The organism is Nostoc sp. LEGE 12447, assembly GCF_015206985.1.
Taxonomy (GTDB): Bacteria; Cyanobacteriota; Cyanobacteriia; order Cyanobacteriales; family Nostocaceae; genus Nostoc.
This window is the reverse complement of record NZ_JADEXT010000015.1, coordinates 57672-115342: the sequence shown is the minus strand read 5'-3', so window position 1 is coordinate 115342 and position 57671 is coordinate 57672. Positions and strand designations below refer to the sequence as shown.

Here is a 57671-nt window from a genome sequence, read left to right as displayed (position 1 = left end):
ACATTCCCTCGCATCAGGAGTTTGCATTACAAGCTACTGGCATCCGGGAGGTAATTGAACTAAGTCCTGATAGAATCACCCCGATTCCTAATGCTTCTCCTTTACTTTTGGGTACTCTAAATTTACGAGGTCGAGTTATTTGGGTGGCTGATTTGGGTCAATTTCTGGGGGAAGCAAGTGCATTAAACACGGATAGAGCAGAAATTTCAGTGATTGCCATCGAGGAGCAAGACACAATAGTGGGTTTAGCAGTAGAGGAAATAGGTGGTATGGACTGGTTGGATGTCCAGAATCTTATGCCACCAACTGGTGTTCCAGATACTATGGTTCCCTTTTTACGTGGAGAGTGGTTACTAAGTGCTAAAAATAATCAGTGTCTACGACTGCTCGATCAAATGGCAATTGTACGGAGTGCTAGGTGGGCAGGATGAAATTGGAGGAGGAAATGGCAGCAAGTATTGATAATTACGAACCAACATATCAACAGGCGATGACCGCCTATGTTCAAAGGAATTATGAGGTTGCGGCCACTTTAGTTGACCAAGTGGTGCAAAATCTACCAAATGACCCCAACACTCATTTGTTAAGGGGTCACATCTACTATGTTTTGCAACAGTACGATGTTGCAAAAGAAGAATATCAACAGGTATTAAGCTTGACTAACGAACAAGAAATTATTGGTTTTGCCAATAATGGAATTGAGAATATCAATCAATATTTACAGTCATTCGGTGGACAGATTGATACATCAGGAAGTCAAGAGCAGATAAATTCCTCAGAGATGTCCGATCCACTGGCATATAGCGAACCAGAATTAGAAGATTTGGGCGCTAGTGAGGAGTTTGACAGTAATAACCTTGATTTGAACTTTTTTGGAGAGCATCAAGAAACTGTGGATGGGGTTACAGAACTATCTTCAAATAGTCCATTTGACATCCCCACGGAAGATAGTATTGGAATGGGAAAAATATCAGATTCTTCTATAACTTTTGGTGACGACCCTTTTGCTTTGGATGAAGAATCAGAGGAACAAAATTTATATAGCAGTAGTTATGAGGAAAAAACAGAATTAGATTTGCCTGCTTTTTGGCAGGAAGATATTTCAGAAGAGAGGCAAGAAGAATCATTAGTAAATAGTCAGTTTTCAGAGAAAGAGATAAATCTCGATGGTGGAAATTCAGCTATTGAAAATAATAGCTATTCATCTTTTAATTCACAAACTAGTACTAGCGAAAATAATTTCTCTGATTTGTTGAGTGAGCCAAAGTCTTCAGAGCCTCGGATTGGGAATTTAGAATATAATAAATCTAATTTTGGAGACGAGACTTTACTTATTGTTGTTGAAGAAGAACCTATAAATAGTTCAACAGCTACAAATAACAATAGTAGATATGATTTGCCTGAAACCGAAGCACATGATTGGTTGAAGTCACAAGATTTAGAAACAGAGCAAGAGTTTCAACCAGAATCATCTGATAATTATTCATCTTTTAAGAGCGATATTCCTCTGAAAGAAAAGCAGATTAAATCAAGTGAAATCATCAGCAAAAATAGCTTTGATGATGAAAATTTTGATATGGAAGCATTTGAGTCTGCCTTTGGCTCAGATGGTTTAAGTTCTTATGAAGACTCAAACAATATACTGAATGGAGAAAATTCTAAGAGCAATATTGACTTTTTAGATGACTTTGAAGAATTTGACGATTTAGGAAACATTCCAGGGTTTGACCTGATCGAAGAAGATTCTAACTTCGGTGATGCAGCAATGTATTCTGCTCCAGCAGAAACTAGTGGCAGCATACGCTCTCAAAGCACGGATACTTCTGGAAGCAATGCAGCCGATCGCGAAGAGGAACTATTTTCGATGACTGGTTCCCATGAAGGAGTTCCAGTCTTTAGCCAAACAGATGTCTCGAAACTAGAACCCAACGTTAGTGTCGAGCAAGGCTGGTTAGCACCATTAGAAAATGCTTCTATAGAACGGAAACAATGGTTGATTGCTGGAAGTGTGGGCATTGTCTCAGCGCTAGTTGTAGCCACAGTTAGCTTTGTCGCCACCACATTTTCGCCAGCCCAACAACGTGAATCAGTACGAAACACAGGTTGGGCAATGTCCCTAGCAGCCGGGATTGCCGGTTTTACCACCGCAGGCTTTATGGGAAATCTTGCACTCAAACAAATTCGGCGCACAACCAATGATCTGCAAGCTCAGTTTGAAGCTGTACGCCAAGGAAATTTGAATGCTCAAGCCACAGTGTTTTCTGAAGATGAATTGGGGCATTTATCCACTGGCTTTAATGAAATGGCACGGGTAATTTTCACAACGACAAGTGAAGCCCAACGGAAAGCCGATGAACAAGAGGAAGCCAAGGAAAACCTGCAACGTCAGGTGATTCGCCTTTTGGATGATGTGGAAGGAGCTGCTAGAGGCGATTTAACAGTCCAAGCTGAAGTGACAGCCGACGTACTAGGAGCCGTAGCCGATGCTTTTAACCTGACAATTCAAAATCTGCGAGATATTGTGCAACAGGTAAAAGTGGCAGCGAAGGATGTAACAAAAGGTGCAACCAACTCTGAAACCTTTGCTAGAGCCTTATCTAGTGATGCTTTGCGTCAAGCAGAAGAGTTAGCAGTAACGCTGAATTCTGTACAGGTAATGACCGACTCGATTCAGCGAGTCGCAGAGGCGGCGCGGGAAGCTGAAACCGTTGCTCGTGATGCTAGTACGATCGCTCTCCAAGGTGGTGAAGCGGTAGAAAATACCGTCGCAGGTATTTTAGAAATTCGAGAAACCGTTGCCGAAACCACTCGCAAAGTGAAGCGGTTGGCGGAATCTTCCCAAGAAATTTCTAAAATTGTGGCGTTGATTTCGCAGATTGCTTCCAGAACCAACTTGTTAGCACTCAATGCTAGTATTGAGGCGGCAAGAGCGGGAGAAGCTGGACGCGGGTTTGCGATCGTAGCAGACGAAGTGCGCCAGTTAGCAGATAAATCTGCCAAATCCCTCAAGGAAATTGAACAAATTGTGATGCAAATCCAAAGCGAAACAGGTTCTGTAATGACCGCGATGGAAGAGGGCACACAACAAGTAATTAAAGGGACAAAATTGGCAGAAGAAGCCAAGCGATCGCTCGAAAATATTATTCAAGTGGCGAATCGCATTGATATTCTTGTGCGATCTATTACCAGCGACACTGTGGAACAGACTGAAACCTCCCGCGCTGTGGCTCACGTAATGCAATCAGTAGAACTAACTGCACAAGAAACTTCCCAGGAAGCACAGCGAGTTTCAGGTGCCCTACAACACTTAGTAGGTGTATCCCGTGACTTGATCGCCTCCGTTGAACGTTTCCGAGTGGAAACGATGGAAACCAGATAAAAAAGTTAGGAGTTAGGAGTGAGGAGTTAGAACTAAAAATCACAACTCACTACTTGAAATAAAGTTAGGAGTTAGGAGTAAAAAGTTAGCAATAAAAATTACAACTCATAACTCATAATTCATAACTCACAACTCATAACTCATAACTCACAACTAACAACTAACAACTCATAACTCATAACTTTTGCTATGCTGCCGGAACAACAACAGCGGATTTTGGGTTACTTTATCGAAGAAGCCAGGGATCACCTGAATACCATTGAGCAGGGGTTACTGAATCTAGAAGGTACCCTGAACGACCCGGAAATGATCAGTGAAGTCTTCCGGGCGGCTCACTCCATCAAAGGAGGAGCGGCGATGCTTGGATTGACTAGCATCCAGCATACCTCCCACCGTCTGGAAGATTGTTTTAAAGTTCTTAAAGATAATCCGGTTCAGATTGACCAAAAGTTAGAGTCTTTATTTCTTGGTGTATCTGATACCCTAAAATCGCTGTTAGAGCATTTGAGCGGGCCTTACGGTCTTTCTGAAGATGCAGCGAATACTTTGATGTCAGAAACAGAGCCAGTCTTTCAATGGTTGTATGAACATCTAGAACTACTTGTACAACAAGGAAAAAGTGGAGTATCTAGCAATCCTGACGCAACAGAATTACACACAACCTCTGTAGAGAATGTCTCCACACTTACAGAACTTTTCCTGCGGCGAGATATTCCTAGCTTGGCAGAAGACACCCATCAGGAATCTCCAGAAATATCTGTCTCAGTAGCACCTCAGCAGGTGCGAGACGCTAACGCTGCGCTATCGCCAGTCACCGCTAAAGAACATAATAATTGGGGCGAGTTTCAAGCCCAAGTGCTGCAAACACTGCGAGAAATGTTGCAACTGTTTAAGCAAACCACAACACCCTCAACTCGGCAAAACCTTCAACAATGCTGTTACCAGTTAGTCAAACTTGGTGAAACTTGGAATTTGTCCAAGTGGTGTGGTTTGTGTCAAGCAGCAGCTAGTGCGATCGGCAATCCTGAAAATAGTTATCTGACTTTAGCTAAAATTGTCATTACCGAAATCAAGCAAGCTCAAGAATTAGTCCTGCAAGGTAGAGAAGCTGAAATTGCAATTAGTCAGCAACTAGAAGCGCTTTTGAGCTTGGCAGAAATTGATCTGTTAGAAGTTACTCCTGATTTGTTTGATAAACAGTCTGCGGTTTTGACAGAAACTACGTCAGAGGCAATTTTTGAGGGTAACACCGAGCAGTTAGACCTAGCCCAAACAACCGAAGAATTTAATCTAGATAAAGATACTAGCGATAGCGCAGCATTAGTGAGTCCGCGAGCGTCTGGTTACGCCAACGTCAAAGGCGATCGCCCCTATGTTCAACAAGGGACACCACTCAACGCTGCAACTCACACTAGTTTTTCTTTCACCACACATGACGAAGCACATCCAATCAGTAACAATCTTGACCCCAATGGGCCAGAGGTAGGAATAGCTGAGTTAAATACCCTTGCCGATTTATTTGCAGGTGAGACTCCCGAATTAGATGAAAGTTGGCATCAAGAAGAAACTTTAGATATTGTTGCCAGCGATGATTTTGGAATTGATTTCAGCAACACTGACGCTGAGGATGCTCATAGCGATTTATCTGACTTACTCTCCTTGGATCAAGTAGCAACTACAGCCACGACGGAAGATTTATCCCTGTTATTTGGCGACAATTTCTTAGAAAAAGAGAATTCAGAACCGCAACATCAACAAACATCTGCTACGATTCCAGAGTTAAGTTCTATTAACGTACTTGATATAAATTTAGACTCTTCTTCCGAAGATTTACAAGAATTTATTGATATTCCAAGTGAGACAAACCAGCTTGCTGGTGTTAACAAAAACGATGTAGTTGAAGATTTATTGACACTGGCACTAGATGATGATACAGAAATATTGCCTACAGATGAAGTAACTCAACCAGAAACTGAGGCATTCGCCAATGTGGAACTATCGACCAATCAACCAAATAGTTTTGATAACTTATTCTCAGAAACTAGAAATGCAAATTGGGTAGAAGAAATTACCCCTAGTGACTATATAGAATTACCCCAGGAAACAGGGTTCTCTTCAGACAATCTGTTCGCTGAAATGGAAGAAGAGACACTACTGCCTACAAGTAAATCAGAAATCGTTGATTTATTTGATATATCTACAGTAACAACACCTGAATTCTCTCAATCAGAAAATGATCTGAGTAGCTTCTGGAATCAGGAAATTACAGAGGAACAGGACGATTTCAATTCCTTAATTGAGCAGAATGTAGAAAGGGCGTTAGAGGAGAGTTTGTTTGCTACAACTGATGATATTTTTGCTGACAGTCAGCAACTTATACCTTCTGATAGAGCTAGTTTCGGCTTGGAAGAATTGGATATCAATTTCCAGCACGAAGAGCAGCTAGATTTGATATTCTCATCAGATTCTGGAGATGATTTATTTGATGAATTAGCACAGAGTGAGTCAGCTATTTCCTCAGTAATCAGCAATACCTCCACGCCGGAAATGCCTTTTTTCACGCAGCATCTAGGGGAAGAAACTCTCAGAGCGCAACAACCAGAAGCTTTAGATTTTGCTCCAGAATTTACTCATCAGCCCTCAGAAATATCTGCTGTTGATCTGGAACCTGATTCATTCGGCTCTTTCGATGAAAATCCGCAACTGCTGTTTGAAGATGCAGTTACAGACTCAACCTATATTCAGATGGAAACCACAGAGAATACTGTGGATGAACTATCTCTTACAGAAACTTTAGATTCAGTCCAAGCACAACCAGATGATTTGTTCGGCTCTTTCGATGAAAATTCACAACTGCTGTTTGAAGATGCAGTTACAGACTCAACCTATATTCAGATGGAAACCACAGAGAATACTGTGGATGAACTATCTCTTACAGGAACTTTAGATTCAGTCCAAGCACAACCAGATGATTTGTTCGGCTCTTTCGATGAAAATTCACAACTGCTATTTGAAGATGCAATTACAGACTCAACCTATATTCAGATGGAAACCACAGAGAATACTGTGGATGAACTATCTCTTACAGGAACTTTAGATTCAGTCCAAGAACAACCAGATGATTTGTTCGGCTCTTTCGATGAAAATTCACAACTGCTGTTTGAAGATGTAGCTACGGACTCAACCTATATTCAGATGGAACCCACAGAGAATACTGTGGATGAATTATCTCTTACAGAAACTTTAGATTCAGTCCAAGCACAACCAGATGATTTGTTTGGCTCTTTCGATGAAAATCCGCAACTGCTGTTTGAAGATGCAGTTACAGACTCAACCTATATTCAGATGGAAACCACAGAGAATACTGTGGATGTATCTCTTACAGAAACTTCTTTAGATATTAGTTTTGGTGACACTTCAAATTCAGCCCAAACAAACTTAGAAAATTTTGAAACGGAAGAGAACAATAACTTAGAAACTACTTTTGAATTACCAATAAACCCGGATTTGGACGACACACATCTGGGTTTTGCAAATGCTTTATTTTTTACAGAAACTGCTCTATTAGAAGCAACAAACCAGCAACAATTAGAAGAAAACGCGGCAACAATTGATTCGCAAGATGTCAATGATTTCACACAAACGATTATTCAGGAAGATGTAGAAACCGATTTATATGATTTAGGAGAGATATCTGAATCTGTAACAGTGTCAGAGGACGAAAATGCTATTCTTGCCTCAGATGAAGAATTGGTAACTACAGAAACCGTTGAATTAGTTGCTCCAGAAGATGATTTTGCAGACTTGGAAGCATTACTAGGAGAGGAAGTAGCACTTAACTCCAAAGCTACCTCGATACCAGAAGTAGATTTTGCAGCCCTGGAAGAATTGCTCGGTACAGATAACGACAGCAATGTCCACGACGGGCTACGCCAACGCCAACCCTTCAATACTCAACCAGTCTTGGCGAAAAATGACGTTCCACCACCAGCTATAGATGAATTTGGTGACTTGGAGAAGTTGTTGGCAGAAGCGGATCAAACAATATCCCATTCACCAGCAGCCAAATCGAACACCAGCAAACCTCCCCGTCCCTCTACTCGTCGGGCTGCAAGATTTGAAGAAACGATGAAGGTTCCAGTTAAGCAACTGGACGATATGAGTAATTTAGTCGGGGAGTTGGTGGTAAATCGCAATACCTTAGAGCAAGATCATGAACGGCTGCGGCAGTCATTAGATAATTTGCTGATTCAGGTACAACAACTCTCGGATGTGGGCGCAAGGATGCAAGAGTTGTACGAGCGATCGCTTCTAGAAGCCTCTCTATTAGCTGGACGCAAAAACAAAGACTCTGGCTTACAAGCGCCTGATTCCAATGCCGATAGGGGGTTTAGCGAGTTAGAAATGGATCGTTTTACTCCCTTCCATACACTCTCACAGCAGATGATCGAACGCATTGTGCGAGTCCGTGAGTCGGCAAGTGATATTGATTTTGTCACCGAAGAAACCGAGCGAGTCGCAAGGCAGTTCCGCCAAGTAACCACCCAGCTACAAGAGGGATTAACAAGAGCGCGAATGGTTCCTTTTGCCCAAACTATCGATCGTTGGCGGCGAGGAGTGCGCGACAACGCCATCAAATGTGGCAAACAAGTGGAGTTGGTAATCGAAGGTGGTGATACCTTAATTGACAAGATGATTTTGGATCATCTGACCGATCCATTAACTCACATGCTGAATAATGCGATCGCTCACGGTATTGAAACGCCAGAAGAACGACAAGCTGCTGGTAAACCACCTGTGGGAATTATTACTATCCGTGCCTTCTACCAAGGCAACCAAACGATCATTTCTGTAGGCGATGATGGCGCAGGTATCGATTCCGCCAAGGTTAAGGCTAAGGCGGTGAAGATTGGCATGATTACAGAAGTGCAAGCAAAAGCCATGTCTCGCCTGGAAGTCTACGATCTGCTATTCCAGTCTGGTTTTACAATCAAAGACCAAGCAGATGAAATTTCCGGTCGTGGTGTCGGTATGGACGTAGTGCGTTCTGAGATTAGCGAAATTCGGGGGACAGTGAACACCGATTCTGCGATCGGTAAGGGAACCACCTTCACGATTCGTCTACCACTGACTTTGAGTATTTGTAAAGCTCTCTGCTGCGTCTCCGATCGCTCCAGGATCGCCTTCCCGATGGATGGTGTAGAAGATACGCTAGATATACCAGTGAAAAATATTCAGCACGATGCCAATGGACAATCATTTATTTCCTGGCGCGATACAGTGCTGCCATTCCGACCCCTGAAGGAGCTTTTAACCTTCAATCGCCAAATCAGTCGCGGTAATGTCTATGGCGGTACGCGAGATGATGATATGGTTTCTGTGGTTGTGGTGCGATCGGCAAATACCTTGATTGCTCTACAGATTGACCTGGTGTTAAGTGAACAAGAAATTGTAATTAAGCAATTTGAAGGCCCAGCGCCTAAACCCATTGGTGTCGCTGGTGCTACAGTCTTGGGTGATGGTCGGATTATGCCTATTGCTGATGTGCTGGAAATAATTGACATCTTCCAGGGACGGATTTCTACACAAATAGGTGGCAATTCTTGGCAACAGAAAGGGGCTCCCATAGACACCTCTCCTGCGAAGATTGACCCGACAGTGCTGATCGTCGATGATTCGATTACAGTCCGAGAATTGCTATCCCTGACATTTAACAAAGCCGGTTATCGCGTAGAACAGGCGCGTGACGGACAGGAAGCTTGGGATAAACTCCGCTCCGGTTTGCCTTGTGATATCGTATTTTGCGACATCGAAATGCCCCGTTGCGATGGTCTGGAATTACTCTCTCGCATTCAAAAAGACTCTAACCTCAATCACCTACCGATCGCTATGCTCACCTCGCGGGGTGCAGACAAGCACAGACAAATTGCAGCTCAACTCGGTGCTAGTGGCTACTTTACCAAGCCTTATCTCGAAGAAGCTCTCCTTGAAGCTGCGGCGCGGATGTTAAAAGGGGAAAAACTTGTTAGCACTACGAGCAATGTTTAGTTAGCAATGAAAAACTCCATCCTCTTATGGGTGGAGTTTTGAGGTATGGGGAAGAGTTAACAATACCCCTGCCGACTTTCAATAAAAAATAATTACTCAGTTTGAATAAATAATCGAAATACACTATACATACATTTTTTGTGGCAAAACCAAACTAAGATAATTATCTTTCCAAATTTATCTGCTTTGGTTCATACCACTTTTTGAGGATAATCCCAAAATAGCTGAAAATATTGCCTAAATGGCAACATCGCTCTGCTGAGTTTAGCTACTGTCAGTGTTAAGTTGATCCATTCTTGATTCTACACTCCGACTTGTCTATCTGTTACGTGAAGCTTGTATAAAGTACTGTACTTAATCTACTTTTAGTACTGAATCTCAAATTTGCACTGTCATCTGCTCAACTTTATATATACGGGAGGAAGAAATTTGGTATACCTAATTATTGGTTTATACCAAAATCTACGTTAGAAAGAGAACAGATTAAACATCTAAGCAAGAGAGACTATAACGATGCAAAACTACGTTATAGCCTTAAATAACACTTAAATTGGCTGCACATCATCCGTAAAAACTAAATATGAAGCTTTTCTGTACTTGACTAGTGCTAGATTTAAGTTACTCTTAAAGCGGAATGCTTCATGTAAGAATCTACCCTGACAGAAGTGTATAAAGATATAGTTAAATTTAGCAATTCTGTCCGAGATTTTTAATTTGCAAACTGAATAGTTTGATACGGCGCTCAAAACCTTGATCTACTACCCTAAACAAGGTAGTCAATTAACGACTCAATATTATCTGTCTGGTAATTGTAGTGAATAGTTTACAATACCAGTGGATGAGAAAATCTAAAGAAAATATAAAAGAAACTCAAATGACTGTGGTGTCTGGAGGACAAAAGTGTTTCTGAGACTAGCACATCAACATCGACAATTCGTCCAAGACTTGGTAATGAACCTGCAAGCCTTGGCGGTCGTATTAGAGCGGCGCGGGTATCCTGCTTCTTGTTATACCTGTGGCGACCAAATGAATAGTGCATCGTTTATGGTTAGCTTGGGTGATAACCACCTGATTCGGTTTTTGGTGTCCGATTACGGGATTACTTGGACGGAAATGCGGGATGACCGCGAATTAATGAAGCTAGAAGGCGCAGAGGCAATTAGCCAACTGGACGAACTGGCTGATCTTGTCAAGCAATCTATGCAAACCGATACAGACTCTAAAATTCTTGCCAAGAAATATTAAGGTTCCAGAGGTCGATCGCAAATTAGAAATCGATTATCGGTAATTGGTAATGATGGCTTAGTTAGCGATCGCTCTTAGTAGTCTGTTCTCCATTACCATCAAGTGATTGGCTCGTAGCCCATCGCCTATTTTTTCTATCTGCTAAAACCTCACGAGCCTGATTTTGAGCTTTTAGCTGAAAGTTAAAAAGCACTGTTAATCAGAATCAACATAATAATTAGTAATTACTAATTCATAATTCCTAACTAAAAAATAGGTTAAGAAAAATTGCAACTATCAAGCAACCAACATAATTATGCTTGGATTAAAACCTATTTACATAAAAAAATTATGAATTATAAGTCATGAATTATGAATTTTTAATGAATTTTCTCGGTGGCAATCAGCCACAAAGTTGAACAAGCCATCCTTTGACAGAGATGGGAAACGATCAACACCTAAAGTCCATTGCCAATTAAAATAAAGGATGCCCAGTAGTACGGGTGGCTAAAATTACTAACTGCTGCCACGGGTACATTGCGGCTTCTTATTTTCCAGTCTCCAGTAATTAATGAGACTTGGGCTTGCTGTAAGGTTTCAGCTTTAGTCAACTTATCTGTGGTAAGTATCCCATAAAAAGCACTCATAAGCGCTTGTGTCCCACCATCATCTACAGACCACAGCGAGGCGATCGCGGCTCTTGCGCCGGTTTGTTGCATCTGATAGCCAAAGCCCAAAATTTCCTCACCGTTACCTAACTTACCTCCTAAGCCGGTTTCACAGGCGCTCAACACTACCAAATCTACATGGGGGAGTGACCAAGTGGCGACATTTCTCAAGTTAACGCGATCGCCATTTCCGAATAAAATAAACGAATCTTCTGGTTTACCGACTACAAAGGCTGCATGAGTCGCTAAATGGACAATTGTATAATCATCCATTTGGGGTACAGCGACTTTGGGGCTAAAAGCATCGTCTAAAAGCTTCGTAGTTTCAGGAACCGTAGCAGCTAAGTTTTCCACTTCTTGCGTTGCAAAGGGCAAACCAGCAAAAGCAACCTGTCGATTCCCAACTTTAATTTGATAATTGCCTTTAGTAAAAGCACCAGCTAAAACCCGCAAAGTAGATTCTTTTGGGGTATTTAAGTTAGTCAGACTGGCAGATGTAATGTGATTGACACCCAAACGCTGCACTAGCCATTGTTTGCCATCATATAAAGCTGCTAAAGGAATATAACGTAACTGCTCATCTGGAGCGTAAATCAGAGTTTGTGTACCTGATTGCTTCAGGTCTTTTTCTATAGGTTTAATTAGCCAGTCATACAATTGGCGTGCAGGTGCTTTGATATTCCGGCTGGGGTTGATTAAAGCTTGGCGGAAAGCAGCAATTGTTTGATGGAGGTTTTCGCGTTTTATAGCAACAGTGCGATGAATCGGTGGGGATTCAGGAGTGACTAATACCAATTCCAAGCTATCTTTTAAAATCAGTGGATAGAGGATTGCAGATTTTTGAGGCAATCTCGCCAAATTATCCCGAAGTTCGTTGAGATTCTCCAAATCTAAATTTTGCCGCCTAGCTGTACGGCTAATTTGCTCTATCTGTGCTTTCACTGAAGGACTATTGATAAATTCATTAAATTTATCCAAAAGTTGCTGTTGATTTAAGACTAATTGCTCGATGCGTTGTTTTTGTTCGAGCGATCGCTCCTTGGGAGAAATTTTCCGTAGTTTTGTCAGTTCTTTACCCAACGCAACAGCACTATCCAAGGTTTGATCCAACTTTTGTTTAATTGGTTTTTCTGTAGCTGCTATATTAATACCTTTGACAGTACGTTTATTACCTGGCACAGCCTGGAGATATTCTTCTAGTTCTTCAACTTTGAGTAAATCCATTGTCCTTTGTGCTTCAGCAACACGTTCTTGTTTGAGCAATCGTTCACCCAAAATCCGATATGTCTGGCTAACAGTTATGCTGTAAGCATTTGGTTGTGGCGCACTCAGTGCTGATGGATTCAAGCGAGCTTTTTCACGATTAATTAAGCAATGCTTGTAGAAAAAAATTGCTAATTCTGGTTGATTTTGGATATCAAATAAGTAACCTATGTTACTGTAGGTTTTGCCAAGTCGAACAAGATCGCCAAGTTCTCTATTAATTAATAGGGCTTGTTGATAGAATTGAAGTGCTTCAGGATACTTTCTTTGACTTTGGTAGATTCTGCCGATGTTATTGAATGTTACCGCTTCCCAAGAGCGCTCTCCACGTTCTCTTGTAATGGCTAGTGCTTGCTGTAATCTCTGCAACGCTTCTTCCGATTGACCTTGCCGAGATTCTTTGATAGCTTCTTCATTGAGCCTTTCAATTTCTAAAAGCTGATTATTCTGGGGTAAAGCTTGAGCTTTTTCTCCAAAGTTGTATTTCAACCTTGTATTTGTACTTACCTGGTTATTGTCTGGGTATGCCATCCCAAAACCGAGTAAACTAAGTAGAGTTAAAGTAATAAGACTAACATACCGGAGATTAGGCTGCATAACAAAACACTCCCTATACTCGGAAGTGTAAATATTAAATCAATAAGTTATGGAACGCAATTAATTTTTATGCTATTCCATATTTGAAAAATTTATAGGTGCTTAAAAAAGTGAAAATGTCACAAGAAAAACCCAGCCAACCAAAATTACCACCCACCACTGCCCTTGACAATCCATCAAGTCATGAATTTGGGAATTGGTTTGAATATCCTCTAAGAGTGCAACCCCACCACACTGACTATGCTGGTGTTGTCTGGCACGGTTCTTATCTAGCTTGGATGGAAGAAGCGCGGATTGAATGCTTGCGATCTATAGGGATTGAATTTGCTGATTTAGTTGCGATAGGTTGTGATTTACCAGTTGTAGAGCTGTCGTTGCGTTATCATCGTTCAATTCAATTGGGTATGGCAGTGGTAGTAAAAACGCGCATGGCTGAGGTAACAGGTGTCCGAATTAATTGGGATTATGCCATTGTCTCAACTGATGGGCAAGAATTATACGTTACTGCCAAGGTGACTTTAGTAGCTTTAGATCGCGAAAGAGGCAAGATTATGCGTCAGTTGCCGCCAAGTTTTAAGGATGCATTAGCCAAGATTTCAGCATTAAATAATGATTGAGGAGTACGCTATGTCAGAGTTTGACTATCCTTAATAAGTTGCTAAAGTAGGGGCAATTCATGAATTGCCTCTACTTGTCTAGTAATATAATTAATCTTACTTTTTACTTGCCACTTTGGATATTTGATAAACTTTGAGTAAACTGCATGATGTGATGCCAAATATCTTGCGGAGTAATGCCAAAACTAATGTTTAATAAAATCAGAATTGCGGCAATGGTTAATGCGTTCTTCAGAGTGGCTTTCAACAACTTCCACAATATTACGAAGACAATCCAAGCTACAATCAACGTAGCAATCATAATATATAAATTCCTTAACAATAGCCCTTACCTGAAAGGATATTTATTCAGAAAGGGTAATTTTATCTGAACTAAAAATTACTAGTGCTAAAGCTATTAGACCTAATTTTAAATAGCTACTAAAGCCAAAATTTTTTGTCTAACTGTACCAATGTCATATTATCTGAAAATGAGACAATAATTCAGATGAGAGGCAACTTATTTGGCAATTTGGCAGAATTTATGCAATATTTTTTACTGGCAGCTTTGTATTAATCATTACAATAATGTAACCGTTATATTTTTAGAAAGATATATTTTGTTCGATTTCTAACGAATCAAAAGGCTCAAAGTAGAACGTATGACCACAAAAATATATACCAAACTTGGAAAGTGGTACAGCCTAGTATATTTATTGTTAGTTGCCCTAGCTTGTGCAACTGGTGCAATGATAAATTGGATTATAACTCGAAGTCAGACTGCTGGTGGTGAGACATCTTTTGCTACAATATTTTTTCTAGCGATCGCTTCTGTGGTGGCGGTTGCCGCAATAGTTGGAATATTTCAAGAAAAGATGTGGGCAAAATGGATTACACTGGGAATCTATAGTTGGTATATTTTTGGTAATGTTTATTCAATCATCCAGCCATCTTTATTAGGCTCATTGGGAATAGATGCAAGAGGCTTTAAAGTAACGCATCTAATCGCTTTACTTTTCCCGGTTTTAGGAATTATTTTCTTATTAGAAAAGCCAAAAACAAATGTCTCTAGTTAATCAATAGGTTTTTCAGATAAAGAGTCTAGTAACACATGGTAGAGGATGGGAAAAAATGAATTTAGCTGTTAGCCTTCAGGCTAATGCCGAAGGCTAAATAAGAATTGGTCAAAAGCCAGAAAATCTGCCTTTTGGGTATCTGATTGAAGGTTTTTATCGCAGAGAAATTATCCGCGAGTGAGTTTCTAATTTTTCAGTCGCTGTTAAAACTTCTTGTCTTGCCCATTTATCTGCTGCCAAAATGTCATCTAAAGAGGGATTTGCCCGGTTATCATTTTGATGGCGATCGCACACCAATTCGATACACCGGGGAATATCTAAAAAGCGAATTTTTTCATCTAAAAATAAAGCTACAGCTTGCTCATTTGCAGCGTTTAACACAGCTGGCATCGAACCACCAGCTTTACCCACAGCATAAGCCAACTGCATACAAGGATACTTTTGGTGATCTGGTTCCCGGAAGGTTAAATTTCCAGCTTTGACTAAATCTAGTCGTTCCCAGTTGGTATAGATGCGATCGGGCCAAGATAGAGCATACAGTAAGGGTAAGCGCATATCAGGCCAACCGAGTTGGGCTAAAACGGAAGTATCTTGCAGTTCAATCAGCGAGTGAATAATGCTCTGGGGATGAATGACAATTTCGATATTGTCATAATCCAACCCAAACAGGAAGTGAGCCTCAATTACTTCCAGTCCTTTATTCATCAAAGTAGCAGAGTCTACTGTGATTTTCCGCCCCATCGACCAATTAGGATGCTTGAGAGCGTCAGCAACGGTTACATCTGCTAACTTTTCTACATCCCAGTCTCGGAAAGCCCCACCAGATGCAGTGAGCAAGATTTTTCGCAAGCCAGATTTTGGCACACCTTGGAGACATTGAAAGATTGCTGAATGCTCAGAATCGGCAGGGAGTAATTTTACACCATGTTTTTCGACTAAGGGTAGAACCACAGGGGCCCCAGCAATCAGGGTTTCTTTATTCGCTAAGGCAATATCTTTACCTGCTTCAATAGCTGCGATCGTGGGTAGCAAACCAGCACAACCAACGATCCCAGTGACAACAGTTTGAGCATCGCCATAGCGAGCTACTTCTATCACTCCAGCCTCACCAGCCAGTAGAATCGGTTGGGGATCGAGGTCAATGATTGCTTCTTTGAGCGCTGGTAATTTATCTTCTGAGCAAATTGCTGCTATTTTCGGTCTAAACTGCCGAATTTGAGCAGCCAACATCTCTACATTATTCCCAGCTGCCAATCCCACAATCCGAAACTGATCTGGGTACTGAGTGACAATATCTAAAGTCTGAGTACCAATAGAACCAGTGGAACCAACAAGAGTAATCGCTTTCACAATTGCTTAAGGATTTACAGACAACTCCCACTATAAATTGCTGGGGACTCTTTCATAACAGCAACCACTATAATCGATACACTGACGCAGACAAGTAGAGACTCAGTGAGGGGGAGATCGGGGATACAAAGGGAAATTTATCCATGCTTTCCTGGCTGCGCCAACCCCAATCGGTTGATTTTAACTCCATAGACTGCTAGCCATAAAGTACTAAATTTGCTCAAATTTCATATAACTAGACAAAAAATGTACTTATAAATACTATATTTTTAAAGATAAACTCTGAGAGAATTGGCAAAAGTAACCAAATAGGAAATAATTTCAATTAATTGCTAATTTGTCCAGTTTGTTAATTATGTTGGTGGAGGATTTAATATGCAAAATGTTACTCATAAATTGCTGTGTTACAGCCATAGGTAAAAGGATGCAGAAAGGAGTTTGTTGAAGTACTCAACCCTATGGTCAAAGTTCAAATAGTTATAAAAAAAGTTTTATGGAAAAATGATTTCCTATTTCCAGCAGCAATATGGCTTGCCAGTCGAATATTCATCTGGACTGCTATGTTGCTGGTTGCGCCAAAACTACCGTTACCACCAGAAGAATTTTTGCCTCATTTTGGCTGGGGGGTTTTTGATGCCTGGGATAGTATGCATTATCGAGCGATCGCAACTTCTGGATATGAATTTGTGAATGACGGTAAGCAACATAATCTTGCCTTCTTTCCCCTGTTTCCCTTAAGCATCTGGGTTTTGATGAAACTGGGCTTGCCGTTTGAATTAGCAGGTACGTTAGTCAACAATCTGGCATTTTTCGCAGCGCTTTACTGTTTGTATTTTTGGGTTAAGGAGCATTATGGTATCAATGCGGCGCACTGGACTGCTGCTGTAGTTTCTTTATATCCATCATCCATGTTTACGGGGGTGGTTTACACAGAGGGGCTGTATTTGTTTTTGAGTACATCGGCTTTGCGGGCGTTTGATCAAAAGCAGTATGGCTGGACTGGGCTTTGGGGAGCGATGGCGACAGCAACACGTCCTACAGGTATGGCACTAATTCCAGCATTAGCGATCGCAGCGTGGAAAGAACGCCGACCACCCATAGCCTATATTGCTGGTTTTGTTACTGCCACTGGCATACTTCTATTCAGCTTTTATTGTGCGATTTATTTTGGCAACCCTTTAGCTTTTATCGAAGCACAACGAGGATGGCGGCCCAATCTGGGGTTTGATTGGCAGGGTTGGTTAAATATGCTGATGCAAATTATAGTTGGCACAAAAAACTGGCAATATGGTTGGATTCAAAAACCATCTGGTGGGATTGCAGACCCCTGGTATCTCTTGTTATTAGGCGTGATTGTTACCAGTGGCTATCTTTTATGGTGCTTCCGTCAACATTTGAATTTTGTGAAATTATTCTATAGCTTTTATGCTTTACTCTTATCTCTGTTGTTCCTAGCAAGCGAAGAGTGGATCAATAACTTGCTCAACTTATTCATGGTCTTGGGTGGTGGCTATGTGTTATGGCGCTTACGCACGCAACTGACCGCAGTTACCGTTATTTATGGCTTTTGCGGTATTGGTTTGCTGCTAGCTTCGGGAGGTACTATCTCCTTGAGCCGTCTCGCTTATGGTATTGTGCCTTTGAATATAGCCATTGGTGTGCTGCTATCTCGCCATCCTCGTCAGGGATATTTAATCTTGGGCGCTTTTATGACACTACTAGCCAAAATAGCTGTAGGATTTGCCCAAGAACGTTGGGTTGGTTAGAGGTTTGATTCTTTATTGGTGAGAAGTTGAATTTAAATTCCTTAATGAATGTATCCAATCAAAGGAAGATAGCCCTAGCTGCATTATTTGTCGGTGTAGGTGCCATCTCTTTTGGCTCTATTTTCGTGAAACTGAGCGAAACTCAACTCAGCCCTAATGCCACTGTCTTTAATCGCTTGTGGCTTGCTAGTATGTTCTTCTTGCTCTGGAACGGATACAAGGCTATACGTCAGCGACTTTCCTTAGACAAACCTGAAGAACAGCAATTTTACACCAGCCAGGATTTCTGGCTACTGGGAAGCGCTGGGATATTTTGGGCTGGCACTTTAGTCTCTTTGGCTTGGTCGCTGACTGAAACTAGTGTTGCGATCTCTAGTGTTTTACATAATCTCGCTCCCATATTTACTAGCTTAGGGGTGTGGCTGTTATATCGTAAGAGTTTTGAGAGCCAATTCCTGATTGGGATGGTCATCGCCCTTGGGGGAGCGATCGCTATAGAATTTGAGGAGTTGCAAATCGCCACAGACGAAGTTCAAGGGGGCTTTGCTGCGATCGTTTCTGCGGTTTTCTTGAGTGGATACCTGCTAATCGTAGAAAAATTACGAACTAAATTTTCTCCGGCCACAATCCAGTTGTGGATCAGTGCGATTAGTGCCCTAATTATCTTACCCGTACTTTTGTTTACTCAAGATCAGCTTTTCCCTTCTACAGTCAGTGGGTGGCTGTGGGTAATTTCCTTAGCGCTGATCTGCCAAGTTTTAGGTCATGGGCTTTTGACCTATTGCCTTGCCAAGTTTTCCTCTGTGGTTGTTTCATTGGTGCATCTGTTAGAGCCAGTATTTAGCGGTATTTTCGCTCTGATAATATTTTCGGAAAAATTAACTTTCTCGAATTGGATAGGTTTCGCTGTAGTTTTAATGGGTTTATACTTAGCCGTATCTAGCCAAGGTGTTGTTAATTTCCCGTTCCAGAAATCAGTTACAAATATAGTTAACACTTTCTTTAAAAGTATGACGAGCAAACTGTCATTACTAAAGCAACAATTCTCCGAAACACCAGCTTTATTAGGAACTGCATCATTATTATTTGCCCTAATTCCCATATCTTTAGCACCATCTCTGACTAAATTATGTCAACAAGAAATTGGTGCAAATGCTGTAGTATTTCATCGCAGTTGGATCGCCACAATTGTCTTTGCCTTGTGGAATTTACTTGAGGCTTTCCGTAGCCAACAATCTGAGAATGAACCTATAGAAAATGAGCCTTTTACCAGTCAAGAAGTGTGGCTATTGTTGGCAATGGGAACCTCTGCTGGAACCTACCTTCTTTTGTGGGCTTGGTCGCTGAGTCAAACTAGTGTTGCTAATGTTGCTTTACTCTCTAATTTGAACTCCTTATTTGTTGCTTTGGCTGGATATGTGTTATTCGGTCGGCGCTTCGATAACAGATTCGTGATTGGACTGGTCATAGCCTTGGCAGGAGCGATCGCATTTGAACTCAATAAGGTGCAATTTGCAACTGATCAAATACTGGGTGATACCTTAGCATTGTTAACTGCCATTTTCATGGCTACGTGTATGCTGCTGATAGAACGACTTCGAACCCGTTTTAGCACGGCAACTATCATGCTGTGGCGCTGTGGAGTGACAACAATGTTTCTACTACCCGTACTCCCATTCCTGGAAGATCGGCTGTTACCCTATTCCTGGACGGGTTGGTTTTTCATCATTTTCCAAGCCCTCTTCTGCCAAGTATTGGGTCAGGGACTTTTAGCTTATAGCCTCAGCAGAATCTCCTCAAGCGTCGTCGCCGTCACACTTCTTCTCGAACCAGTCTTAGCTTCCATTTTTGCTTGGTTCATTTTTTCAGAACAGGTAGGTTTGTTTGATTGGGCAACTTTCGCCGTAGTTTTAGTGGGTATCTATCTAGCGCAATCTAGCCAATCCATTGTTCAAATAACAAACGAAGGATCTTAGTATAGAGCTTCCGGCACGCTGAAGCGAACGCTAATACACAAAAATCATGAAAAATCAATAGTTTTAACCCCACGAGATGGGAAAATTTTTTGTAGCCGCGATTTCTAATCGCTTTCTCTTGATTTAATATTTCGACACCGCCAAATTGACTGATACAATTTATAACGAAAACTTCCGGCAATACATTATTAAAATTGGTGAAACATCAGTTCAATAGGCTGTTAAACTCTTTCCCATTCCAGGTTAATAGATACTTTACTATTGGTATTATATTAGCAGTGGTAATTCGATTAGTTTGTGTTCCGAGTAAATCGCTTGATTATAAATATTTTTTAGAGCCTTGGTATGATTTCATTGCTTCTCATGGCGGCTTCAGCTCTCTAAAATATAGTTTTGCCGATTACACACCCCCTTACCTCTACTGGATTTTAATCTCTGCAACCCTGCTGTCTGGATTACCGAAAATCTTCGCCATCAAGCTTTTTGCTATAACTGTTGATTTTCTTTGTGCCTTTTTTACTTACAAAATTGTCAAACTAAAATACCCAAAAGGGAAAATACCAATTTTTGCTTTTTTGGCAGTTATATTGAGTCCAAGTGTTATTTGTAATAGTGCAATTTGGGGACAATGTGATGTTATCTATACAACAGGATTGGTTGCCTGTATTTATTTTTTATCTCTTCAAAAACAAGTTTTAGCATTAATTAGCTTTGGCATAGCACTTTCTTTTAAGTTCCAAGCTATGTTTTTAGCACCTTTATTATTAATAATGTTGCTAAAAAAAAGAATTTATTGGTATTATTTACCATTGATTCCATTAGTATATGTAGTTTTAATATTGCCAGCTTACGTTGCAGGCAGACCAATGTCAGAATTGCTGCTAATCTACTTTAACCAAGCTAATAAATATAAAGAACTCACTAAAAATGCACCTAATATTTATCAATGGATTCCCAGTAATTTTTATAATATTGTTTTTCCTATAGGTTTAGCCTTAACTATATCTGCGATATTTTTATTTGTATACATTGTCTATAAAAGTAGACTAGAAATTACTCAAGATAGACTGATACACTTAGCGACAATATCAGTTTTCTTTATGCCATATATCCTACCCAAGATGCACGACAGATATTTCTATCCTACCGATATATTTTCTCTTATCTTTGCCTTTTACTTTCCTCAATATCGTTGGGTAGCTATCGTAGTACAAATGTCATCATTTTTTGGCTATTTGGGAACTCCTATATATATCCAATTGTTTTCTATACCTTTAGGTTTTACACTCTGGTTTGTTGTGCGAAATTGTGACATGATTTATCCAAAATTAAAAGCTGAATTTTTCTAATGCATCATTTCTAATGCATCAATTAAAAGTTAATTTATCTATTTAAAAGAAATGAATGTAGAGAAAAAAATTTTGCCGGGTGGCTTATTTTTTGTCATAGCAATGTGGTTTTCTAGTAGACTTTTAATAGTAATCGCTATGTTACTGATTGCCCCATTATTTCCAAGTTCATCAAATGGCGTTATTGCCACATTCAGTTGGGATGTTTTTCATGCTTGGGATAGTGTTTGGTATGAGAAAATTGTGACTTCCGGTTATGATTTCTCTAGTGAAATAAAGGAAATTCACACAGTTGCATTTTTTCCTTTATTTCCATTGTTAAGCCGGATCGTTATGTTCACTGGCTTGCCTTTTAAAGTGGCAGGTATATTAGTTAATAATTCAGCTTTTTTAGCTGCCTTAATCATACTTTATTTTTGGGTGCAGGAGCTTTACGACACAAGCACAGCACGATGGGCGACAGCTACTTTAGCATGGTGTCCTTATTCTCTTTATGGAACTGTAATTTACACCGAAGGTCTGTTTTTGTTGTGTACCACATCTGCCTTACGAGCTTTTGATAAAAAGCAATATATTTGGGCAGGATTCTGGGGAGCATTATCTACAGCAACCCGACTACCTGGAGTTGCTCTTATCCCCGCTTTTGTATTTGTTTCTTGGAAAGAACGTAGAGGTATAAAAGCATATATTGCCAGTTTAACTGTTGGTTTTGGTATATCTCTGTATAGCCTTTATTGTCAAATTAAATTTGGTGATGCTTTGGCTTTCATCCATGCACAAAAAGCGTGGCGTGGTGATGCAACAGGGTTTGCTTGGGAAGGTTGGTGGAAGATGCTGATGCAAATTACGGTAGGTTTCACTAATTGGAAATCTGGTTATATTAAAGACCCTTTATATCCGTTATTATTTTTAATAATTATTGGTAGCGGCTATTTATTATGGCGCTTTCGTATATATCTGGGAATAAGTAAATTCCGCTATGGAGTATATTTTTTATGGCTATTGTTGTGGTCATTGACAGGAGATGAATTATTTAAAATCGCACTAGTTTTTGGCGGTATTTATTTACTATGGTTATCACGCGCTAAAATTCCCCTTGTTACTGTTATCTATGGGTTTTCTTCCTTCGCTTTGATTTTAAACACCGGGATTACAGCCTCGGCTGAACGCTATGCTTACGGTATTGTATCGCTGTCAATAGCATTTGGGTTATTACTTGCTAAGTATCCTCGCTGGGGATACCCAATTATGTACTTTTTTGGAATACTAATGTTTACATTTTCTATTCGATTTGCCCGCGATCTTTGGGTAGCTTAGGCTTAATTATTAATTTTGGCTCATGAATTCTATTTTGTTAATTTTTGGTAATTAGTGTAAATCCGTTAACTGCACCTATAATTTTACTACCAGTTAAATTTATTTGCTGTAAAGCCTCATTGTCTAATAGCAAATAAGATTTATTAGATAGCATTTTTTGTAGAAGTGGCACAGTTGTAGCAGTTACTTTGCAATCACTATAGAAATCTAAACTAGGACGACTATAAGCAAAAGAAGTATAAATTTGTGTTCCTGGTAAAACATTTGCCCGAATTAATGCTGCTACTGGTTTAACTGGAAAAGCTTCATTCAATTCCCAAATCCATGATTGCGAACTTACCAACAGGGTTAACACTAAATACATCCCTGCAAATAACACTGGAATAAAGTTGCGATCGCGCTGTTTAACTAGCCATGCTGCGATACCCATACTTATTACCAAAACAATGCTCATGACTATCAAAATAAGCTGTTTCTTAATAAAAAAGTAAACACAACCTCCTAAACCAGCAATAGAAATAATAGCCAAAAATATTGTCCAGCTTCGCACTCGAAAATGACGATTCTGCCAAACTTCGCTCAAATTAGCACCAATTGCCAAGGCTAAAAATGGATATACAGGCATGACATACCACGGAAGCTTAGTTCTCATAAAAGAAATAGTTCCTAAGTAAATAATTGTAACCAAAAGAACTAGAGAACCCCAAGTTTCATAACGTTTTTTCCAAGCTAGATAAAGCCCTCCAGGTAAAAATAACAGCCAGGGAAAACCATATTTGAGTAATTCTAATAAATAGTACCAAACAGGCCCACTATTACCTTCAACAGTTTGTGTAAGGCGGTCAAAAGCTTGTGCTTGAAAATGCACCTCTAAAAAAGTATTACCATAATGTTGCCATTGGGCAATATACCAAGCGATCGCAGGAGCATTTCCTAATAAAATTCCTACCCATAGATAGGGAATTTTCAACAAAGCTAATTGCCGATCTGCAAGCAAGAATAAACAGGCTATCGCCCCCAATAGTAAAACTATCGTTCCCTTAGTCAGAATAATTAACCCCAAACAAAATCCCACACCTAGAGCATATTTTCGGTTCTGACGTGCCTTTAAAAGACAAAATAACAGCAATAAGAAAAAAGAAATAGTCATCCCATCTAACATTGCCAGTCGTCCATGACGCACCACAGGCAACATTGTCAAGTAAACTAAAGCAGCAAATAGAGCAGGTAAATTTTGTTTAAAAGCCAAACGCCCCACTAAATAAAGCAAAGGCACACCCAAGGCAGTTAAAATCGCACCAGGTAAGCGTGTGGTTAACTCTTGCACTCCTCCTAGTTGGTAGCACAAAGCAATTAACCATTGCATCAAAGGCGGTTTTAATAAAAATGGTTCTCCCTGAAGGGTGGGATAAAGCCAGTTACCAGTCCGGTAAATTTCTCTGGCAACTAGAGCGTAAGTACCTTCATCCCAGTCTCGTAAAGGGGAGTTTCCCAAAAATATCAGCCATAGAACTAGAGATATTACCAGCAAGCTAAATAACCATTCTTTTGGTGCGAAAATTATAGTTCTTTTTGTGAATAGCTTTACAATATTTGGGCGATACATTTAAGGCTGATTAGGTTAGTGAATAATATTGCTAATTATGTATCTAAAATACTCACGATGAATACTTTTTTGATCCCTACAAGGAATAAAGCCTTTAGTAGGTGCTATTCCTTGTTTGGCACTCAACATTCTGGCTGATTACCAACCTCAAAAAGACTTGGTACATCAGTACTCTATTCCAGCAATGCCATTCCTGTTATTGGCGGTAATTTCTACTCTCGCCGCAGGTAGGAGATGGCTACAAAATAGACGGGGGATTATCCTGTGGTCATTGGTGGCGTTTTTAAGTCTGGCAAAATTTACCCATTTTGGAGGTAAGTACTTGGTGTCTATAAATACTTATCAAGCTACACAAGAAGCGATCACTCAGGTTCAAACTCAAGGAAGTGTTTACACTACGTCACAAATTGCTCCTCATTTAAGCCATCGCAAACTGATTACTTTGACCAGTGCCGATTTCCCAACTGCTAATTTAGATGCTTTTGATTATATATTGCTTAATATCCATCAACCTGGCTTGCGAAGTAATCAGGAGTTTCCTGTTAACTTGGTCAATCAACTTAAAAATAATCAAAAATTTAATTTTAAATATCAGGGTGATGATGTGTATTTGTTTGTCAAAGTGCCTTGATAAGTTTTAGTTAAGCAGCCAATAAGTTTGCTGGATAGTCACCAGCTTCACCACTACTATAAGCATGGGATTTCACTTCCGGCGACATTTCGACAATTTTTCCTTTGAGTAGTTCAACTTTGCGATCGCTCAAAATGCCAGCGTCAATCATGCGGTGATATTGTCAATTGTCCACTTCGTTACAATCACGTCATGACGATTGATTCCAATAATTCTTTATATTCTTCCATTTTAAAAGGACTTCAGGTCTGATCCAGAATCAATCGATTGATTGAAGATAAAGACACACTAGAAAGCATGTGATAAAACTGATATACAGGCTGGGGTTATAGCTTGGTAAGTATAAAATAGTCGAGTATGCAATTATGTTAAGAGAAATTTTGTTGGCGTTGGCGCAGCCCGCCGTAGGCATCGCTACTTTTGTTGTTCCCTTGACTAGTTACACCCATAATCAAGTAACTGCTACCACTACTTACTATCAAATTTCTCAGAATACTAATAATCAATCAACAGGAATAACTATTGAACGTCTAGGAATAGGTGGAGTAAAACTTTCTATGTCCGAGGCACAAGTCAGAAAAATTTTAGGTAAACCTGTAAAAGTAGAAAATGGTTTTATACCTGCTATTGGTAAAGTTCGTACTCTTAAATATGCAGGCATCACACTTGATTTAGATGAAGGTGCTAAACCAGGTAACTTTACTGTTTATCAAATTAAAGCAACTAGTTCTAAATATTCGACCATAGATGGACTAAAAGTAGGTGACAGACAATCAAAAGTGATTAGAACCTATGGAAAAACTGAAATATCTCAAGATGGTAAAGTTACCAATTTAAATTATATAGTTGAAGAACCCAGCCCTGGAGGTTTAAATTTTTCTGTTGAAAAAGGTAAAATAACAGAAATTTTCTGTTTTTATCTGATGAATTAAGCCATTTTTACAATTAAGCACCAATGCAATTTTAATCGCCTCACTTCATCTACAGAAATCTCCCAATTCAATTTCATAACTTCTAAATAACTATCAAAACTGGATCAGGAAAGCTAAAACTCTTCAATTGTTACCAATCCACCCTCGATAATAGTGAACAATATACTACCGCAGACCAAATGCTACTAGATCCAAATTTGAAATAGTTAATGAATATTTAGTGAATAAAAAACGGTAGAGCAATAAATACTCTACCGGTTTCTAATTTTTTATTTGAGATTTAAATCCCAAACCCTAAATCTTACTCAACACCTTGGGGTAACAATTCCCGGCGCTGTTGAGAACTAACTTGCACAATACCATTTTCATCCACATCAACAAGGGCTGTATCGCCATCTTTGATACGACCAGACAGAATTTCTTCTGCTAGGCTATCTTCTAACAGGCGCATAATTGCCCGACGTAATGGCCTTGCGCCGTAGCTGGGACTGTAACCTTCTTGGATCAAACGATCCTTGAAGCGGTCTGTGACTTCTAAGGTGATACCCTTTTCTGTCAGACGACCAAATACTTCCTTGAGCATAATTTCGGCGATTTGGGTCACTTCCGGCTTGTTCAACTGACGGAAGACGATAATTTCATCGAGTCGGTTGAGGAACTCTGGACGGAAGTACTGCTTGAGTTCTTCGTTGACCAAAGAGCGAATCCGGTTGTAAGTTGACTCGCTGGCATCTTCGGAGAATTCAAAGCCGATACCGCTACCGCCTTTTTCAATTACCTTAGAACCAATATTGGAAGTTAAAATCAGCAAGGTGTTCTTGAAGTCTACCGTGCGACCTTTGGCATCAGTTAACCGACCGTCTTCCAAAATTTGCAACAGCATGTTGAAGACATCGGGGTGCGCTTTCTCGATTTCGTCGAACAACACCACGGTGTAAGGTCGCCGCCGCACGGCTTCAGTCAGCTGACCACCTTCGTTATAGCCAACATAACCTGGAGGGGAACCAATCAGCTTGCTGACGGTGTGACGCTCCATGTATTCGGACATATCTAAGCGGATCATCGCTTCTTCGGAACCGAAGAAGTAAGCAGCTAAGGATTTCGCCAACTCGGTTTTACCTACACCAGTAGGCCCAGAGAAGACAAAGCTAGCTATGGGTCGATTGGGATTTTTCAAACCGACACGAGCGCGACGAATTGCCCGTGAAACTGCTTTCACAGCTTCATCTTGACCAATTAAACGCTGATGCAAGGTGTCTTCCATGTGCAGCAGCTTTTCAGATTCAGATTCGGTGAGTTTGTTCACCGGTACCCCAGTCCAGGAAGCGACAATGTGAGCAATGTCTTCTTCTGTAACTACAGGTTCTTCACCTTCTGTGCCTGTTGCATTGGTCTTGCTTTGAGCGATCGCCCGGATTTCGGCTTTGATTTCCATTTCGCGATCGCGCAGTTCTCCAGCTTTGTCAAAGTCTTGAGAGCGCACTGCATCATCTTTTTCTTTTAATATCTGACGCAGTTCTTTGTCTAACTCTTTGGCTGCGGGTGGCAGTTGGGAGTTAATCAAGCGCACTCTAGAACCAGCTTCATCAACTAAGTCGATGGCTTTATCTGGGAGGAAGCGATCGCTAATGTAACGGTCTGATAACTTCGCCGCCGCCACTAATGCTTCGTCGGAGATTTTCAGTTTATGGTGTTGCTCGTAGCGTTCGCGCAGACCATATAAAATTTCAATTGTTTCATCAACTGTAGGTTCGCCAACCATCACTGGTTGGAAACGCCGCTCTAGCGCTGCATCTCGCTCGATGTGCTTCCGGTATTCATCTAGGGTTGTAGCACCGATGCACTGCAACTCACCTCTGGCCAAAGCTGGCTTGAGGATATTTGCTGCGTCTATAGCACCTTCGGCTGCACCCGCACCAATTAAGGTGTGTACCTCATCAATCACGAGAATGACATTACCCGCGGAGCGGATTTCATCCATGATTTTTTTCAAGCGTTCTTCAAATTCACCCCGGTACTTGGTTCCTGCTACGAGCAAACCAATATCCAGCGTGACGACGCGTTTATCTTCAAGGATGTCAGGGACATCTTTAGTGGCAATGCGTGAAGCTAAACCTTCAGCGATCGCAGTTTTACCAACCCCTGGTTCCCCAATCAGCACTGGGTTATTTTTAGTTCGGCGACCCAATATCTGAATCACCCGCTCAATTTCCTTGGCGCGTCCCACCACTGGATCGAGCTTATTGTCTATCGCCATCTGGGTCAGGTTTGAGCCAAATTCATCCAGAGTCGGGGTTTTTGTGCGCCCGGATGAGCCGCCTGGTGAAACTTCGGCAGTTTCTCCCAACATACGGATGACTTGGGTTCTTACCTTAGATAGATCCACACCGAGGTTTTCTAGCACCCTGGCTGCGACACCTTCCCCTTCGCGGATTAGGCCCAACAGCAGATGCTCGGTGCCAATGTAGTTATGCCCCAGTTGGCGTGCTTCTTCCAAGGAGAGTTCTAGAACTCGCTTTGCCCGTGGCGTAAACGGAATTTCCACGGCAACAAAGCCTGATCCCCGTCCTATAATTTTTTCAACTTCAATTCGGGCATCTTTGAGATTGACGCCCATCGATTTCAGCACCTTGGCAGCCACTCCAGTGCCTTCGCCAATCAGACCCAGGAGGATCTGCTCGGTTCCGACAAAGTTGTGACCTAAACGGCGGGCCTCTTCTTGGGCCAGCATGATTACCTTAATGGCTTTTTCTGTGAAGCGTTCAAACATGGCATTTTTCCCATCACCTGCGGTCGTGCCGGTATGCTGATTTTAGCACAGGCAAAGCTTTTGGATGCCTGTATAACAGATTATAGACATCCTGAAGCTATGACTTTAGTTGATGGGCTAATTGTTAACTATTGACTGCTTTTATTTGGCTAGTGTACTGAGGAGCTTTAGTTCACCAGCGTTTTTGGGACTTTTTGAGATTTATTACAAATAGCTGACTGCTTATATTGAGAGTTTATTCACTTAATCCCAAACATCTACATATACCACATACACCTGTAAATATCAAGCATAATAAGCTTATATATATTTTCCTTATAGCTTATAGATTATCTATAGAATATTTAAATCTAATTAAGCGCAGCAAAGTTGCTTTTCTTGCTGAAGCTGATCGCAAGCCTTTAATTCCAACTACTTAAAAAGTAAGTGCCAAGAGGATTTGCTAAGGCGATCGCTGATTGTGGCATACCACTGGTCTAAAGTTGTTTGAAATTTGGAGTGTTGTAAATCGGGGAGCCAAAGGATTAGCGCATCCTCACCGTTATCTTGGTAGTAACCCCGCCGCCGTCCGGCTGTTTTGAAGCCAAATTTTTGATATAAAGATATTGCCGCCAAGTTGGAAGCTCGGACTTCGAGGGTAGCTCGCTCCATTCCGCGATCGCAAGCTGTCTTAAGGAGTGAATATAGTAAAGCCGCACCTAAACCTTGACGGTGATATTGGGGATGAACCGCCAAAATTGTAATGTGGGCTTCCTCTAAAATTGACCAAAAGCAACCCATTCCTAACAAACTAACGTTGGAGAATGGGGAAAATAAACCGAGTAAATCGCTGTTGGGGCTATCCAATTCTCGTTTGTAGCCTTCCATTGTCCAAAGTCCGCCAAAACAGGCTTGATCTAGTTCCAGAATTGCACTGAGATTATCTGGTGTCAGTAATTTAATTTCTAAGTCTAATGAGATCACATTTATTGAATAAGATTACAAACCCTTTGTAAACTGGGAATCGGGAGACGAACTCAAAGCCCGTAATTTGAACAAGGACAACTTTTATATTTATGGTATCGACTCACCCCACTGGGGTTCAACATTCTGGAAGTCAATATTTACCTCAAAGGCGCGACACTAACCCAAATCTCTCGCCTAATCAGGAACTTTTACCCCTAACTGCTAGAGTTCATAATCATGACTCCCTAGAAATTGGTGAATGTGATGTCACAACCCTAGTTAAGCAATTTGGTTCACCTTTATATATTTTAGATGAAGAAACCCTGCGTTCAGCTTGTCAGCAATACCGAGATGCTTTCAAGCAGTATTACAAGGGCGAATCTCAAGTATTGTACGCCTCAAAAGCTTGGAATTGTTTAGCAGTTTGTGCGATCGCCGCATCAGAGGGTTTAGGAATCGATGTAGTTTCTGGTGGCGAACTTTACACCGCCCTACAAGCGGGTGTTAATCCTAATAAAATCTACCTCCACGGCAATAATAAATCTCGTGAAGAATTAATTTTAGCGATCGAGTCTGGTGTCACCATTGTGGCGGATAACTGGTATGAGTTGCGTACCCTTGTGGAAATAGCAGGGGAGCAAGGGAGCAGGGGAGCAGAAGGAGAAAATGTTACCTCATCCCCTCTGCCTATACGTATCATGCTACGGCTAACTCCCGGTATTGAATGCCACACTCACGAATATATCCGCACCGGACACTTAGATAGCAAATTTGGCTTTGATCCCAACGATTTAGATGAAGTTTTTACCTTTGTCAGTCAAGAAACCGCCCTTAATTGCGTAGGAGTACATGCTCATATTGGTTCCCAAATTTTTGAGCGCCAACCGCATCAAGATTTGGCTGCTGTCATGGTGCAGTGGCTGCGGGATGCCGGAAAATATGGTTTAAATATTACAGAGTTAAATGTTGGTGGTGGTTTGGGGATTAAGTATACAGAATCAGACGATCCTCCCAGCATTGAAGAGTGGGTGAAGGCAATTTGTGAAGTTGTCCAAGAAGCCTGTGCGGTCGAAAATCTGCCTTTGCCGAAATTACTGAGTGAACCAGGGCGATCGCTAATTGCCACAGCTTGCGTCACTGCCTATACTATTGGTTCATCCAAAGTTATTCCAGAAATTCGTACCTACGTAGCGATCGATGGGGGAATGTCCGATAATCCTCGCCCGATTACTTACGAATCAATTTATCGGGCAGTAGTTGCCAATAAAATGTCTTCTCCTTTAACTCAAACAGTCACAATTGCTGGTAAACATTGTGAATCAGGAGATATTCTGATTAAAAATGCTCTACTCCCAAAGACTGAACCAGGAGATATTCTCGTAGTTATGGGAACTGGTGCGTACAATTACAGTATGGCATCTAACTACAACCGCTTGCCTCGACCGGCAGCAGTTGTAGTGGCGAATGGCGAAGCAAATTTAATTTTGCAACGTGAAACTTATCAAGACTTAATTCGACAAGATAGCCTACCAGAAAGGCTAAAAAATAGTCATTAGTCCTTGGTCATTGGTCATTAGCTAGGAGCTAAACCCCGTCTATTTTGAAACCTAGAGTTTTTGAAGAGAGTATATTATTCTGTCGTGGCTTGAGTTTTGAACTTTAGCCTCATTACAAAAAACTACGGTTTTCACAGTAGACGCGGTTTAATAACAAATGACAAATGACAAATAACAAATGACTAAATGTAATTAGAGGCAAAAGTGTAATCCAGATGTCATGAGAGATTGGTGGAAGCAATGGCTGATAAACCTGGGGTGGTCACAGTCCTTGCTGCTTGGGACTCTGGATATTGTGTTAGTGCTGGCGCTGACTTACATGATACTAGTTATTATTAGTGAGCGCCGAACACTGTGGATGGTGCGGGGATTCATTATTTTAATGCTAGCCTCAGCACTAAGTGGCAGATTAGGACTACCTCTGCTAAGTTTTGTACTAGAAAAGTTGGTGATTGGTTGTGCTGTAGCGATGGCAGTTGCTTTACAGTCAGAGTTTCGGCGGTTTTTGGAGCAATTGGGGCGTGGCGAATTCCGCCAGTTGTTTCAACCCGATCGGCTGGCAATCCCCAAATCTGATAGTGTAATTGATGAAATTGTTGAGGCTGTTAAAGAATTGTCAAAAAACCGGATTGGAGCTTTACTAATTGTGGAAACCACAGGGCCAATTGATGAGCGAGATTTTTCTGTGCCAGGAGTAAAGCTAAATGCGGAGGTTTCTAAAGAACTAATCCAGACAATTTTTCAGCCGAAAACTTTGTTACACGATGGAGCGACATTAATCCGTGGCTCACGGATCATATCATCGGGTATAATTTTACCACTTTCGGGACGCACAGCCTCGCGCCAGTTGGGAACACGCCACCGGGCGGCAATGGGAATTACTGAGCGGGTCGAAAATTGCATTTGTGTCGTTGTATCTGAAGAAACGGGTTCCATTTCCTTAGCGGAACGGGGAACTCTAAATAGACCACTGACGATTAAGAAACTAAAAGAGTCATTAGAGGCTCTTTTGTCACCAACCGTGGATAGGGAAGCTGTTGCTCCTGGTCTGTTGAGTTTTGTTCGTCGGATAGGTGGGAAGACACTAGCACTGGTTTCACGTTTACTCGGATTACCATCGACCGCTTCTCGAGATAAAAAATGACAGCACAACAAACTAAACTGCAAGATTTGCCTACTGACTTAAAACGAGAACTATTGCCGCAGCACGTTGCGGTGATTATGGATGGCAATGGTCGATGGGCTAAACGTCAGGGTCTACCTCGAATTATGGGTCATAAGCGAGGAGTAGATGCTCTTAAGGATTTACTTCGTTGTTGTCAGGATTGGGGGATTCAGGCGCTGACAGCTTATGCTTTTTCAACGGAGAACTGGAAAAGACCTCAGGAAGAAGTGGATTTTTTGATGACTCTGTTTCAAAGAGTTTTGCGCCAAGAACTGCGGGAAATGGTCGAAGAGAATGTTCAAATTAAGTTTGTCGGAAATTTGCAGGCTCTGCCACGATCGCTCCAGCAAGAAATATCCCGTTCAATGGAAGAAACCAAGGATAATCGCGGTATCCGGTTTTCAGTGGCAACTAATTATGGCGGACGGCAAGAAATTTTACAAGCTTGTCAAGCGATCGCAAAACAAGTCCAGCAAGGTCTGCTACAACCCGATGAAATTAATGAGCAGGTGTTTGAGAGCCACTTGTATACAGCAGGAATCACTGACCCAGATTTGTTAATTCGCACCAGTGGAGAAATGCGTCTCTCAAATTTCCTTCTCTGGCAAATGGCTTATGGAGAAATTTACATCACTGATGCTCTCTGGCCCGATTTTGATCGCGCCGAGTTTCATCGCGCCTTGTGTGCCTACCAGCAACGTGAGCGGCGATTTGGGAAAGTATAAAATAGTACGTTTGCTGCGCCAGTAGGATGCGTTAGCGATGCTGCAAGATCGGCGATCGCACTAAAATTTAATAAACTCAATGATGGCTACTGATATGGTATCGATTCCTATCACGCTGGCACAACTCATTACAGCTGTGCAACAGTTGCAACCAGACGAACGGGCACAGGTTGCCAGAGCCTTGCTTCTAGTGGATTTACGTTCAGATTTGACCGCTTTAATTCAAGAATTTTATGCTCAACCCCCCGTTGATGACATTACAGACGGTAATATCATGGCTGAAATTAAGGCTGTGCGCCAGCAAGCTCACCAAACATGATGTTCCGAGTGGTCATCGACACTAACATTTGGATTCGTATTTTGCTGAAAGGGCGAGTTACATTGCCCATCTTGGAAGCATTTAATGAAGACAAATTCCAGTTGGTGATGAGTCAACCCCTAATGGAAGAACTTCATTTAGTTTAGAATCGCCCCCGGTGAAGAGAACGGATTGACCCAATTATTGCTATTCGCCTTGAACAGCAGTTGCAGCACCGAGCAATATGGATTGAGTTGGAAACGATTCCTCCTAATTGTCGAGATCCCAAAGATTTAGCTGTGCTTGCTACGGCTATTGATGGCGAAGCGGAGATTATTGTGTCTGGGGATGATGATTTACGTGCTGATGATGAGTTGAGGGCGGTAATGGCAACTTATGGCATCCGATTGTTGGGTGTTCATTCTTTTTTGAAATATCTGGATGAAAGAGATGGGTAAAGATTATCATCTACCATTCCATTAATGCCCACTCAACAAGATCGGCGACGTACTTTAACATGATTGCGGCTTGATTTACGTACCCTTTTTACGGTGAATAGTACTTAGCACTATGGCCCAGAAAACACAGCTTGTTCTACGTCATCCCGACTCAGGGAATACTTGAATGAACGTTGGATATCTTGTCCATTTTCCCCAGATTGGACATATCGCACTACGATTTGCTCAACATCGAGCCATAGTTCAGCTTTCCAACTAGGCCGCTGCACATGCCAGCAATGCCTCTGGGTGTCGTCTTGTTGACAGCCTTGGTCTTTTAACCACTGTTCAATTTGTGGCAGGGGATGATTATATAGGGGAGTATCAGAGGGAAGAAGAGGCATAGGGATTTGGGATTTGGGATTAAATTTTTTAATTTTTAATTACCATAAAGGTAATTAGTTGCGATACATAGTTAATCTGCTGTTGTGCAGATGGGGTTGACTGTAGCAAACGGGTTTCAAAAGCAGCATCACCACGAGTTAAGCCAATGGCAACTGCTAATAACAAACAACCTACAAATGTTAACACCAGCATAAATAAAGCAAAAATTTCGCCAGATGATAAAGGGCGATCGCTAGCATCAAGGTAAGCTGATTTTGACCAGTCATGAGAACGCGAGACCGGATGATTCGAGTCAGGGGGTGGTTGAATCACTCCAAAGCGGGAATAGCCAATTTTTAAATCGTAGCTTAATCGCCGTTCTGGATGGCTAAGGGTGGCGTAGGCTTCATTGATTTGCTGAAATTTGGGAGTGGCGATCGCAGTAGGCAAGTCTGTAGTATCAGGATGATAGCGTTTGCTCAGTTCTCGATAAGCGCGACGAATATCAATTACTGATGCCGAGGGATGCAGTCCTAGCAGGGAGTAATAAGTTGGTTTACTGCTTTGTGGCATTGCCCCGTTCTGATTCACGGCTGTTTGAGTCACTTTGCTCAAAGATATTTTTTATATTTTAAATCCTTTGTGAATTGCAGAAGACACAGCAGGTCTAGCATCTGATAAGATATCTTAATAAAGCATTTAATTAGATGCGATGCAGATCAAAATTAATCTCGAAAATATTCAAACTCTTACCGACTTTAAGCGTAATGCCAAAGATTACTTAGAACGGATCAAGGTAACAAAGTCTCCGATTGTACTAACGGTGAATGGGAAAGCTGAGGTTGTGGTGCATGAAGCGCAAGCGTTTCAACAGATGATAGATGAACTCCAGCGCCTTGAAGAAGAACTGCAAAAACTCAAGTTAGAAGCATTACGCAGTCAGATTGACATTGGTATGAAGCAACTCGATAGTGGACAGTATACTGAATATAACGACGAGTCACTTCCAGCTTTTTTTGCAAATATTAAAGCACTAGGACAGCAAAATTTGGCTAACAGCGATTCTGTATGAGTCGATTTCGTATTTCTACTCAAGCAGTGCAAGATATTGAGGATATATGGAAATATCTTGCTCCAAATAACTTAAAAGCTGCTGACAAACTTTTTGATATTTTGCGAGAAAGCTTTCCAAAACTGGCCAAATTCCCCAAAATGGGCAGGCTACGAGATGAAGTGGCTCCTTTTTTGCGAAGTTTCCCGGTAAAGAATTATTTAATTTTTTATCGTCCAATAGACGAAGGCATAGAAATTGTACGTATCTTGCACGGTTCACAAGATATAGAAACGATTTTTCAAGATGACGAAGACTAATTAGAAATTAATCTTTGCTCTGGTCAATAGCTTCATTAAGATTGATATTTTATCCCTAACGTATTAAATCAGCACGGGGTTTAAAAGTTTCAATTTGCCGTAACTTTTCGTACAATTCCTGTTCTTCTTGACTAATATTTTTCGGTGTAACTATTTGAATTTCTACTAATTGATCGCCACGTTTACCGTCATCGCCGGGGTAGCCTTTATTCCCTAGTCGGAATTTTTGACCAGACCTAACTCCTGGAGGAATGGTCATTTTCACTGGGCCATCCAAAGTTGGTGCTTCTACCTGTCCTCCTAAAACTGCTTCGCTGGGAGTAACTGGTACTTGGCAAAGAATATTTAAACCTTCTAGCTTAAATAATGGATGAGGCTCAACGGTAATTTTTAAGTATAGATCGCCACCACCAACACCTTGGTTTCGCAAACGAATGGTTTGACCTGTCACCATCCCTAGTGGCATATTAACTTCTAGCGATCGCCCATCTTCCAAACGAATGCGTTCATTACCGCCTTGATAAGCTTTTTCTAGTGGTAGCGTTAATCTGGCTTCTATATCTCGGCGGGTAGTGCGAGGTGGAGTGTTAACTGTATAGGCAACTTTTGTTCTGGGGGAACGAAACGGATCGCTAGTATTGCCATTACTAGACTTACTGGCCCCACTCTTATTTTTGACACCGATAACTTGATTAATAAAGCTTTCAAAGTCGGAGAATTGACTTGGATCTACGTCTTGATTGCCGTTGCGATCGCTAGCGCCACTCTGCCAAGTTTTAGCCTTTGGCGTTTGTTTGTTGCCTGCAAAGCCTTTTTGCTTCCAGTAGCGGCTAAACTGGTCGTATTGCGATCGCTTGGCTGAGTCTGAAAGGACTTCATAAGCCTCGCCGATATCTTTAAATTTTTCCTCAGATTCTTTGTTACCCGGATTCAGATCGGGGTGATATTGTCTTGCTAACCGCCGATAAACCTTTTTAATTTCCTCACCAGAAGCGTCTTTAGATACTCCTAAAATTTCGTAGTAATCGCGGAAATTCGGCAAATTTTGCATAGTTAGTTATTTAAATTTTAGATTTTAGATTTTGGATTAATTAGAAGTTAGGAGTTAGGAGGTGAAAAATTAATTTTTTAGCTTTTAACTTCTACTTCTCACTCTTATCAGAAGTACTAATTAGGTAGACATAATTAAATGTAAATGCCAACCACTTAAATCAGCTTTCTGAGCAGCTTCTGCCTCTTGCCGACGCTCGCGGACTCGCTAACGCTGCGCTATCCTGCCTCCTGCCTTCTACTTACAACCAATCATTGTCATCTTCATCATCCCAGTTATCTTGGTAGCTGGGACGAGATTTGCGTGGAGGACGGCTTTCATAAGAGGAAGAACGACTGTCTCGGCTATTGTCTCGGCCATAGTCTCGGCTATTGTCTCGGCCATAGTCTCGGCTATTGTCTCGGCCATAGTCTTTACCGTAATCTCTGCCATAGTCCTTACCGAATGAATCGCGTTCCCGATATGTATCTCTAGGAAATTCGCGTTCTTTATCCTTATCACCACCAGTAAAGATGTCACGGATAGTACCTAACAAATCGTCATCTTCATCTTCAGCATAAGTCTGGCGGACTTCCCGATTTAGCTCATAGAGAGCATCTTGCAAATCGGCGTAGGCTTGATCGATACCGCGATCGCTATTTTCCTTCAGACTCTCTTTTAAGTCTCGGCAAATATTATCAATTCTTTGGCGACGGCTGCGGGCAAACTGCATACCAAATTCAAGTGCAACTTCTCGAAGTTGCCGTTCTGCTTGGAAAATTAATGCCTCAGAACGAGTCCGCTTTTCTACCCTTTCTTTGCGTTCGCGATCGACATCGGCGTATTTCTGTGCATCTTGAATCATCCGATTCACTTCTGACTCGTTCAAGGTGGAAGCGCCTTGAACGGTGATACTCTGCTCTCGCCCAGTGGTTCTATCTAAGGCTGTTACCTGTAAAATACCGTTAGCATCGATATCAAATGACACCTGAACTTGGGGAATTCCTCGTGGCGCTGGGGGGATACCATACAGCTTGAAACGTCCTAAAGACTTATTGTTTCCTGCCATTTCTCGTTCGCCCTGAACTACGTGAATTTCCACAGTATTTTGGTTATTTTCGGACGTGGAAAAAATGTCAGAACGGCGGACTGGGATGGTGGTGTTGCGCGGAATGAGTTTTTTCATCACGCCGCCGATGGTTTCCAACCCCAAAGAAAGGGGGGTGACATCCAAAAGCAGCACATCTTTGAGTTCGCCTGCAAGAATTCCGGCTTGAATTGCTGCACCCACTCCCACTACTTCATCAGGATTGACATTTTCGTTAGGTTCTGTACCAATCAAGTCTCGCACTAGCTGTTTCACCATTGGCATCCGTGTAGAACCGCCAACTAACACCACTTCTTCAATATCTCTAGGTGAAAGTCCGGCATCTTTGAGGGCGCGTTTCACTGGTGTCCGCAATCGCCCTACCAAATCACCACACAAACCTTCAAACTGGGAACGAGTTAAACGAGTTTCTAGATGTTTCGGGCCATCTTCCGTGGCGGTGATGAAGGGTAAGTTAATATCAGTAACGCTGACAGCAGAAAGCTCAATTTTGGCTTTTTCCGCAGCTTCCATCAGACGTTGCAAAGCTTGGCGATCGCGTCTTAAGTCTATTTCTTCAGTTTCCAGAAATTGCTCTGCTAACCAATCTACGATTACTTTGTCAAAGTCATTACCACCAAGTTGCGTATCTCCACTGGTAGCTTTGACTTCAAATATCCCATCGCCCACTTCTAAAATCGACACGTCAAAAGTACCGCCACCCAAGTCAAAGACTAAGATAGTTTCCGTGTCACCCCGATCTAATCCATAAGCCAAAGATGCGGCAGTTGGTTCATTGAGAATCCGCAGCACCTCTAAACCAGCAATTCTGCCAGCATCGCGGGTTGCTTGCCGTTGAGAATCGTTAAAATAAGCGGGGACTGTAATCACTGCCCCTGTGACTGGTTCACCCAAATAGCGACTAGCATCATCTGCCAATTTCTTCAGCACCATTGCCGAAATTTCTTCTGGGGCGAAATCTTTATTAAGACGGGGACAAGCAATTTTAATATTACCTACTTCATCTTTGCGGATGGTGTAGGGTACACGCTTAGAATCTGGACTAAGTTCGGCATATTTGCGCCCAATGAAGCGTTTCACTGCAAAAAAGGTATTTTGGGGATTGAGGACGGTTTGGCGGCGTGCCATTTGCCCAACTACCCTTTCGCCTTCTTTGCTAAAGCCAACTACGGAGGGGGTTGTTCGCATTCCTTCTGCATTGGCAATCACCACCGGCTTGCCACCCTCCATAACGGCGACTACTGAGTTGGTTGTACCCAAGTCGATGCCGACTACCTTGCCCATGCGTTACTCTTCTCCTAAAGTGTCTTATATATTTATTATGATTGGGCGGAACTACCTCTAGCTTTGTGCTATGGGATGAAAACACCTCAATGGTATAATAGTCATCATTAAGGCAATGAGCTAAGAAGTTCAGCTAGAGGAGATAGTTGCAAGACTAGGATAGCATTGACGATGATTGCTGTGTCTAAGCAGCCTCAATTCTTGTTATCCGGTTACTTCTATGCACTGAATCTGTAAGTTGCTAAATGCACCTTAATAAGAAAATTCTGCTTCTTGGAGTGCCTGAAAACCTTAATATTACCGCTATTTTAAACATTTGAATTTAACAAAGCGATTACAAACTTCCCTGAGTGCGATCGCGCGAGAACGCGATCCTTACATGGCAACAGCTGGACATTTTTTTGTCCAAGAATACATCCGCCAGGAATTTTCCCAATGGGGGAGTGTGGAAATCCACACCTTTGAAGTCAGGGGTAAAGCTTGTAAGAACTTGATATTAAATTTACCCTCTCAAACTAGAGGGCAAAAAAAAGATTTGCCACCGATTTTAATTGGCGCTCATTATGATGGCGTTCCGGGAACACCTGCGGCTGATGATAATGCCACAGGTGTGGCAGTTTTGCTGGAATTGGCGAGAAAGTTTGCCGCTGAACCCATAAAATATCCATTAAGGCTGGTTGCTTTCGATATGGAAGAATACGGCTTACTAGGTAGCGCTGATTATGCAGCTCTGTTGCACCAACAAAAGCAACAGCTACGCTTAATGATCTCCCTAGAAATGCTGGGCTATAAGGATTCTACGCCTGGTTCTCAAAGTTATCCCCCTCCTCTGGAACGCTTCTATCCTGATACAGGTGATTTTATTGCTTTAATTGGCAATTTGCGGACATTGCCTGACTTAATTGCCATGAGCCGTAATATTCGCAAGGCTGGCGTAGCTAGTCAATGGCTACCAGTACCGAATCGAGGTTTAATAGTTCCCCAAACCAGACTTAGCGATCATGCACCTTTCTGGGATTTGGGTTATCCGGCAATGATGGTGACAGATACAGCATTTTTGCGAAATCCCCATTATCACAAACCTAGTGATGCGATCGCTACTTTAGATTTAGATTTTCTTAGTGGTGTATGTGAAGGGTTGGAAATTGCAATTCGGCGGTTATGAAAAATATTAGACATATCCAGAAATTAAATATGCGTTATCCAGAACCCTTGTAGAGACGTAGCACTGCTACGTCTCTACATTATTTTTGACCAGATGTACTATGCCCAATACCCCATTTCCAATGCAGTTGTTACCAATTACCACTTTGTGACTATGAGGATTGTACGAATTGACACGAAACAATGAGGCTAATGAATGCCAAGATCAAAAAAAGAATGCCCCAAGGATATTAAAAGTACTATGCCAGAATTACACCAATCAATTGCCCAGCATTACCACGAACGTACTAAATACAACCCTGAGACTCTTGCCTCCAAAAGTCAGCAGTTAGACTGGACTAAACAGCCAGTGCCTTTCAAAGAATACAAAATTGGCTCTAATATTGATCTCAAACCCTATATTCAAGAAAAATCAGAGGGATTTGCCAATAACCCAGATGCTCAATGGTGGCAAAGACTTTCACGGTTGCTGTTTCGCAGCTATGGATTGACAGCAAGAATGCCTTCTATGGGTAGTGCGGTATATTTACGCGCTGCTCCCAGTGCCGGCGGATTGTACCCTGCCGAGGTGTATGTGGTTTCCCGTGGCACGTCGTTATTGCCACCTGGTCTGTATAACTACCAGTGTCGGACTCATTCACTGATGCATTATTGGGAAAGTGATGTTTGGCAAACTCTCCAAGCAGCTTGTTTCTGGCATCCTTCTTTAGAAAACACCCAATTAGCAATTATTGTCACTGCGGTATTTTATCGTTCTGCCTGGCGCTATGAAGATCGGGCTTATCGCCGGATTTTTCTAGATACGGGACATCTATTGGGTAATATCGAATTGGCTGGCGCGATTACTGACTTTCGGCCTCATTTAATCGGCGGTTTTGTGGATGAATCGGTAAACGATCTGCTTTATATCGATCCGCAACAAGAAGGTGCGATCGCTGTCTTACCTCTGGCAGATTTGTTAGATGTCAATCAAAATTTGCCATTGGGATGTACTGCATTACCTTCCGCCACCGAAACCAATTATCCCCAAATCCCCGATGGTGAATTGCTGACATATTTCCATCGACACACCCAGATTCAATCAGGTATAACTGGCAATCTCAATCTACCAGTTATCAAACAAGAAAAATCTTTAGAGGATAAATATAACTTTCCTTTCTGTTTGAAAATCCCCACCACCACTACACCTATAGACTGGGGACAAAAGCTGTCAGAACTGGAAAATACAATGTATAAGCGACGTTCTACCCGCGCTTACAATGGTGATGATTTAACTTTCGATCAATTAAAAAGCCTACTTGATTTCACTTACCAACCGCAAAATTACATTGACCAAAGTTTAGATATTTCTCCAGACTACTTTGATTTGAATTTAATAGAAACATTTATTGCTGTTTGCGGAGTTAAAGGACTGGAGGCAGGTTGTTACTATTACGCGCCCAAAGCCCAAGAATTACGCCAAATTCGGTTTAAAAATTTCCGGCGAGAGTTACATTTTCTCTGTTTGGGACAAGAATTAGGGCGGGATGCAGCAGCAGTATTATTTCATACAGCCGATCTGAAAGCTGCGATCGCCCAATATGGCGATCGCGTTTACCGTTATTTACATCTGGATGCGGGTCATTTGGGACAGCGCCTGAATTTAGCGGCAATGCACCTAAATGTAGGCGTTAGCGGTATCGGTGGATTCTTTGATGACCAAGTAAATGAAGTTTTGGGTATTCCCTCTGATGAAGCTGCTCTATATATCACTACATTGGGACATCCAAGATAAAACGTAGATGTACACAAGCTTACCGCAGGCTACCGCAAATTACTGAAGCACATCTAAATTAGATATAACAAGGGTCTTAAGCCCAAGTCTTACCAAAACTGACTGATTTTGTGCAGTTTCACAAAGAATTGGGATAAATTCCGTTACTAAACTCATCTATCAATTATGTTGCAAAAAGTGTCCATAATTTGATAAAAATACTGATGGGGAATATGAGATTTTTTGAAACTCATACTAATTCTAGGTGAGACTACGCTTTATTTACATAGGGGTAATTAATAAATTGCCCCTATAGCCTGTAGTTTTTTATCACTTTTATAGGCGCATTTTCATATCATCTTTAAGCAACCCCAAGTGTCTATTAAGATGGAATAAATTATTCCAATAAAACATAAATATTTTAACAATGTTGTGGAGCAAAAACTTTGGTTAAGAAATTTTCAATAAGTAAGTACATTATCCAATTTTGTGGATTGTGTAATAAAAACGCCTGTAATCGATGGCGCTCATATTACATAATCCATAATAAATAGTTAGTTTTTTTTGTTTAGAACTTTTTAATCAAAATATTTTTTAATGTGAACATGGATTTAGCTAATTTAATATCCAATTACTAACATTAGGAAAAACACGATTTTAATTTGCAAGTTTTATAAACATTTAATTAATATTTAGAGGATGTGTTAAAACTCATCTTGTTTGTATCAAAAAAAGGGAACTACTGCGGTCTTCTCCCATAGGGAGATACTAAAAGCATTAGAGAGCCTGCGAGCGTCTGGGGTCTCCTCAAGTAGAACAAGTGGACTAGCTCAAGAGATATCTGGATTTTAGATTTTATTACTTAACTTCTGTTAATTTTATTTTGAGATTGAAGCAAACTAAATGTAGTATTTTACAAAACTTTTTCACACAACCAATAATGCTATTTCCTGAAAATCAAAGCCAACGGCTAGAAGTACTTCTTTTCTCTAAAAATCCTAACCCAATGTGGATATATAACCAGAATAATCTGCAATTTTTGGATGTCAATGAAGCTGCTGTTATCCACTACGGTTACTCACGAGAAGAATTTTTGCAAATGCAAATAACTGACATTTGTCCTCCAAAAAATCTACCTATATTCAGAGAATATTTAGTAAAAAATCACACTAACTTGCACTTTTCTGGGCAATGGCTACATCAGCGAAAAGACGGACAAATTCTTGATGTTGAAGTTGTCACGCATACAATAAACTATGCCAATTATAATTCTCGATTAGTTAATATCCGAGACATTACAGAATACAAGCGAATAGAAAGAAAACTTCAAGAACAAAATGAATTTTTGCGGAGGATTTTTGAGAGCATACCATTGATGATTGCACTTATTGATACCAATGGTAAACTTCAGTGGGTAAACCAAGAATGGGAAAGTGTTTTAGGCTGGAAATTTAAAGACTTCCAAACTGGTGATGTTTTAGAAGCATTATATCCTAATGCTGAATATCGACAGGATGTGATTAATTTTATGCAGTCTGCACAACACGATTGGGCTGACTTCAGAACTCAGCTTCGGGATGGTGATTTACTAGATACATCTTGGACAAACGTTAAACTTGCAAATGGTCAAATTATCACTATTGGTCAAGATATCACGGAGCGCAAGCGAACTGAACTGGCTCTAAAAGGTCAAGCTGAACGGGAGCAATTGATGCGAACTGTTGCTCAACGAATTCGTCAATCTTTGAATCTCCAAGATATTTTGAATGCAACAGTTCAAGAAGTGCGAGATTTACTTGGGGTTGATCGAGTAGTAGTTTATCAGTTTGACTCAGAAATGATCGGCACAATCATGGCGGAGTCAGTAGAACCTGGATGGAGAGTTTCTTTGGGGGTAGAGATTTATGATACGTGTTTTCAAACAGGCAAAGGAGCGGAGTATTACCAAGTAAACAAACGAGCGATCGCTAATATTTATGAAGCTGGACTAACTGACTGTCATATTCGCTTATTAGAACAATTTGAAGTCAAAGCAAATTTAGTTGTACCCATTTTACTAGAAGTAAGTTCTCAAAACCCTGGCTCTCACCTTTGGGGTTTACTAATTGCTCACCAATGCTCTGGTTTTCGTGAGTGGGAAAAAAATCAATTAGATTTGCTCGATCAAGTGACAGTCCAATTAGCGATCGCTATTCAACAATCCAGCATCTTTGAGCAAGCTCAGACTGAACTTGTTCAAAGACAAAAGGCTCAAGTCAAATTAAAAAATGCCTTAGCTGAAAAAGAAGTTCTGTTAAAGGAAGTTCATCATCGAGTTAAGAATAATTTGCAAATTGTCTCCAGTTTATTACAACTTCAGTCTCAAACACTCAAAGATCCTGAAGCCATCAAAGTTCTTCGAGAAAGTCAAAACCGAATTGAGTCAATATCTTTAATTCATAAAAATTTGTATACTTCTGCTAATATTGGGCAGATTGATGTTGCCGATTATATAAGTAATTTAGCAGCAAGCCTGCTAATTTCCTATCAAATATGGCCTGATAGAATTACTCTAGAAACTGATATAGATTCAGTGAATTTGAATGTCGATCAAGCTATTGCCTGCGGATTGGTTATTAACGAATTAATCTCCAATGCTCTCAAGCACGCTTTTCCGAATCAACAAGTAGGTACAATCAGTATTGCTCTACGCAATATCAATAATAGTATCGAGATGACTATCCAAGATAATGGAATTGGTTTACCAGCTAATTTAGATTGGACAAATACTGATTCTTTGGGTTTGTCATTAGTATATGACTTGGTTACAGAACAGCTAGAAGGCAACATCACCCTAGAACGTAATCATGGAACAGGATTCAAAATCAAATTTAAGCAGTTAACTTTGCATCAGTAAATATCAAATGGGTCAAGCTAGGATTTTAGTTGTTGAAGATGAAGTGATTGTGGCTAGGGCTATTGCTAGCCAACTCAGTCAACTAGGTTACGTTGTTACGGGAACAGCTTCATCAGGAAAAGTTGCCATTGCTAAGGCATTGGAAACTCAACCAGAGTTAGTATTAATGGATATTATTCTTAAAGGTGAAATGGACGGTATTGCTACTGCCAGCCATATTCGCGAGCAGTTAGACGTTCCTGTAATATTTTTAACTGCTTATGGTGATAATAATACTTTAGAAAGAGCCAAAATTACCCAACCTTTTGGATACATTGTTAAACCATTTACTACAAAAGATTTAAAGATAGCAATTGAAATCGGTCTTTTAAAACACCAGTTAGAGCGTGAACTACGGCAAAATCGAGATCAGTTGGCAACCCTTTTAAACTCAATAAGCGATGCTGTAATTGCTACAAATGAGCAGGGAAATGTGACATTTATGAATCCCGCAGCTGAGGTACTGACTGGCTGGCAGCAAAAAGATGCTTTAGGAAATGAGGCAGCGAATATTTTTCATATTGTCGATGAAACTACAGATACTATATTAGAAAACCCAGTGACAAAAGTACTGCGCGAACAGCAGGTTGTTTATTTAGAGGAATTCACATCTCTGATTAGAAGAGACGGAAAAAGAGTTCCAATTGGTGATAGTGCTTCGCCACTGAAGGGAGGGCCAGATCAAATAAATGGTGTAGTAGTTGTTTTCTGGGATCTTAGCGATCGCCGCCAAACAAAAGTGCTAGAGAAAGCATTAGAAAAGGAGCAAGAACTTAACCGTCTCAAGTCCTTATTTATCTCTACCGTATCTCATGAGTTCCGTAATCCTCTGACTGTTATTCAAACGGCAGTAGAGCTTATAGAGATGAAAGGAGCAAATTTGACAGATGTAAAAAGAGGAATTTATTTAAAGCGAATTCAAGGTGCTGTGCAGTCTATGGAAAAACTCATGGAAGAAGTGCTATTTGTGGGTCGAGCGGAGGCAAAAAAACTGGTATATAACCCTGCTCCACTTAACTTAGAGCAATTCTGTCTAGAGTTAATCAAAGATTTTTCTCTTGTTGAAAGTAGCGTGTGTGAAATTGTTTTTACCTGTCATAGCGATCGCACTGACGCTGTGATGGATGAAGGACTATTAAATTATATGTTCGGAAATCTCCTCTCAAATGCGATTAAATATTCTCCAAGGGGTGGCAAGATTGAGTTTAATTTAATATGCGATCCAATTGAGAAGATAGCAATTTTTTATATTCAAGATCAAGGTATGGGCATTCCAGAAGCAGATCAAGCTAGACTTTTTGAATCATTTTACCGAGGCTCAAATGTCCAATCAATTAAGGGTACTGGGTTAGGGTTAGTAATCGTTAAAAGGTGCGTTGATGCTCACAGGGGTGAAATTAGTGTTACAAGTCAAATTGGAGTTGGTACTACATTTACAGTAATTTTGCCTTTAAATTCTGATAGCTCAAGAGAAAGCTAGAGGTCGTTTCCTTTTGAGAATCAAATTGATTATGAAATAGCCTTTTCCCCTGCTTTTTTCAGTACTACAAATTACACTTCTGTACAAAAAGTTGTGTTAACGATGAAATGGCGATCGCTTCTTTTTCGCTAAAATTTCTCTGAAAAAATAGCAAGATCAGTGTTTTTGCGAAGAATATTTCCAGATGCTAGTATTGTTAATCGGGTTTATGTACGGGTATTTAGTATGCTTCCCATAGAGACTGTTCTCAAAGATTCAGAGCAAGTCACTCGGTTGTTTTCTCATCTTGAATTTGATGGAAAAAAGCTTAATCATCAACCGGGTAGTGTATTGGGGAGTACTGCATTGATTGCGGGAACCACTGTTGGGGCTGGAATTCTCGCCCTACCAGCCGTTACTCTGCCGTCTGGTATTGTACCATCCACATCTGGACTGATTGCTGTTTGGCTCTACGCTTTAGTTTCAGGGTTATTGGTTGCAGAAGTTACCTTAAACACGATGCGAACAGAAGGGCGTGTAAGCATAGGTTTTTTGGGAGTTGTTGAGAAAATCCTTGGTAAGCTGGGAGCGCAAATGGCTGGCGGTGCATATTTATTTATGCATTATGCTCTCTTGGTGGCATACATCACCCAAGGTGGAGAGATTTTAGGATATGCGGCGGCAAAAATCTGGAGTGTGCAGATATTACCGACGTGGATGGGCACAACGACTTTCACACTGTTATTTGGTGGCATCATGTATCTTGGGCGAGAAAAGTTTATTGAGAAATTAAACAGTGCCTTTGTCGGAATTGTTATCGTGTCTTTTTTGGTATTATTGTTTTTCGCAGGAAGGCACATTCAGAGTGCCCAACTCTTATTTCAGAACTGGAGTGCCCTGGGTAGTGCTATTTCAGTGATGTCTGTGGCGCTATTTTTCCAAAACGTTGTGCCATTAGTTGTGACGCAACTCGAAGGAGATGCCGGCAAAATTCGTCAGTCTATCTTAATTGGTTCTGTGATTCCTCTAATTATGTTCTTGGCGTGGAATGCCGTAATTTTAGGAAGCGTCAGTCCTGATATGCGATATGGCACATCTGATGGTAGAACTGTTTTTGATCCACTGCAAATTCTCCGAGCAGGCGGTGCGGGAGAATGGTTAGGAGTTCTAGTATCTATTTTTTCAGAGTTTGCGATCGTCACATCATTCATTGGATTTGTATATGGATTGCTTGATTTGTTCGAAGATATTTTTCTTGGACAGAGCAAGCTTTCTAACCGTTTTCCTCTCTATTCACTGGTTCTTTTCCCGCCGATGACTCTCGGTACGCTCAATCCCAGCATCTTTTTTACTGCTCTAGATTACACTGGAACGTTCAGTATCTCAGTTTTGGGTGGAATAATTCCGGCGTTAATGAGTTGGAAGCAACGTCAAGAACAAGAAAACTCAGATAGTACAAATCAACTACTAGTTCCTGGTGGAAAGGTGACACTCATTGTGATGATTGGAGTGGCATTAACCATGATGGGAAGACAAATTTTAGTAATTTACACAGAGTAAAACCATAGTAAAATCCAAGGTACTACTGACTATCTACCACGTAAAAAGCGATCGCAACTTAGAAAACTTTATCAGTAGCACAGCGATCGCACTAGCAACCAACCAAATCGCATCTTCTGTTTTAACGTATCGCGTTTTGTGAAGCATTGTTACTGGAATGCTAACCAGTATAATAACCTGGATATTCTTTACAAAAATTCGCCGCTAATCACTCTTGGCTTTGCATCCTTTGCGTCCTTTGCGGTTCGATATCCTAAACCATGTCCACTCAACCCACAATCCAAAGTATATATACCGATGGTGCTTGCACCGGCAACCCTGGCCCTGGTGGTTGGGGAGTTGTCGTCTACTTTAGCGATGGCTCAATCCACGAAATGGGCGATGCATCGCCTCATACCACCAATAATAAAATGGAAATGCAAGCTGCGATCGCAGCCCTCCAATTTCTGCAAACATCTCAACAAGCCCAACCAATCACCCTTCATACCGATAGCGAATACCTGATTAACTGCGTAACCAAGTGGGTGAAAGGCTGGAAAAAGAAAGGCTGGAAAAAGTCAGATGGTAAACCCGTCCAAAACCAAGAGCTTTTGGAAATTCTTGATGAACTCAATACCCAACAGGTAAAATGGCAACACGTCAGGGGACATTCTGGTAACATAGGTAACGAACGTTGTGATGCGATCGCTCGCACTTATGCTAGTGGCAAAATCCCTTCGCTACAACAATTCACTTCTACAAATTTTTATAAATCTTTACCTTCCACAAATGAACTAAATGTAGCAAAAGTAGCTGATTATGAAAAAAAGTCTCGAATAATTAACCAAAGTCCCCAAGAAATCAGTACTTCTGCACTAGAAATAACCGTTATGGAACCATCAACTGGGCCTACTGCGGCCAATATCGATGAAAAACCGGCAGAAATCAGGGTTTCGCAACTCCGCAGCTTGGTCGAAACTCTGCGTATCGCTGACGAAATTTCAGAAAAAGGCTATTTAATCACCAGTTCTGAGTTAGCAGACTTGATGGATGTCCACGCCAGCGCTGTTACCAGTCGGGGAGATCAATGGCGCTGGCGAAACTGGATAGTGTCACGGGTACGCCGTGAAGGAAATCAAATTCTTTGGGAACTGGAACGCGGGGATCAAGTAGGAGGTGAAGAGGAGTAGGAAATGGGCAGGGGGAAGGGAGCAGGGGAGGCAGGGGGAGCAGGGGAGGCAGGGGGAGCAGAGGAGAATATTTAATAATCAATGCCAATTCCCCATTCCCAATGCCCCATTCCCAATTCCCCATTCCCCACTATATATACTTGCGTCCTCGCCACTCGCGTGGCTTGTGGAACGCAGATAAGAAGATTCGCAGCACCGCGAGGGGATCGGCTAAAGGGGAAAGCCAGAATAACCAGCCGCCTTTAGCACTTTTGCGATCGTAGGAAGGTGCGATCGCAATTAGCATCGCAAAGCGAATCACCACCAAGAATAAATTCAATCCCAGTAGAAGAAGTAGGGGAGTGGGTAGAGACGCGATTAATCGCGTCTGTAGCGAGTACGAGAGTGATGGAGAAATCAATAAAAAACTGAGGACAATTAAAAGGGGTAGACCTTGAACAGATGTGAGTAGCCATAAATCTCCCCACAACTGCGAACGAGAAGTTGCATCTTTAAGGTCTAGACTCCGCCCCCATTCCTTCCACGTCTCCATCGCCCCCTCATACATTCGTACTTTCAGCACCTTTGCGCCATCTAAAAAGCCCACTTTATATCCAAGAGTTGCAATATTTCGTGCCAAGGTGACATCATCACAAAAAGAACTACTCGCGCTGCTGTAACCACCCACAGCAGCTAAAACGGAGCGACGACACAAAAAACACTGCCCATTTGCCATCACCCGTTCAGGCTGCTCTGCATTAATGCCAGCAGGGTCAAATCGGTAAAGCAGAGTCATCAATAAAGCTGGTTGTAGCCAGCATTCCCCTGGATATTTGAGGATAAACTGGGGCGAAAGGGAAACTAAGTCATAGCCTTGTGCTTCGGCCGTCTTCACTAAACCCGCAACCAAACCAGGATGTGGTTGAATATCAGCGTCCAGCCCCAAAAACCACTGACTACCCTCAGAGCTATATAGAAAACCGTTATGCAACGCCCAAGGCCGCCCCACCCAACCAGAGGGTAAAGGATCATCTGTCATCACGCGAAAGCGCGGATCTTTTTGCTGTGTGGCTTTTACTAAGTCGGGTGTACCATCACTGGAGTTGCTATCTACAACAAGAATTTCCCGAACTTCGTAGCTTTGCTGACTTAAACCAGCTAACAGAGGGCTAATGCGAAGCGCTTCGTTCAGTGTGGGAACTACGACACTAACCTTACCTAAAAGCTCTGGCGTTGGCTGTTGCGGTTTTATTGGTGGCAGTCTTCTTGGCCCCTTTAGCAAACGCGAAAACAGAATCGCCGTTGCTGGTACTTGAATAAGTAGCAATAAAAAGGATATGGCACTTTCTACTATTAAAGCGTTGTCTACTGTTGTCAAAATACTTATCAATTAAAAGTGCGACTATACAAAATAAATGGGAATTGGGAATTGGGAATTGCTAATCCCTGTTACTCTATTCCCCATTCTCCATTCCCCACTCCACAATTTCTAGGCTATTTTAAGGCAACTTCAACCTTTGCTACTGATACTTCTTTGCTTACTGGTTCAACAGCAACTTGAGCGGGTGTGGTTGAACTCCTTAACCACAGAGCCACGGCGGGAGCCACACCAAGCAATAAACCGAGCAATACAGGGATGGAGAACCCAGCAGCCAAACTTAGTCCGGCGGCGAAGGCAAAGTTAGTCAAATAAACGACTAAGGGTAGATTGAGTTGCGATCGCTCTAATTTAATCGATGTGTTTCTCCACAACAAGCCTGCCACACTCATAAACAGGGCGCTAGTACCAAACCAACCTGCATAGTTCTGGTAAGGTGTGCCAAAGAAAGCTCCTGGTTGTTCCCAATACCAAAAAGGCAGAGAAGTTTGACTCATAGCTGGCTCAAGGGCAAAATCCCAGCAAGTGAAGAGTAAAGCACCAACAGCTATAGCCGCAATATGGCGACCCCAACTGGGCTTTTGAGCCACTTTCAAACCAGTTCTCGCGATTAAATAAGACGACAGTCCAACATAGAACCAAGACAAAGGAATTGTGAAAGGAACTAGCCCTGCAATCTTATAACCCAAGCCACTCAAGTAGCTATAATCTCCAAATGGAAAACCTGTGCTGGTTCCCAGTAGTTCACTTCCCAAAGAGATAAGCATAGCCGGCAGCATAAATGCTAGCCAAGTTCCCAATCCCAGCGTCCGGTAGGCATAAATAGAGACAGCTATTGTCCCCAAAATGATATCAACTACACCGCCACCAGCCATACTTAACTGTACGGCAGTTTCTCCAACCTGCGATAAGTTGAAAATTATGTCGGCATTAGGTATGACCAGTAGCATCCCTACCAGTCCGAAGGCTTTTGACACGATATGACCAATCAGGCATACGCGCTCAACGATAACAAGTTGTCTCATGATAATTCCTTAACAAGATGTGACACGCGGCTACTCGGCTGCTAACAGTTTACAAATGTTTAACAACATATTTAAATACTTTGTGCCGCAATTCTCTACAAACTTGTTTGGCTTTCTTGGGAAGAGCATAACAGCCGATTGATTGAAGCTATAAGAAATATGATGATAAACCTACTAGTTTAAGCTATATATTCAAAATCTACATAATTCCATCTGCAAAAAATTCTGGTTTCTTGTCCTACTGATACCCGTATGATAAAAAATTCCTTCCATGCAGGGATCTCATTGAGTGAAGAAAACTATTATAAATTAACTAAGCTCTAAAGTGAAGAATGATACATTGATGCCAGAAAATTAGGCCAGGGAATACAAAGTATACCGTAATCTAGAAGTTGTCGATGAATAACTTCTAACTTAATGGCTAACAGACGGCGATTTTTAAAAGGGGTGGCAGCACTTTCTAGCTTATCTTTAGCTGGTTGTGGCTGGAGACTGGCTGAAGTCCGTGCTAATTCTAATACGAATGGTCAACGTGACCAACTTTATGTCTTTACCTGGACACAATATACTGACAACCAATTACTGAGAACTTTTAGCACTCAAACTGGTATGAAAGTGCTGGCGGATGTGTATGATTCCAATGATGTCATGCTGGCCAAGTTGCAAGCTGGAGGCGGTGGCATTTACAGCATCATCAACCCATCTGATTACATGGTGCAGAAGATGGTAAACAAAGGTTTGTTAACAGAGATAAATCACGATCGCTTAATCGGTTTAGAGAATTTATTTCCCCGATTTCAGAATCCTAGCTATGACCCCAATAACCGATATAGCATCCCTTTTAACTGGGGGACAACAGGTTTGCTTTACAATTCCGAAAAAATCAAAGATGCACCACAAGACTGGGATTACCTTTGGCAGAACCAAGAAGAACTTAATCAACGGATGACCTTGCTTAATGATGTTCGAGAAGTTATGGGTGCGACCTTACGGATGCTAGGTTATTCTTACAACTCCAAAAACGAACAAGAAATCAAACAAGCTTATGAAAAGTTGAAGGTGCTAAAACCTGCGATCGCACGTTTTGACACCGACGCTTGGCAAAATCAAATTCTGGCAGGAGATTTGCTATTAGCAATGTGCTATTCAGCAGATGCAGTAAAAATTGCTCAAGAAAACCCTAAACTCAAATATGTGATTCCTCGCAGTGGTTCTTCATTATGGACAGACACTATTGTTATTCCGAAAACAGCCCCTAATTTAGCTGGAGCTTATGCTTGGATCAACATGATTTTGCAACCAGAATTAGCAGCCCAAATCAGTCAACGCTTGAGTATTTCTACGCCTAATAGGGCTGGATTTGAGCAATTGCCAAAAACAATCCAAGACAATGCTAATTTATTTCCCGCAGAATCACTTTTAGCAAACTGTGAACGTGTTACTCCTGTAGGAGACTTTGAAGAGGTTTACGATCGCTATTGGACTCAATTAACTAGCAGTTAAAATAGTTAGGAGTTAGATTTATAAGTAATGAATATTGAAAAAAATGGGATTTCCCAAATAGAAAAATTGCCTCGCCTGCGAGGAAATTGGCTGCAACCTTTGATATTACTTGCACCATCGGGAATTTGGTTATTACTTTTGTTGGTGCTGCCAACTTTGATAATTTTCGAGTTAAGTTTAGTTGCAGACATTCGTCCGGGAGATTTGGTTAATCCCAACGGAATCCAAAACTACATCCGAATATTCGACCCCCTTTACTTACAGGTAATTGTGCGATCGCTATTTTTTGCGTTGGGCACTACAATAATTTGTTTAATTTTAGGCTTCCCTGTCGCCTATTGGATTGCTCAAATAGCGCCGCTACGTTGGCGGAATTTGCTGCTATTAGGTTTTGTTTTGCCTTTGTGGACTTCCTCGTTACTTCGCTCTTATGCTTGGATTACAATTCTTCGTCCTACTGGTTTGTTGAACAGTTTTCTCAGCACTTTAGGCTTGCCTACTTTGCAATTACTTAATCAGAGTCAAGCTGTATTTATTGGCATGAGTTACAGCTTGTTACCCTATATGGTTTTGATTTTATATGCTTCTCTCGAAAAGCTAGACAAGCGGTTGCTAGAAGCGGCGGCTGATTTAGGTGCAAATCCGATGGAAACTTTTTTCCAGGTAACTGTACCGCAAATTCTGCCTGGAATTACGGCTGCTTCTATGCTTGTATTCATCACAGGCTTGGGGGATTTTGTCGATCCAGAATTACTTGGTGGTGCTTCTAGTATGACGGCAGCACGGTTAGTTTATAACCAGTTCCTAGGAGCCACGCAAAATTGGGGATTTGGTTCTGCTTTAAGTATGACGTTAATTTTGCTTGTTAGTATTGCGATCGCACTTTTGATTAAGTTTGGCGAACCTGAAGCCAAACGCTAAACTTTGGGTCGCTCATTTATAATAAGGGCATCAAACGCCAGCGAGACAACGGTTATGCTCTCACCTGATCTCAAAAATGCGTTACCAACTACTGATGAACTTCCTTGTTCAGACGATACACCAGTGGATAACGAAGACCAAAACTTTTTGCCCAACATTTTACTATTCTTACTCAACTCTATTTGGGCAAATCGCCTAGATTGGTACTTCGGTGTAGATATGGGAGTGTATCACACTACGGGGATAAACCCTAGAGTACCTGTAGTGCCGGATGCTTTTTTAAGTGTGGGAGTAGAACGGAAAAAGGGTGGTAAATCACGCAAAAGTTACGCAGTTTGGGAAGAAAATGGGATCGTTCCGATATTCACATTAGAAATGGTATCCCATACCCCAGGAGGTGAATATGACGAGAAGCTAGATATATATAAAAAACTTGGTGTATTGTACTACGTAATTTATAACCCTGAGTTTTGGCGACGTGACCAACATCAACCTTTTGAAGTGTATAAATTGATAGATGGAAGCTACCAGCTACAAATAGGTGAGCCTTATTTTATGCCAGAAGTGGGGTTAGGTATTGGGCGACACCAGGCTGTAATTGCCGGCATACAACAGCAGTTTTTATGTTGGTATGATGAGCAACGAAACCGCTATTTGACAGATGCAGAACAGGCACAACAGGAGCGACAAAGGGCTGAACAATTAGCGCAGTATTTACGTTCTTTAGGTGTAGATCCAAATAATTTACCTGGTAATCCATAATTACGAATTACGAATTTTTAATGATTTACCACCATGAGCAAATCATTTAAATCATCTGCATTACTGTTAATTAACCTCTTAATTGTAGAAATAAATTCATTTTCTAAATAAGGCTTAGTTAAGTAAGCTTTTGCACCCAATTCTTGAGCAAGTCGACGATGCTTTTCAGAGCTGCGAGAAGTGAGAATCACCACAGGAATTTTTGCTAATTTGGGGTATTGACGGAAATTGCCCAACAACTCAAAACCATTCATTCGTGGCATCTCTAAATCGGAGACGACAACTTGAATTTCTGGCTGTAACTGCAACTTTTCTAGAGCTTCTACACCATTTTGAGCTTGTATTACTTGATAGCCCGATTTTTGTAGAGTCAGAGAGATAGTTTGGCGCAAACTAATTGCGTCATCTACTACTAAAACAACTTTTGGTAATTTATGATCTGGCTTTTGAGAATAACTGGGTTGAGTTTCTATCGTTTTTATGGAAGTAGATGCAAAAGTGTCTCCCGATATCGCTAAGGCTTTTTTATTTGAGGGAGAAGCTACTGGTAACGCCATGATATCAAGTGTTGTTTGTTGGATCTCGCTAGACTTGACCAGCAATGAAGCATCAATCACTAAGATGAGATTACCATTGGGTAAACTACTACAACCATAAACGTATTTTGGCGGTGCGATCGCATTTCCTAAAGGTCTGATTACCAGTTCTTGTTCACCAATTATTTGGTCAACTTCCAAAGCAAACATTCCCTGATTTCGTCGGAGCAAAAGCACTGGATTTTTCGCTATGCTTTGGTCGTCAGTATTTGATGTGTTGTATGGAGCAGCAGTATTCAAGAATGAATCATCATAATGAATCAATTTTGAAAGTTGACGAAGGCTGACCATAGTCTCATCATTGTCTGTGTTCCAATGCAAGACTTTTTGACCTTCAATTTCTTTAATCTGCTGTTCGGAGGGAATCAATATTTTTTTGATACTGTCCAAAAGAAGGGCATAAATAACACCTTTGGCTTGAACTAGCATTAGTTTTTCTGTAGTCATAGAAAAAGGAATTTTGAGTATGAATATTGTTCCTTGGTTGGGTAAGGATTGAACTGAAATTGAGCCATTAAGTGCGTTCATCTGAGTCCGCACAATATCTAACCCCATACCGCGCCCAGAGATTTCAGTCACTTTACCGGCAGTAGAAAATCCAGGTGAAAATATCATGTCTAAAAGTTCAGGTTCTGCCAGATTAGAAGCATAGCTTCTAATTTTTTCTTCAGTTTGTATGGGATATAATTCAGCAGCTTTTGTGCGAATTCTGTCTAAATTCAATCCCTGACCATCATCCCGAACTTCGATAATAGTGTGGCTACCCTGGTGATAAGCGCGGATTTCGATTAATCCTTTTTCTGGTTTCCCAAGCTCTCGGCGAAGTTGTGAAGCTTCAATCCCGTGGTCAAAAGCATTACGTACTAAATGTAATAACGGATCGTAGAGTTTTTCTGCGATCGCTTTATCTACTAGTACTTCAGTACCAGTAAGCTTCAATTCTACAAGTTTGGCATAAACATTCCCCAACTTATTTACCATCTGGGGGAAACGATTTAGGATATTGCCCAAAGGCAACATTCGTGCTTCTACTAAGCTCTCTATAATATTAAGAGTTAAATTCTCTTGTTTGTCACTAATTTGAGCAGCTTGTGTCACGAGCAACTCAAGTGATTCTGTGGTTTCTTGTAGTTGCAGTATTTCTTCTATTGCTTCATGCAATGTTGTATGAAATTCTGTATATACATCCATTTCTAAAGAGTCAAATTTCACCGCAAAATTTTGCGTTTGTTGTGAGGCACTATTTGGTATTTGTAATGGGAGATCGCGTAATTCATTTAAAGTTTTTTGGTGTCTAGTAATTTGCCGTATTAATTGATCAATTATTTCTTTAACTTGTTCATCTTGCAAAGTACGTCTTTTTTGGTAAATCAGTAATTCTCCAGCTAAATAATTGAGGTGTTGCAGCCTTTCTGTATCTACTCGAATAAATGAAGGTTGACGAAAGTTTTTAGTTTGAACATACTGTGATTTATCTTCTATTTCTTTGTTGAGCTGTGTAGCTAAATCAGGCATAACTTCAATGGCTGTTTCAGTAACTCCTATAGCTACCTGCTCATTTAGACTTAATGAATCAACTTTTCCTGAATAATCATCATTTGGAGTTGTCACCACTGGCTCTGTCAGGTTTTGGCTAACTTCTCCTCCCCATATTGTCTCTAGTAAATTATCAGTAGTTTGAGAAGATACAGATTTAGATATTTCTTTAAAAACTAATAGTGTTTGCAGTTTCGGAATATCAAGCCAATTTTTTTCTTCGGTAGTAACAGGAGGATAGTTTTTATATTCTTCTGCTAATCTGTGAATTCGGTTTTGTAATATTTTAATGACTGAGATATAGCTGTCAGATTTATTAACAGAATTCTGAAACTTTGTGACAGCAAATAAGATGATTAAAATTATCCCATGTCTATAAATACAAAGACTTTGGCTATCTTGTTCATCTTGAACAAAATCAAGAAACTTTCTCAGCCAACTTTCGATATAATCAAGTAGATTTTCTTTTCCTAACTTGGGAACAAGTAAATCTAAATTAAGCTCTGGTTCTGGTATTTCTATCTCGTGATTAAACCAACCAAAAATATAGCGAATTACTTTTAGATAAAACTTGGCAGTTGTTGGATTGACAGATTCATTTTTATTGTTGTCGGATGTAGTGAGAAAGTGGTAAAATTGCTCTTCATTGATAACAAAGATGTCAGCAAATGAATTATTTTGTAATTTTTTAGCTAACTCATTATTTGCCACTAGTGTGAGTTTTCGCAAAGCTAGAGAAGTTTCTCCACCAGATGTGCGATCGCCTTCTAATACCAACTTTTGTGCTTGTTGTAAATCTGCAAGGGCAATTTCAGCGATTTGCTGTACCTGAGTGGGATTTGCTTGCAGTGCTGATAAAATTGTTTGAGAAATTTCTCCCAATCCAGGCAAATTTAGAGATTCTGCTAAACCGAAAAATACCTCAGCTTGTGACTGTAATAATTCAATAAATTCGTTATTATTTGGTGCATTGTTAACAGCTTCAGCAATACTGTTTAGACGTTGCTCTACTCCCACCTCAAAAACTGACTGGACAATATCAAATCCCAATTCCTCAGAAGTGGGAATATGAGCCTCATC

Annotated in this window: 45 protein-coding genes (2 of these 45 cut by a window edge); 30 read left to right on the top strand and 15 right to left on the bottom strand. The window is 41.0% G+C overall.

Annotation, left to right across the window (positions count from 1 at the left end):
* From IQ274_RS17175 to IQ274_RS17160, 4 genes are all read left to right on the top strand, one after another.
* Positions 1–431, top strand: the 3' portion of a protein-coding gene (locus IQ274_RS17175) for a chemotaxis protein CheW (RefSeq protein WP_163927234.1). 100 nt of this gene lie to the left of the window's left edge; 431 of the gene's 531 nt are visible here — the last part of the coding sequence; its start codon lies off the left edge, out of view; its stop codon occupies positions 429–431.
* Positions 432–445: 14 nt separating this feature from the next.
* Positions 446–3379: a methyl-accepting chemotaxis protein gene (locus IQ274_RS17170; protein ID WP_163927232.1), complete on the top strand. Its 2934-nt coding sequence runs from the start codon at positions 446–448 to the stop codon at positions 3377–3379.
* A gap of 189 nt (positions 3380–3568) precedes the next feature.
* Complete coding sequence (locus IQ274_RS17165; protein ID WP_194142949.1) at positions 3569–9427, top strand: response regulator; 5859 nt, start codon at positions 3569–3571, stop codon at positions 9425–9427.
* 900 nt (positions 9428–10327) lie between these two features.
* A complete protein-coding gene (locus tag IQ274_RS17160) occupies positions 10328–10672 on the top strand; it encodes a DUF1815 family protein (protein ID WP_012412199.1) in 345 nt (114 codons plus the stop codon).
* A 61-nt stretch (positions 10673–10733) separates the two neighbouring features.
* Here IQ274_RS17160 and IQ274_RS37380 read toward each other — a convergent pair whose 3' ends face one another.
* Together IQ274_RS37380 and IQ274_RS17155 are read right to left on the bottom strand one after the other, a co-directional pair.
* Positions 10734–10865: a hypothetical protein gene (locus IQ274_RS37380; protein ID WP_265578549.1), complete on the bottom strand. Its 132-nt coding sequence runs from the start codon at positions 10863–10865 to the stop codon at positions 10734–10736.
* Between the two features lie 244 nt (positions 10866–11109).
* Positions 11110–13179 carry a CHAT domain-containing protein gene (locus tag IQ274_RS17155; protein WP_194142948.1) on the bottom strand — a complete coding sequence of 690 codons (2070 nt, stop codon included), beginning with the start codon at positions 13177–13179 and terminating at the stop codon, positions 11110–11112.
* A 116-nt stretch (positions 13180–13295) separates the two neighbouring features.
* Between IQ274_RS17155 and IQ274_RS17150 the strand changes: the two genes are divergently transcribed.
* Positions 13296–13796, top strand: coding sequence for an acyl-CoA thioesterase (locus IQ274_RS17150; RefSeq protein WP_163927320.1), 501 nt, complete (start codon positions 13296–13298; stop codon positions 13794–13796).
* Positions 13797–13899: 103 nt separating this feature from the next.
* Here the strand turns inward: IQ274_RS17150 and IQ274_RS17145 are convergent, their stop codons facing one another.
* Positions 13900–14097 carry a hypothetical protein gene (locus IQ274_RS17145; protein WP_114083805.1) on the bottom strand — a complete coding sequence of 66 codons (198 nt, stop codon included), beginning with the start codon at positions 14095–14097 and terminating at the stop codon, positions 13900–13902.
* 340 nt (positions 14098–14437) lie between these two features.
* Between IQ274_RS17145 and IQ274_RS17140 the strand changes: the two genes are divergently transcribed.
* Positions 14438–14851 (top strand): DUF2127 domain-containing protein, encoded by a 414-nt coding sequence (locus tag IQ274_RS17140; RefSeq protein ID WP_194142947.1) that lies wholly within the window; start codon positions 14438–14440, stop codon positions 14849–14851.
* A 153-nt stretch (positions 14852–15004) separates the two neighbouring features.
* Here the strand turns inward: IQ274_RS17140 and dxr are convergent, their stop codons facing one another.
* Positions 15005–16201, bottom strand: coding sequence for a 1-deoxy-D-xylulose-5-phosphate reductoisomerase (dxr, locus tag IQ274_RS17135; RefSeq protein ID WP_163927224.1), 1197 nt, complete (start codon positions 16199–16201; stop codon positions 15005–15007).
* Positions 16202–16659: 458 nt separating this feature from the next.
* On the opposite strand from dxr, the gene IQ274_RS17130 reads away from it, so the two are divergent.
* The 4 genes from IQ274_RS17130 to IQ274_RS17110 all read left to right on the top strand — a co-directional run bounded on the left by IQ274_RS17130 (position 16660) and on the right by IQ274_RS17110 (position 22609).
* A complete protein-coding gene (locus IQ274_RS17130) occupies positions 16660–17967 on the top strand; it encodes a mannosyltransferase family protein (protein WP_194142946.1) in 1308 nt (435 codons plus the stop codon).
* A gap of 44 nt (positions 17968–18011) precedes the next feature.
* Positions 18012–19943, top strand: a complete 1932-nt coding sequence (locus IQ274_RS36585; RefSeq protein ID WP_228058233.1) for a DMT family transporter — start codon at positions 18012–18014, stop codon at positions 19941–19943.
* Positions 19944–20221: 278 nt separating this feature from the next.
* A complete protein-coding gene (locus IQ274_RS17115) occupies positions 20222–21292 on the top strand; it encodes a hypothetical protein (RefSeq protein ID WP_322745238.1) in 1071 nt (356 codons plus the stop codon).
* Positions 21293–21343: 51 nt separating this feature from the next.
* A complete protein-coding gene (locus IQ274_RS17110; protein WP_194142945.1) occupies positions 21344–22609 on the top strand; it encodes a mannosyltransferase family protein in 1266 nt (421 codons plus the stop codon).
* Positions 22610–22646: 37 nt separating this feature from the next.
* On the opposite strand, the gene IQ274_RS17105 is transcribed toward IQ274_RS17110, so the two are convergent.
* On the bottom strand, positions 22647–24215 hold the full coding sequence (locus IQ274_RS17105) for an ArnT family glycosyltransferase (RefSeq protein WP_194142944.1): 1569 nt from the start codon (positions 24213–24215) through the stop codon (positions 22647–22649).
* 85 nt (positions 24216–24300) lie between these two features.
* On the opposite strand from IQ274_RS17105, the gene IQ274_RS17100 reads away from it, so the two are divergent.
* On the top strand, positions 24301–24846 hold the full coding sequence (locus IQ274_RS17100; protein WP_194142971.1) for a DUF2079 domain-containing protein: 546 nt from the start codon (positions 24301–24303) through the stop codon (positions 24844–24846).
* Between the two features lie 10 nt (positions 24847–24856).
* On the opposite strand, the gene IQ274_RS17095 is transcribed toward IQ274_RS17100, so the two are convergent.
* On the bottom strand, positions 24857–24997 hold the full coding sequence (locus tag IQ274_RS17095) for a hypothetical protein (protein WP_416209840.1): 141 nt from the start codon (positions 24995–24997) through the stop codon (positions 24857–24859).
* 214 nt (positions 24998–25211) lie between these two features.
* Here IQ274_RS17095 and IQ274_RS17090 point away from each other — a divergent pair, with 214 nt between their 5' ends.
* Entirely contained in the window at positions 25212–25778 is a 567-nt protein-coding gene (locus IQ274_RS17090; protein WP_194142943.1) for a hypothetical protein, read from the top strand.
* Between the two features lie 301 nt (positions 25779–26079).
* Here IQ274_RS17090 and IQ274_RS17085 read toward each other — a convergent pair whose 3' ends face one another.
* Positions 26080–28548 carry an ATP-dependent Clp protease ATP-binding subunit gene (locus tag IQ274_RS17085; protein ID WP_069071487.1) on the bottom strand — a complete coding sequence of 823 codons (2469 nt, stop codon included), beginning with the start codon at positions 28546–28548 and terminating at the stop codon, positions 26080–26082.
* On the opposite strand from IQ274_RS17085, the gene IQ274_RS17080 reads away from it, so the two are divergent.
* A complete protein-coding gene (locus tag IQ274_RS17080; protein ID WP_167755962.1) occupies positions 28498–28683 on the top strand; it encodes a hypothetical protein in 186 nt (61 codons plus the stop codon). The two genes, IQ274_RS17085 and IQ274_RS17080, sit on opposite strands and share 51 nt — an antisense overlap.
* A 276-nt stretch (positions 28684–28959) precedes the next feature.
* Here IQ274_RS17080 and rimI read toward each other — a convergent pair whose 3' ends face one another.
* Positions 28960–29511 (bottom strand): ribosomal protein S18-alanine N-acetyltransferase, encoded by a 552-nt coding sequence (gene rimI / locus IQ274_RS17075; RefSeq protein ID WP_114083813.1) that lies wholly within the window; start codon positions 29509–29511, stop codon positions 28960–28962.
* A 92-nt stretch (positions 29512–29603) separates the two neighbouring features.
* Between rimI and lysA the strand changes: the two genes are divergently transcribed.
* From lysA to IQ274_RS36575, 6 genes are all read left to right on the top strand, one after another.
* Positions 29604–31049, top strand: coding sequence for a diaminopimelate decarboxylase (lysA, locus tag IQ274_RS17070; protein ID WP_194142942.1), 1446 nt, complete (start codon positions 29604–29606; stop codon positions 31047–31049).
* Positions 31050–31269: 220 nt separating this feature from the next.
* Positions 31270–32193, top strand: coding sequence for a diadenylate cyclase CdaA (cdaA, locus tag IQ274_RS17065; protein WP_163927212.1), 924 nt, complete (start codon positions 31270–31272; stop codon positions 32191–32193).
* Positions 32190–32939 (top strand): isoprenyl transferase, encoded by a 750-nt coding sequence (locus tag IQ274_RS17060; protein WP_012412222.1) that lies wholly within the window; start codon positions 32190–32192, stop codon positions 32937–32939. Before cdaA ends, IQ274_RS17060 begins: the two co-directional genes overlap by 4 nt.
* Before the next feature lie 79 nt (positions 32940–33018).
* The gene (locus tag IQ274_RS17055; protein ID WP_194142941.1) at positions 33019–33258 is read left to right on the top strand and encodes a hypothetical protein; all 240 of its coding nucleotides are present in this window, start codon (positions 33019–33021) and stop codon (positions 33256–33258) included.
* Positions 33255–33404, top strand: coding sequence for a PIN domain-containing protein (locus IQ274_RS36580; protein ID WP_202985780.1), 150 nt, complete (start codon positions 33255–33257; stop codon positions 33402–33404). The genes IQ274_RS17055 and IQ274_RS36580 overlap by 4 nt, the downstream gene beginning before the upstream one ends.
* 60 nt (positions 33405–33464) lie before the next feature.
* Positions 33465–33695 carry a putative toxin-antitoxin system toxin component, PIN family gene (locus IQ274_RS36575; protein ID WP_202985779.1) on the top strand — a complete coding sequence of 77 codons (231 nt, stop codon included), beginning with the start codon at positions 33465–33467 and terminating at the stop codon, positions 33693–33695.
* 110 nt (positions 33696–33805) lie between these two features.
* Here IQ274_RS36575 and IQ274_RS17045 read toward each other — a convergent pair whose 3' ends face one another.
* Together IQ274_RS17045 and IQ274_RS17040 are read right to left on the bottom strand one after the other, a co-directional pair.
* A complete protein-coding gene (locus IQ274_RS17045; protein WP_069071493.1) occupies positions 33806–34078 on the bottom strand; it encodes a DUF3143 domain-containing protein in 273 nt (90 codons plus the stop codon).
* A 28-nt stretch (positions 34079–34106) separates the two neighbouring features.
* Positions 34107–34631, bottom strand: a complete 525-nt coding sequence (locus IQ274_RS17040; RefSeq protein WP_194142970.1) for a J domain-containing protein — start codon at positions 34629–34631, stop codon at positions 34107–34109.
* A 139-nt stretch (positions 34632–34770) separates the two neighbouring features.
* Here IQ274_RS17040 and IQ274_RS17035 point away from each other — a divergent pair, with 139 nt between their 5' ends.
* Both IQ274_RS17035 and IQ274_RS17030 read left to right on the top strand, forming a co-directional pair.
* Positions 34771–35130, top strand: a complete 360-nt coding sequence (locus IQ274_RS17035) for a type II toxin-antitoxin system Phd/YefM family antitoxin (RefSeq protein WP_163927208.1) — start codon at positions 34771–34773, stop codon at positions 35128–35130.
* Positions 35127–35429 (top strand): type II toxin-antitoxin system RelE/ParE family toxin, encoded by a 303-nt coding sequence (locus IQ274_RS17030; protein WP_163927206.1) that lies wholly within the window; start codon positions 35127–35129, stop codon positions 35427–35429. The genes IQ274_RS17035 and IQ274_RS17030 overlap by 4 nt, the downstream gene beginning before the upstream one ends.
* A gap of 55 nt (positions 35430–35484) precedes the next feature.
* Here the strand turns inward: IQ274_RS17030 and IQ274_RS17025 are convergent, their stop codons facing one another.
* Complete coding sequence (locus IQ274_RS17025) at positions 35485–36480, bottom strand: DnaJ C-terminal domain-containing protein (RefSeq protein ID WP_163927203.1); 996 nt, start codon at positions 36478–36480, stop codon at positions 35485–35487.
* Positions 36481–36721: 241 nt separating this feature from the next.
* Positions 36722–38851 (bottom strand): molecular chaperone DnaK, encoded by a 2130-nt coding sequence (dnaK, locus tag IQ274_RS17020; protein WP_194142940.1) that lies wholly within the window; start codon positions 38849–38851, stop codon positions 36722–36724.
* A gap of 316 nt (positions 38852–39167) precedes the next feature.
* On the opposite strand from dnaK, the gene IQ274_RS17015 reads away from it, so the two are divergent.
* From IQ274_RS17015 to rnhA, 6 genes are all read left to right on the top strand, one after another.
* On the top strand, positions 39168–40016 hold the full coding sequence (locus IQ274_RS17015) for a M28 family peptidase (protein WP_194142939.1): 849 nt from the start codon (positions 39168–39170) through the stop codon (positions 40014–40016).
* Positions 40017–40256: 240 nt separating this feature from the next.
* Positions 40257–41789, top strand: a complete 1533-nt coding sequence (locus tag IQ274_RS17010; RefSeq protein WP_114083822.1) for a SagB/ThcOx family dehydrogenase — start codon at positions 40257–40259, stop codon at positions 41787–41789.
* Between the two features lie 919 nt (positions 41790–42708).
* Positions 42709–44664 (top strand): histidine kinase dimerization/phosphoacceptor domain -containing protein, encoded by a 1956-nt coding sequence (locus tag IQ274_RS17005; RefSeq protein WP_194142938.1) that lies wholly within the window; start codon positions 42709–42711, stop codon positions 44662–44664.
* 7 nt (positions 44665–44671) lie between these two features.
* The gene (locus IQ274_RS17000) at positions 44672–46183 is read left to right on the top strand and encodes an ATP-binding protein (RefSeq protein WP_194142937.1); all 1512 of its coding nucleotides are present in this window, start codon (positions 44672–44674) and stop codon (positions 46181–46183) included.
* A gap of 225 nt (positions 46184–46408) precedes the next feature.
* The gene (locus tag IQ274_RS16995; protein ID WP_194142969.1) at positions 46409–47722 is read left to right on the top strand and encodes an amino acid permease; all 1314 of its coding nucleotides are present in this window, start codon (positions 46409–46411) and stop codon (positions 47720–47722) included.
* A 260-nt stretch (positions 47723–47982) separates the two neighbouring features.
* A complete protein-coding gene (rnhA, locus tag IQ274_RS16990; protein ID WP_194142936.1) occupies positions 47983–48891 on the top strand; it encodes a ribonuclease HI in 909 nt (302 codons plus the stop codon).
* Between the two features lie 130 nt (positions 48892–49021).
* On the opposite strand, the gene cruG is transcribed toward rnhA, so the two are convergent.
* A complete protein-coding gene (cruG, locus tag IQ274_RS16985) occupies positions 49022–50248 on the bottom strand; it encodes a 2'-O-glycosyltransferase CruG (RefSeq protein WP_228058230.1) in 1227 nt (408 codons plus the stop codon).
* Between the two features lie 116 nt (positions 50249–50364).
* Positions 50365–51273, bottom strand: a complete 909-nt coding sequence (cruF, locus tag IQ274_RS16980) for a gamma-carotene 1'-hydroxylase CruF (protein ID WP_163934978.1) — start codon at positions 51271–51273, stop codon at positions 50365–50367.
* A gap of 417 nt (positions 51274–51690) precedes the next feature.
* On the opposite strand from cruF, the gene IQ274_RS16975 reads away from it, so the two are divergent.
* From IQ274_RS16975 to IQ274_RS16965, 3 genes are read left to right on the top strand one after another with little or no spacing between them, the layout of a single operon-like run.
* Positions 51691–52776 carry an ABC transporter substrate-binding protein gene (locus IQ274_RS16975; protein WP_114084065.1) on the top strand — a complete coding sequence of 362 codons (1086 nt, stop codon included), beginning with the start codon at positions 51691–51693 and terminating at the stop codon, positions 52774–52776.
* A gap of 27 nt (positions 52777–52803) precedes the next feature.
* Complete coding sequence (locus IQ274_RS16970) at positions 52804–53697, top strand: ABC transporter permease (protein ID WP_194142934.1); 894 nt, start codon at positions 52804–52806, stop codon at positions 53695–53697.
* A gap of 54 nt (positions 53698–53751) precedes the next feature.
* A complete protein-coding gene (locus IQ274_RS16965; RefSeq protein ID WP_194142933.1) occupies positions 53752–54459 on the top strand; it encodes a Uma2 family endonuclease in 708 nt (235 codons plus the stop codon).
* Positions 54460–54476: 17 nt separating this feature from the next.
* Here the strand turns inward: IQ274_RS16965 and IQ274_RS16960 are convergent, their stop codons facing one another.
* Positions 54477–57671: the 3' portion of a hybrid sensor histidine kinase/response regulator gene (locus IQ274_RS16960; protein ID WP_194142932.1), read on the bottom strand. It continues 414 nt past the right edge of the window; the window shows 3195 of its 3609 coding nt (coding positions 415–3609); its start codon lies off the right edge, out of view; it ends in the stop codon at positions 54477–54479.

Coding starts and splice junctions, on each gene's coding strand:
- IQ274_RS17170 (WP_163927232.1), top strand. CDS start 446: ATGGCAGCAAGTATTGATAATTACGAACCAACATATCAACAGGCGATG.
- IQ274_RS17165 (WP_194142949.1), top strand. CDS start 3,569: ATGCTGCCGGAACAACAACAGCGGATTTTGGGTTACTTTATCGAAGAA.
- IQ274_RS17155 (WP_194142948.1), bottom strand. CDS start 13,179: ATGCAGCCTAATCTCCGGTATGTTAGTCTTATTACTTTAACTCTACTT.
- IQ274_RS17150 (WP_163927320.1), top strand. CDS start 13,296: ATGTCACAAGAAAAACCCAGCCAACCAAAATTACCACCCACCACTGCC.
- IQ274_RS17145 (WP_114083805.1), bottom strand. CDS start 14,097: ATGATTGCTACGTTGATTGTAGCTTGGATTGTCTTCGTAATATTGTGG.
- IQ274_RS17140 (WP_194142947.1), top strand. CDS start 14,438: ATGACCACAAAAATATATACCAAACTTGGAAAGTGGTACAGCCTAGTA.
- IQ274_RS17130 (WP_194142946.1), top strand. CDS start 16,660: ATGGTCAAAGTTCAAATAGTTATAAAAAAAGTTTTATGGAAAAATGAT.
- IQ274_RS36585 (WP_228058233.1), top strand. CDS start 18,012: ATGAATGTATCCAATCAAAGGAAGATAGCCCTAGCTGCATTATTTGTC.
- IQ274_RS17110 (WP_194142945.1), top strand. CDS start 21,344: ATGAATGTAGAGAAAAAAATTTTGCCGGGTGGCTTATTTTTTGTCATA.
- IQ274_RS17105 (WP_194142944.1), bottom strand. CDS start 24,215: ATGTATCGCCCAAATATTGTAAAGCTATTCACAAAAAGAACTATAATT.
- IQ274_RS17095 (WP_416209840.1), bottom strand. CDS start 24,997: ATGATTGACGCTGGCATTTTGAGCGATCGCAAAGTTGAACTACTCAAA.
- IQ274_RS17090 (WP_194142943.1), top strand. CDS start 25,212: ATGTTAAGAGAAATTTTGTTGGCGTTGGCGCAGCCCGCCGTAGGCATC.
- IQ274_RS17085 (WP_069071487.1), bottom strand. CDS start 28,548: ATGTTTGAACGCTTCACAGAAAAAGCCATTAAGGTAATCATGCTGGCC.
- lysA (WP_194142942.1), top strand. CDS start 29,604: ATGGTATCGACTCACCCCACTGGGGTTCAACATTCTGGAAGTCAATAT.
- cdaA (WP_163927212.1), top strand. CDS start 31,270: ATGAGAGATTGGTGGAAGCAATGGCTGATAAACCTGGGGTGGTCACAG.
- IQ274_RS17060 (WP_012412222.1), top strand. CDS start 32,190: ATGACAGCACAACAAACTAAACTGCAAGATTTGCCTACTGACTTAAAA.
- IQ274_RS17055 (WP_194142941.1), top strand. CDS start 33,019: ATGATGGCTACTGATATGGTATCGATTCCTATCACGCTGGCACAACTC.
- IQ274_RS36580 (WP_202985780.1), top strand. CDS start 33,255: ATGATGTTCCGAGTGGTCATCGACACTAACATTTGGATTCGTATTTTG.
- IQ274_RS17045 (WP_069071493.1), bottom strand. CDS start 34,078: ATGCCTCTTCTTCCCTCTGATACTCCCCTATATAATCATCCCCTGCCA.
- IQ274_RS17040 (WP_194142970.1), bottom strand. CDS start 34,631: ATGCCACAAAGCAGTAAACCAACTTATTACTCCCTGCTAGGACTGCAT.
- IQ274_RS17035 (WP_163927208.1), top strand. CDS start 34,771: ATGCAGATCAAAATTAATCTCGAAAATATTCAAACTCTTACCGACTTT.
- IQ274_RS17030 (WP_163927206.1), top strand. CDS start 35,127: ATGAGTCGATTTCGTATTTCTACTCAAGCAGTGCAAGATATTGAGGAT.
- IQ274_RS17025 (WP_163927203.1), bottom strand. CDS start 36,480: ATGCAAAATTTGCCGAATTTCCGCGATTACTACGAAATTTTAGGAGTA.
- dnaK (WP_194142940.1), bottom strand. CDS start 38,851: ATGGGCAAGGTAGTCGGCATCGACTTGGGTACAACCAACTCAGTAGTC.
- IQ274_RS17010 (WP_114083822.1), top strand. CDS start 40,257: ATGCCAGAATTACACCAATCAATTGCCCAGCATTACCACGAACGTACT.
- IQ274_RS17005 (WP_194142938.1), top strand. CDS start 42,709: ATGCTATTTCCTGAAAATCAAAGCCAACGGCTAGAAGTACTTCTTTTC.
- IQ274_RS17000 (WP_194142937.1), top strand. CDS start 44,672: ATGGGTCAAGCTAGGATTTTAGTTGTTGAAGATGAAGTGATTGTGGCT.
- IQ274_RS16995 (WP_194142969.1), top strand. CDS start 46,409: ATGCTTCCCATAGAGACTGTTCTCAAAGATTCAGAGCAAGTCACTCGG.
- rnhA (WP_194142936.1), top strand. CDS start 47,983: ATGTCCACTCAACCCACAATCCAAAGTATATATACCGATGGTGCTTGC.
- cruF (WP_163934978.1), bottom strand. CDS start 51,273: ATGAGACAACTTGTTATCGTTGAGCGCGTATGCCTGATTGGTCATATC.
- IQ274_RS16975 (WP_114084065.1), top strand. CDS start 51,691: ATGGCTAACAGACGGCGATTTTTAAAAGGGGTGGCAGCACTTTCTAGC.
- IQ274_RS16970 (WP_194142934.1), top strand. CDS start 52,804: ATGAATATTGAAAAAAATGGGATTTCCCAAATAGAAAAATTGCCTCGC.
- IQ274_RS16965 (WP_194142933.1), top strand. CDS start 53,752: ATGCTCTCACCTGATCTCAAAAATGCGTTACCAACTACTGATGAACTT.